45 protein-coding genes and 3 pseudogenes are annotated in these 51,010 nt (G+C 64.7%); 11 read left to right on the forward strand and 37 right to left on the reverse strand.

Annotation, left to right across the window (positions count from 1 at the left end):
* Window positions 1–241, reverse strand: a 241-nt coding sequence (locus IQ16_RS39875; protein WP_145832154.1) for a transposase, incomplete at its 3' end; no start/stop codon positions are given.
* A 139-nt stretch (window positions 242–380) separates the two neighbouring features.
* On the opposite strand from IQ16_RS39875, the gene IQ16_RS39880 reads away from it, so the two are divergent.
* Complete coding sequence (locus IQ16_RS39880; protein WP_145832151.1) at window positions 381–626, forward strand: hypothetical protein; 246 nt, start codon at window positions 381–383, stop codon at window positions 624–626.
* A 33-nt stretch (window positions 627–659) separates the two neighbouring features.
* Here the strand turns inward: IQ16_RS39880 and IQ16_RS39885 are convergent, their stop codons facing one another.
* The gene (locus tag IQ16_RS39885; protein ID WP_018644611.1) at window positions 660–1,922 is read right to left on the reverse strand and encodes an adenylate/guanylate cyclase domain-containing protein; all 1,263 of its coding nucleotides are present in this window, start codon (window positions 1,920–1,922) and stop codon (window positions 660–662) included.
* A gap of 163 nt (window positions 1,923–2,085) precedes the next feature.
* On the opposite strand from IQ16_RS39885, the gene IQ16_RS39890 reads away from it, so the two are divergent.
* Both IQ16_RS39890 and IQ16_RS39895 read left to right on the forward strand, forming a co-directional pair.
* On the forward strand, window positions 2,086–3,243 hold the full coding sequence (locus tag IQ16_RS39890) for an MFS transporter (protein ID WP_026312240.1): 1,158 nt from the start codon (window positions 2,086–2,088) through the stop codon (window positions 3,241–3,243).
* A gap of 31 nt (window positions 3,244–3,274) precedes the next feature.
* Window positions 3,275–3,463 (forward strand): hypothetical protein, encoded by a 189-nt coding sequence (locus IQ16_RS39895; protein WP_018644609.1) that lies wholly within the window; start codon window positions 3,275–3,277, stop codon window positions 3,461–3,463.
* Window positions 3,464–3,476: 13 nt separating this feature from the next.
* Here the strand turns inward: IQ16_RS39895 and IQ16_RS39900 are convergent, their stop codons facing one another.
* The 5 genes from IQ16_RS39900 to dmeF form a co-directional block, all read right to left on the reverse strand.
* Entirely contained in the window at window positions 3,477–5,540 is a 2,064-nt protein-coding gene (locus IQ16_RS39900) for a methyl-accepting chemotaxis protein (RefSeq protein ID WP_035666905.1), read from the reverse strand.
* Window positions 5,541–5,619: 79 nt separating this feature from the next.
* Window positions 5,620–6,270 (reverse strand): hypothetical protein, encoded by a 651-nt coding sequence (locus tag IQ16_RS39905; protein ID WP_018644607.1) that lies wholly within the window; start codon window positions 6,268–6,270, stop codon window positions 5,620–5,622.
* Window positions 6,271–6,605: 335 nt separating this feature from the next.
* Window positions 6,606–7,484, reverse strand: coding sequence for a DMT family transporter (locus IQ16_RS39910; protein WP_026312238.1), 879 nt, complete (start codon window positions 7,482–7,484; stop codon window positions 6,606–6,608).
* An 82-nt stretch (window positions 7,485–7,566) separates the two neighbouring features.
* Window positions 7,567–8,397 carry an N-acyl homoserine lactonase family protein gene (locus tag IQ16_RS39915; RefSeq protein WP_018644605.1) on the reverse strand — a complete coding sequence of 277 codons (831 nt, stop codon included), beginning with the start codon at window positions 8,395–8,397 and terminating at the stop codon, window positions 7,567–7,569.
* An 88-nt stretch (window positions 8,398–8,485) separates the two neighbouring features.
* Entirely contained in the window at window positions 8,486–9,454 is a 969-nt protein-coding gene (dmeF, locus tag IQ16_RS39920) for a CDF family Co(II)/Ni(II) efflux transporter DmeF (protein WP_018644604.1), read from the reverse strand.
* Between the two features lie 199 nt (window positions 9,455–9,653).
* Here dmeF and IQ16_RS39925 point away from each other — a divergent pair, with 199 nt between their 5' ends.
* From IQ16_RS39925 to IQ16_RS39935, 3 genes are all read left to right on the forward strand, one after another.
* Window positions 9,654–10,472: a chromate resistance protein ChrB domain-containing protein gene (locus IQ16_RS39925; protein ID WP_018644603.1), complete on the forward strand. Its 819-nt coding sequence runs from the start codon at window positions 9,654–9,656 to the stop codon at window positions 10,470–10,472.
* Window positions 10,472–11,857 (forward strand): chromate efflux transporter, encoded by a 1,386-nt coding sequence (gene chrA, locus IQ16_RS39930; protein WP_018644602.1) that lies wholly within the window; start codon window positions 10,472–10,474, stop codon window positions 11,855–11,857. The genes IQ16_RS39925 and chrA overlap by 1 nt, the downstream gene beginning before the upstream one ends.
* 188 nt (window positions 11,858–12,045) lie before the next feature.
* The gene (locus IQ16_RS39935; protein WP_018644601.1) at window positions 12,046–12,501 is read left to right on the forward strand and encodes a hypothetical protein; all 456 of its coding nucleotides are present in this window, start codon (window positions 12,046–12,048) and stop codon (window positions 12,499–12,501) included.
* Window positions 12,502–12,678: 177 nt separating this feature from the next.
* Here the strand turns inward: IQ16_RS39935 and IQ16_RS39940 are convergent, their stop codons facing one another.
* From IQ16_RS39940 to IQ16_RS39950, 3 genes are read right to left on the reverse strand one after another with little or no spacing between them, the layout of a single operon-like run.
* Window positions 12,679–13,362, reverse strand: coding sequence for an L-2-amino-thiazoline-4-carboxylic acid hydrolase (locus IQ16_RS39940; RefSeq protein WP_018644600.1), 684 nt, complete (start codon window positions 13,360–13,362; stop codon window positions 12,679–12,681).
* A gap of 27 nt (window positions 13,363–13,389) precedes the next feature.
* On the reverse strand, window positions 13,390–13,776 hold the full coding sequence (locus IQ16_RS39945) for a RidA family protein (RefSeq protein ID WP_018644599.1): 387 nt from the start codon (window positions 13,774–13,776) through the stop codon (window positions 13,390–13,392).
* Between the two features lies 1 nt (window position 13,777).
* Window positions 13,778–14,647, reverse strand: a complete 870-nt coding sequence (locus IQ16_RS39950; RefSeq protein WP_018644598.1) for a VOC family protein — start codon at window positions 14,645–14,647, stop codon at window positions 13,778–13,780.
* A gap of 127 nt (window positions 14,648–14,774) precedes the next feature.
* On the opposite strand from IQ16_RS39950, the gene IQ16_RS39955 reads away from it, so the two are divergent.
* Window positions 14,775–15,404: a LysR family transcriptional regulator gene (locus IQ16_RS39955; protein WP_018644596.1), complete on the forward strand. Its 630-nt coding sequence runs from the start codon at window positions 14,775–14,777 to the stop codon at window positions 15,402–15,404.
* Window positions 15,405–15,585: 181 nt separating this feature from the next.
* Here the strand turns inward: IQ16_RS39955 and IQ16_RS39960 are convergent, their stop codons facing one another.
* The 10 genes and pseudogenes from IQ16_RS39960 to IQ16_RS40010 all read right to left on the reverse strand — a co-directional run bounded on the left by IQ16_RS39960 (window position 15,586) and on the right by IQ16_RS40010 (window position 30,939).
* Window positions 15,586–17,130, reverse strand: coding sequence for a GMC family oxidoreductase (locus IQ16_RS39960; protein ID WP_145832152.1), 1,545 nt, complete (start codon window positions 17,128–17,130; stop codon window positions 15,586–15,588).
* 4 nt (window positions 17,131–17,134) lie between these two features.
* On the reverse strand, window positions 17,135–18,685 hold the full coding sequence (locus tag IQ16_RS39965; RefSeq protein ID WP_018644592.1) for an ABC transporter substrate-binding protein: 1,551 nt from the start codon (window positions 18,683–18,685) through the stop codon (window positions 17,135–17,137).
* Window positions 18,686–19,079: 394 nt separating this feature from the next.
* Window positions 19,080–21,338, reverse strand: a complete 2,259-nt coding sequence (gene parC, locus IQ16_RS39975; RefSeq protein WP_018644591.1) for a DNA topoisomerase IV subunit A — start codon at window positions 21,336–21,338, stop codon at window positions 19,080–19,082.
* Between the two features lie 194 nt (window positions 21,339–21,532).
* Window positions 21,533–22,479: pseudogene (locus tag IQ16_RS39980) on the reverse strand (ABC transporter substrate-binding protein).
* 56 nt (window positions 22,480–22,535) lie between these two features.
* Complete coding sequence (locus IQ16_RS39985; RefSeq protein WP_018644589.1) at window positions 22,536–24,641, reverse strand: adenylate/guanylate cyclase domain-containing protein; 2,106 nt, start codon at window positions 24,639–24,641, stop codon at window positions 22,536–22,538.
* Window positions 24,642–24,662: 21 nt separating this feature from the next.
* On the reverse strand, window positions 24,663–25,679 hold the full coding sequence (locus tag IQ16_RS39990; RefSeq protein WP_018644588.1) for a SphA family protein: 1,017 nt from the start codon (window positions 25,677–25,679) through the stop codon (window positions 24,663–24,665).
* Window positions 25,680–25,725: 46 nt separating this feature from the next.
* Window positions 25,726–27,153, reverse strand: a complete 1,428-nt coding sequence (locus IQ16_RS39995) for a DUF1254 domain-containing protein (RefSeq protein ID WP_035666917.1) — start codon at window positions 27,151–27,153, stop codon at window positions 25,726–25,728.
* A gap of 17 nt (window positions 27,154–27,170) precedes the next feature.
* A pseudogene (locus IQ16_RS40000) lies at window positions 27,171–28,194 on the reverse strand (DUF1214 domain-containing protein).
* 15 nt (window positions 28,195–28,209) lie between these two features.
* Window positions 28,210–29,916 carry an arylsulfatase gene (locus tag IQ16_RS40005; RefSeq protein WP_018644585.1) on the reverse strand — a complete coding sequence of 569 codons (1,707 nt, stop codon included), beginning with the start codon at window positions 29,914–29,916 and terminating at the stop codon, window positions 28,210–28,212.
* A 9-nt stretch (window positions 29,917–29,925) separates the two neighbouring features.
* Window positions 29,926–30,939: a formylglycine-generating enzyme family protein gene (locus IQ16_RS40010; RefSeq protein WP_018644584.1), complete on the reverse strand. Its 1,014-nt coding sequence runs from the start codon at window positions 30,937–30,939 to the stop codon at window positions 29,926–29,928.
* 509 nt (window positions 30,940–31,448) lie between these two features.
* Between IQ16_RS40010 and IQ16_RS40015 the strand changes: the two genes are divergently transcribed.
* A complete protein-coding gene (locus IQ16_RS40015) occupies window positions 31,449–32,456 on the forward strand; it encodes a helix-turn-helix domain-containing protein (protein ID WP_018644583.1) in 1,008 nt (335 codons plus the stop codon).
* A 73-nt stretch (window positions 32,457–32,529) separates the two neighbouring features.
* On the opposite strand, the gene IQ16_RS40020 is transcribed toward IQ16_RS40015, so the two are convergent.
* The 10 genes from IQ16_RS40020 to rpoZ all read right to left on the reverse strand — a co-directional run bounded on the left by IQ16_RS40020 (window position 32,530) and on the right by rpoZ (window position 41,083).
* Window positions 32,530–32,799, reverse strand: coding sequence for a hypothetical protein (locus tag IQ16_RS40020; RefSeq protein WP_018644582.1), 270 nt, complete (start codon window positions 32,797–32,799; stop codon window positions 32,530–32,532).
* 99 nt (window positions 32,800–32,898) lie between these two features.
* On the reverse strand, window positions 32,899–33,651 hold the full coding sequence (gene recO / locus IQ16_RS40025) for a DNA repair protein RecO (protein ID WP_018644581.1): 753 nt from the start codon (window positions 33,649–33,651) through the stop codon (window positions 32,899–32,901).
* 151 nt (window positions 33,652–33,802) lie between these two features.
* A complete protein-coding gene (locus tag IQ16_RS40030; protein WP_018644580.1) occupies window positions 33,803–34,183 on the reverse strand; it encodes a hypothetical protein in 381 nt (126 codons plus the stop codon).
* Between the two features lie 21 nt (window positions 34,184–34,204).
* Window positions 34,205–35,131, reverse strand: coding sequence for a GTPase Era (era, locus tag IQ16_RS40035; RefSeq protein WP_018644579.1), 927 nt, complete (start codon window positions 35,129–35,131; stop codon window positions 34,205–34,207).
* The gene (gene rnc / locus IQ16_RS40040) at window positions 35,121–35,972 is read right to left on the reverse strand and encodes a ribonuclease III (protein ID WP_018644578.1); all 852 of its coding nucleotides are present in this window, start codon (window positions 35,970–35,972) and stop codon (window positions 35,121–35,123) included. Before rnc ends, era begins: the two co-directional genes overlap by 11 nt.
* Window positions 35,969–36,733, reverse strand: coding sequence for a signal peptidase I (lepB, locus tag IQ16_RS40045; protein ID WP_018644577.1), 765 nt, complete (start codon window positions 36,731–36,733; stop codon window positions 35,969–35,971). Before lepB ends, rnc begins: the two co-directional genes overlap by 4 nt.
* Window positions 36,734–36,982: 249 nt before the next feature.
* Window positions 36,983–37,402, reverse strand: a complete 420-nt coding sequence (gene acpS, locus IQ16_RS40050; protein WP_018644576.1) for a holo-ACP synthase — start codon at window positions 37,400–37,402, stop codon at window positions 36,983–36,985.
* A complete protein-coding gene (locus tag IQ16_RS40055) occupies window positions 37,399–38,151 on the reverse strand; it encodes a pyridoxine 5'-phosphate synthase (protein WP_018644575.1) in 753 nt (250 codons plus the stop codon). The genes acpS and IQ16_RS40055 overlap by 4 nt, the downstream gene beginning before the upstream one ends.
* A 45-nt stretch (window positions 38,152–38,196) precedes the next feature.
* Window positions 38,197–40,482: a RelA/SpoT family protein gene (locus IQ16_RS40060; RefSeq protein ID WP_018644574.1), complete on the reverse strand. Its 2,286-nt coding sequence runs from the start codon at window positions 40,480–40,482 to the stop codon at window positions 38,197–38,199.
* A 208-nt stretch (window positions 40,483–40,690) separates the two neighbouring features.
* Complete coding sequence (gene rpoZ / locus IQ16_RS40065; protein ID WP_008133017.1) at window positions 40,691–41,083, reverse strand: DNA-directed RNA polymerase subunit omega; 393 nt, start codon at window positions 41,081–41,083, stop codon at window positions 40,691–40,693.
* Window positions 41,084–41,413: 330 nt separating this feature from the next.
* Between rpoZ and IQ16_RS40070 the strand changes: the two genes are divergently transcribed.
* Both IQ16_RS40070 and IQ16_RS40075 read left to right on the forward strand, forming a co-directional pair.
* Entirely contained in the window at window positions 41,414–42,061 is a 648-nt protein-coding gene (locus IQ16_RS40070) for a LabA-like NYN domain-containing protein (RefSeq protein WP_018644573.1), read from the forward strand.
* Window positions 42,042–42,716, forward strand: coding sequence for a uracil-DNA glycosylase (locus IQ16_RS40075; RefSeq protein ID WP_018644572.1), 675 nt, complete (start codon window positions 42,042–42,044; stop codon window positions 42,714–42,716). Before IQ16_RS40070 ends, IQ16_RS40075 begins: the two co-directional genes overlap by 20 nt.
* 12 nt (window positions 42,717–42,728) lie before the next feature.
* Here IQ16_RS40075 and IQ16_RS40080 read toward each other — a convergent pair whose 3' ends face one another.
* The 4 genes from IQ16_RS40080 to dapA all read right to left on the reverse strand — a co-directional run bounded on the left by IQ16_RS40080 (window position 42,729) and on the right by dapA (window position 45,219).
* Window positions 42,729–43,310: a peroxiredoxin gene (locus IQ16_RS40080; RefSeq protein WP_018644571.1), complete on the reverse strand. Its 582-nt coding sequence runs from the start codon at window positions 43,308–43,310 to the stop codon at window positions 42,729–42,731.
* 4 nt (window positions 43,311–43,314) lie between these two features.
* The gene (gene smpB / locus IQ16_RS40085) at window positions 43,315–43,788 is read right to left on the reverse strand and encodes an SsrA-binding protein SmpB (protein ID WP_018644570.1); all 474 of its coding nucleotides are present in this window, start codon (window positions 43,786–43,788) and stop codon (window positions 43,315–43,317) included.
* A 72-nt stretch (window positions 43,789–43,860) separates the two neighbouring features.
* Window positions 43,861–44,274 carry a large conductance mechanosensitive channel protein MscL gene (mscL, locus tag IQ16_RS40090; RefSeq protein WP_026312235.1) on the reverse strand — a complete coding sequence of 138 codons (414 nt, stop codon included), beginning with the start codon at window positions 44,272–44,274 and terminating at the stop codon, window positions 43,861–43,863.
* Between the two features lie 54 nt (window positions 44,275–44,328).
* Window positions 44,329–45,219: a 4-hydroxy-tetrahydrodipicolinate synthase gene (gene dapA, locus IQ16_RS40095; RefSeq protein WP_018644568.1), complete on the reverse strand. Its 891-nt coding sequence runs from the start codon at window positions 45,217–45,219 to the stop codon at window positions 44,329–44,331.
* 279 nt (window positions 45,220–45,498) lie between these two features.
* Here dapA and IQ16_RS40100 point away from each other — a divergent pair, with 279 nt between their 5' ends.
* Window positions 45,499–47,886 (forward strand): lytic transglycosylase domain-containing protein, encoded by a 2,388-nt coding sequence (locus tag IQ16_RS40100; RefSeq protein ID WP_035666901.1) that lies wholly within the window; start codon window positions 45,499–45,501, stop codon window positions 47,884–47,886.
* A 289-nt stretch (window positions 47,887–48,175) separates the two neighbouring features.
* On the opposite strand, the gene IQ16_RS40105 is transcribed toward IQ16_RS40100, so the two are convergent.
* The 3 genes and pseudogenes from IQ16_RS40105 to IQ16_RS40115 form a co-directional block, all read right to left on the reverse strand.
* A complete protein-coding gene (locus IQ16_RS40105; protein ID WP_063710356.1) occupies window positions 48,176–49,852 on the reverse strand; it encodes an arylsulfatase in 1,677 nt (558 codons plus the stop codon).
* A 29-nt stretch (window positions 49,853–49,881) separates the two neighbouring features.
* Window positions 49,882–50,307, reverse strand: a pseudogene (locus tag IQ16_RS40110) (formylglycine-generating enzyme family protein); the annotation flags it as partial.
* A gap of 439 nt (window positions 50,308–50,746) precedes the next feature.
* A partial coding sequence (locus IQ16_RS40115; protein ID WP_283812209.1) for a group II intron maturase-specific domain-containing protein occupies window positions 50,747–51,010 on the reverse strand: 264 nt, incomplete at its 5' end.

Raw genomic sequence — 51,010 nt, forward strand, 5'->3', positions numbered from 1 at the left:
CCAGCTCGCCGATCTTGGCATGCAACGCCTTCAAATCGACCGGCGTCTCGGCCGATGTCTTGTCATGCCCAAACACGCCGGCGGCGCCTTCCAGGAGCTGGTTTTTCCAGATCGTGATCTGGTTCGGATGAACATCAAACAGTTGCGCCAGCTCCGCCAGTGTCTTGTCTCCTTTGACCGCAGCCAAAGCAACCTTCGCCTTGAATGCCGGAGAATGCGTCCGGCGGCTCTTCTTCGTCATCTTCGCTCCTGATTCGCAGCAAGAATCCTCGCCGCTGTCAGGCAGAAAATCCACTCAAGCTACTGTCCGAATTTGCGGGGCCAGCTCTGGGATCATTGCGCCGTCCGATCAACAGGCCTTCGGCGAACAGCAGTTCCTTATGTCGAAAGCCATCACCGACAAGGTGATCCTGAGTTCGAAGCCGCTACAGATATCAGGGATGCCCGGTTTCGAATATCTCGCAGAGGGCAAGCAGTCGAGCGGCCGGCCGCTTCGCTACTTCGTCGTCGCCCTCTATCCGTCGGGACATCCCTTTCTGCTGATGGGCATGGCGCCGCAAGAGCGCTTTGACGAGGCCCTGCCGGAGTTCCGCTCGATGGTCGAGAGTTTCCGATCCAAACTCTAGTCAGGCAGGCGCGATAGCTGAGCGCCCCGCACCCTAATTGGCCGCCAGGTACCGCTCATAGCTCCCCGTCACCGGCTCGCTCGCGTCGACATCGGGATCGAGCGTGTAGAGGTCCTGCGCGCGGCCGATGCCGCGCAGCGCGTAGCGGCCGGTGGAGACGAGATAGCGGCGGCCGGCGGCGTCGAGACCCTTGTAGAACTCCGCCGACGCGAGCAGCTCGCGATCGACCGAGCGGCTCATCGAGGCGATGCGGCTGACCTCGTTCACGGTCGGGCCCACCACCGTGAAATCGAGCCGGTCCTCGCTGCCGATATTGCCGTAGAAGACCTCGCCGACATGCAGGCCGATATAGGCGGATGTGGTGGGACGGCCGTCGGCCGCCCGGCGCGCGTTCAGCGCCGCGACGTTCTGGCGGAACAGATGCTCGGCACGGAGCGCCGCACGCCGCGCATGCGCCATGTCCTCGCCGGTGAACATCGCCAGCACGCCGTCGCCGATCAGCTTCAGGACGTCGCCGCCGGCGTCGTGGATCGCATCGATCACGGCCTGCGCATAGTCGTTGAGGAACGGGATGATCTCGTCCGGACCGATGCTCTCGCTGATCCCGGTCGAGCCGCGCAAATCCGAATACCACAGCACGGCGTTGATGCGCTCGGTGACGCCGCGCGAGATGCGGCCGCCCAGCACCTGCTCCGAGGCGCCGCGGCCAAGATAGACGCGCCCCAAGGTGCGCGCGATGTCGACCTGCTGCGCGGACTTGATCGCAAGCCCCAGCACCGGCACGAGATCGCGCAGGGACTCCAGCTCGGCTGCGCTGAAGCCGCTGTCGCGGCGTGTGGTCCAGCAGGAATAGAGGCAGTCCATCAGGCCGAGCGCGCCGTTCTCACCGAAGCGATGCACGAAGGCGAGATAATGCTTGTGGCCCTTCTCGGCGAGTTCGCCGATCTGCGAGAAATCCAGCGACGGTGCGTCGGCCAGATCGATCACCATTTCGTCGTGGCCGTGCTCGAGCATGTGGAAGAACACCGAGCGGCGCCAGCTCTTGGCGGCGTCGCCCTCGGCGGTCGAGCCGTATTCGAACATTTCGCTCTCGTTGCTCTGCCGGTCGCTCCAGCGGAAGCCGCGCCCCTCATAGATCGGATGCAGCGTGTCGATGACGACCAGCGCGCGCGAGAGTTCCAGGCCCTCGGCGCGACAGCGCTCGCAGAAGCCGCGGAGCAGTTCATTTTCGGGCAGGCCCGTGAGCCCCTGGCCGGTCAGCCAGTTCATCAGCGCGAGGCGCGAGGTCAATTGCATACGCCATTATGGCGTGCATTCGTGACGAGCGGAAGGCCGCGCGAACGTGGCGCGCCAAGGCACCCGCCCGCAGCAGGTCGAATATGCCGCAGGTGCTGTTGACGCGCTGTCATGGCCGGCTGCAAATGGAACCAATGACACCGCCGACCAGAAATACAGGAATATGAGCCAGCGCCAGCTTCCGATCATCCTGGCGCTCGGCACCACGCAGACACTGGCCTGGGCGTCCAGCTATTATCTGCCGGCGTTGCTCGCCGATCCCATGGCGCACGACCTCGGCATCTCCTCCAACTGGATTTTTGGCGCGTTCTCGGCCTCGCTGGTGATCTCGGCGATGCTCGGCCCGCGCATCGGGCGGCAGATCGATCTCGTCGGCGGACGGCAGGTGCTGTCGATTTCCAACCTGACGATTGCCGCCGGCCTCGTACTCCTTGGGTTGTCGCAATCCGTCCTGGTGATGGCGATCGCCTGGCTCGTGCTCGGCATCGGCATGGCGATGGGCCTCTATGATGCCGCCTTCGCTGCTCTGGGGCGCATCTACGGCACCGAGGCGCGCCGGCCCATCACCGGCATCACGCTGATGGCGGGCTTTGCCTCCACGGTCGGCTGGCCGCTCACCGCCTGGGGCCTCGCCCATATCGGCTGGCGCGAGACCTGCTTTGCCTGGGCCGCCGCCAACATCCTGATCGGCCTGCCCCTCAATTTCTTCATGCTGCCCACGATCAAAGGCGCGAGGCAGGCGGCGGCGACGGCCGAGAAGCCGCATGTGCCGCTCGACCGCACCATGCTCCTGCTCGCCTTCGTCTTCGCCGCGGTCTGGACCGTTACTGGGGCGATGGCGGTGCATTTTCCGCGCATCGTCGAGGCAACGGGCGCGAGCCATGTCGAGGCGATCGCGGCCGGCGCGCTGATCGGCCCGGCGCAGGTGGTGGCGCGCATCCTCGAAGCGAGCGTCCTGAGCCGCTTTCATCCGCTGTGGTCGACGCGGCTCGCCTGCCTCACCCATCCGATCGGCGCTGCGGTCATAGCCATCTTTGGCGGTGCCGCCGCGAGCGCCTTTGCCCTGTTCCACGGCTCCGGCAACGGCATCCTGACGATCGCCCGCGGCACGCTGCCACTTTCGATCTTCGGCCCCAAGGATTTCGGCTACCGCCTCGGCATCATCGGCGCGCCGGCGCGGATGGCGCAGGCGGTGGCGCCGCTGGTGTTCGGCCTGCTCATCGACGTCATGGGCGCCAAGGTGCTGATCGTCTCCTCCGCGCTCAGCCTCTCGGCGCTGGCGGCGCTGTTCCTGATCCGCGCCGAGCGGCGGCCGGATTGACCACACCGCCGCTTTCGCGCACAAGCGGGCCATGACCGACGACAACAATCCGCCGCGCACATTCAAGGGCCTTTTGCGCTGGGCGACCACGCCGCCGCAGGCCTGGGGCGTCTATCTCCTCGCCCTCCTGCTGGTGTGGCTGGTCTCGTTCTATGCCGGCTCGCTGAAGCCGAAGAAGACGCCGGAGGCGAGCCCGCCTCCGGTGACGGCGCCGCGCTAAAGCACATCGCGCTTTAGGCGGCCCGGACGTCCTCGACAAAGCTGCCCACTTCGCTCGTCAGCTGCTCGGCCTGTCGCGACAGGCCGTCCGCCGCGCTCAGCACCTCGCTTGCCGCGACACCCGTTTCCGTGGCCGCCTTGCTTACGCCGCTGATATTCGCCGTCACGTCCTTCACCGATTGCGACGTCTGTTGAACGTTGCGGGCAATTTCCGCCGTTGCCACGCCTTGCGCCTGGACTGCCGTCGCGATCACGCTCGAGATCGAGCTGACCTCTTCGATCGTCCCGCTGATGCCGCGGATCGCGTCGACAGCCTCCTTGGTGGCCGCCTGGATTTGCGCGATCTGGGCGCCGATCTCCGCTGTTGCCGATGCCGTCTGGTTCGCCAGCATCTTCACCTCTGAGGCGACCACGGCAAAGCCTCTCCCGGCCTCCCCCGCCCGCGCCGCCTCGATCGTCGCGTTCAAGGCCAACAGGTTGGTTTGAGCGGCGATGGCCTGGATCAGGGTCACGACCTCGCCGATCTTCTCGGCGCCCTCGGCCAATGTCTGCACGATCTTGTCGGTGCGCTGCGCGTCGGCCACCGCGCGCCCGGTGATGGTCGAGGATTGCGCGACCTGGCGGCTGATCTCACCGATCGAGGCCGTCAGCTCCTCGGCCGCAGAGGCAACCGTGCTCGCGCCCACGCTCGCTTCCTCGGCTGCGGCAGCGACGGTCGTCGCCTGCCCCTTGGTCTGCGTCGCGGTCGAGGACATCGAACGCGCGGTCGTCTCGAGCTCGGTTGCCCCCGACGCCAGCAGTGCCACCATGGCCCCCGCCTTTGCCTCGAAATCGCTGACCAGGCCTTCGAGACGCGCCGCACGCTTCTCCTTGACGATCCGCTCGGCCGCCTGCTCGCCAGCCAGTCGATTGGTGGTGATCATGGCCTCCTTGAAGACCTGCACCGCGAGCGCCATGCCGCCGATCTCGTCCTTGCGGGCAGCGAAGGGCACCTCGGCTTCCTCGTTGCGGGCGAGCCGGGTCATCACCTCCGACAGTCTGGAGATTGGCGTGAGCAGGTGACGCACGAGCAGGACGGACGCAGCCGCCGACAATCCCAGGACGACCAGAATGGCCGCGCCGGCGAACAGGATGCCGCCAAGCCCGTCGGCTTCGTCCCGTTCGGCCACGGCCTGCGCATCGCGCAGCGCGGCATCGCGGATTCCCAGCAGCGAGGCGTTCGCGCCCGTCGCCGACTTGCGCCATTCATCCACCGACACCGCGAAAGGCGTGCCGTCGAACGCGGCTTTCATCAGCGCCTCGCGGAGCGGCTTGTCCGAACCGAAGTAGCGATCCCTGGCCGCACCGACGCTGGCCCGCGTGTTCTTGGGGGCTTGAACGTCGTCGCCGCGGTCGAGAATTTCAGCCCAAAGGCGCGTCATCTGGCCGATCGCGGCGTTGAGTTCGTCCCGTTCCGCCAATGTGGCCGGACGGCCCGCTGTCACCAGCCCCGAAATCAACAGCGAGACCTGGCCGGCAGTCTGGCGGATCACCCACCCCTTCTGTGCGACGTCGAGCAGGTTTCCCGCCGTGGTGCTGAGGCGCATTGTGGCCTTGATGCCGGACTCCAGCAGCTCGTTCAGGCTCGCCATCGCATCGGCATAGTCGCGCATGGCCTTGGCGGCGGCGCCGCCGGGACGCTCCGTCAGCGGCTTCTGCCAGTGCGATGCGGCTTCCGCGCGCGCGGCGGCGATCTTCGCCGCGGCGGCCTTGACCCGCTGCGTCAGGTCGGCATCGCCGCGGGCCAGCGTTTCCAGTTTCACCAAGGCCTCGTCGCTGGCGCGGCGATTGTCGGCGAACTCCTTGAGCACCGCATCGTCCGCCGCGGATTTGCCGAGCAGCGCCCGATTGACGGGGCCGCGCTCGATGGTGAGGCTGCCGACTGCGTCGAAGCCGGCAGCCAGACGAGTCTCCAGAGCGTGCGCCGCGATGGCGTTCTGGTAGGCGCTCCAGCGCTCGCTCAGTTGAAGGCCCGAGGTCAGAACGACGACGCCCGACATCAGCGCTGCAATGGCAATTCCCGACCGCTTGATAGACACGCCCCGCTCCTCATTCCCATTAAAGCCCCGGACGTAAAAGGCCGGCCCCCGCCAGCCTTCACGCCCCCACCCGCGTCCCCTACTTCAGTTCGAATTCGACGAGCTCGACGGTCGAAGTCCCTGCGTTTCGCATCGTCCGGACCGGGCCCGCATTCTGCCACGCGAAGTCGCCGTATTTCAGGTTGAGCTTGTGCTCCGGCTTGCCCTGCACACCCTCGACCAGCATGCCACCCTGCACCACGATGCGCACGCCGGGCGCGGCCTGCTGCATCGCCGGCGCAACCTCGCCCGGCTTCAGGATCAACCGCCAGGCCTGGACGCGGTGGTTGTCCATCACCGAAACGTAGGGCTCGGGGCGAGGCAGCGGCGAGAAGCGGCCCGGCTGAGAGTCGAGCAGCTCAAACCCCATGATCCGGAAATCGCTGGTGCCGACATTGGCAACCTGATGCACCACCGGCTGCTTGGTGTAGTTGGTGAACAGCACTTCGCCGACCTTGCGCGGCGTGATGGCGGGCTTGCCGCCGAGCGGCGTCCCTTCCGCGTCCGAGACCGCCATGTAGACTTGCGCAAAGTCCCTGGTGTGCCGGTGATAGGCGGCGATCTGTCCGGGCGGGATCGTGACATTCATGAACTGCAGATACTCGTTGCTGAACGTCTGATCGTGAAAGCTCGCAAACTCGATCGGAACGATCTCGGGATCGCCTGCGGCTTTCGCTGGTCGCGGCAGCACCGCAGCTCCAAGCACCGCGCAACAACCGCACAAGAACTGACGTCGTCCGATCGCATTACGCATAGTCTTGCCGTCCTGTTGAATTATGCACGCTGGCATGCATATCGGCCGACTCTTTAAGGTCCGCTTAAGTGCGCGCGTGTCGGAAAAAGCATGATCGTCTTTCCAAACGGTATGCCTGCTCGGTGTTCGATGACGCCTTGCCGAAACTATAGGCACGGCAATGATCGCGCTCTGCATCTGCCTGCATTCGCCGGCACAACGAACGCGGTGTTTGAAGCGAACCGTTCGTGACGCTCCTGCGACATTCAAACCTTCGCACAGCGCGGAGCCGATCAGCTTGTCTTCGCCTCGCCGGTTGCGATCCAGATGCCGGCGAAGACGGCGACCAACCCAATCAGAAGATTTGCCGTGATCGGCTCGCCGATCAGCAGCGCGGCCAGCAAGGTGGCGGCGATCGGATTGACCGTCATCGTGTTGGCGACGCGGGTCGGCGTCGCCCGCGCCAGCGCCATGACCCAGAGGATGAAGGCGAGCGCGCCGCCACCGGCGCCGAGATAGACGCCGGCGATCCATTGCGCCGTGGTGAAATGATCGAGCGCCGCGAAGCTTCCCTTCACAAAGCCAGCGATCACCAGCACCACGGCGCCCGCGCCCATGCCGACCGTGAGAAAGCCGAGCGCGCTCGAGCGCTGCATCAGCGGCCGCGACAGCACGTTGTAGAACGCCATGCAGAACACGGCTGCGGTCATGATCAACTCACCCCGCCACGCGCCGGCCGGACTTTGCGCCAGGCCCGCCGCGAGCGCTGCCGTCACACCGAGCACGGCAATGCCGACGCCGGTGATCTTGCGCGCGGTCAGCCGCTCCACGCCGAGGATCGCGCCGACCACCATGGTGTGGAGCGGCAGCGTCGCCAGCGCGAGGCTGGCGCGCGCCGCGGTCGTGTAGGACACCGCGATGTTGTAGAGGATGAAGAACAGGCCGAAGAAGCAGATGCCGAGCAGCGCCACCGCCGGCCAGTCGGAGCGCTGCGGCCAGCGCACCCGAAGCAGCAGCGCGCATGGCAGCAGACAGAGAAAACCGATCCCCCAGCGCAGGATCGCGAGCAGGATAGGATCGGCGCCGCCGACGAGATAGCGGGTGATCGCCGCCGCCGTGCCCCCTAAGCTGCTCGAGACAAGCGCGATCGCAACGCCAAGCCACTCCGCCACGACCATCTCCTGTCCCGGAGCTTTTGGGTGCGGCTAACACAGCCCTGCTGCCACCGGTGTGGCAACAGGGGCTTAACGGGAGCTAATCATAAAACTCCGGCGCCATCTTCTGGCCGTCGCGCTGGGCCTTGTCGTGGTTGATCCAGAGCTGCGCCTTCTCCTTGGCGAGGGTGTCGGCGATCTTCTGCATCGAGGCCGCGCTCTGGTCCTTGTTGACGTTCATGCTGGGCACGCGACGGTTGTCCCAATTGTCTTTGAAATGCACGGCATCGCCCGACAGCACCACCGCGCCGGTCTTCGGCAATTTCACCAGCAGCGACTGATGTCCCGGCGTGTGGCCGGGTGTCGACAGGATGGTCACGCTGCCGTCGCCGAACACATCCTTGTCGCCCGCGAGCAGTTCGACCGGATGCGAAGGCTTGAAGCGCGGCTCGTTGTTGGCGCCGGGCCAGTCATATTCGACCTTCTGCACGTAGAGCATAGCCTGCGGGAACAGCTCCACATTGCCGGTGTGGTCCGGATGGGTGTGCGAAACCGCCATCGCCTTGACGTCATCGGGCTTGAGGCCGAGCTGCTCGAGCTGGGCGGCCAGCGTCTTCGGCCGGCGCCAGGTCACGGCCTTGGGGTCGGCCGGTGCCAGGCCGTTGGGCATGGCCGCGACGGCATCGGCGATGCCGGTGTCCCACAGGAACCAGCCCTTGGCGTGCTTGATGAGGTAGCAGCTGTCGACGAAGTCCATCGTCTTGCCCTCGTTGATGCCGGGCGTCCAGCGCGAGATGTCGCCGGCGGTACCCTCGCCGCAATTGAGGACGTAGAGCCTTTCGACGCCGGTCTTCTCCGACTGCGCCATCGCTGCATGACTGAACAAGGTGAGAGCAGCGGCGGCAAAAGCAAGCTTGATCCCGGACGTCATCCTTGGTCCCTCCTTGGCAAGCGTTTGGGGAGCTGCGACCGAGGATCAACCCCGGCCGCGCCGCAGAATTCCGCCTCCGCAGATCACGTCAATGCGGGCAGGTCTCGACCTCGACCGTGATGTGGCTGAGGCCCTTCAGCCCGGCGAGCCGCTTCTTGTAGACGGCCGGCTGCTTCGGCTTGTCCGAGACCACCGAGACGAGCACGGCGCAATGGCCGGGGCCGACCTGCCAGAGATGCAGATCGGTGACGCGGTCCTCGCCGACCTCCATGCGCGCCCGGATCACCCGCTCCAGCTTCTCGTCGGCGCGCACGTCGAGCAGCACCGCGCCTGACGACTTGATCAGGCCGAACGCCCAGCTCGCGATCACGACGCTGCCGATCAGGCCCACGGCCGGGTCAGCCCAGACCCAGCCCGAATACATCGCGACCACGAGGGCGCCGATCGCCAGCACCGAGGTCGCTGCGTCCGCCATGACGTGGACGTAGGCCGCACGGAGATTGTTGTCGTGATGATGGTGGTGGTGATCGTGCTCATCGTGATCATGATGCGCATGGCTGTGGCCATGATCATGACCGTGATGGTGATGGTGATGGTCGTGGCTGTCGCGCAAGAGCCACGCGCTGGCGAGGTTGACGCACAGCCCCAGCGCGGCCACCGCGATCGCCTCGCCATAGACGATCGGCACCGGCGTGATCAGCCGCAGCACGCTCTCGTAGGCGATCTCGACCGCGATCAGTCCGAGGATGATCGCGCTGGAGAAGGCGGCGAGATCGCCGAACTTGCCGGTGCCGAAGGTGAAATGCGCATTCCCGAGGTGCCGGCGCGCGAAGCGGTAGGCGAAGGCAGCGATGCCGAGCGCGGCCGCATGCGTGCCCATGTGCCAGCCGTCGGCCAGAAGCGCCATCGAGCCGAACAGCGAGCCGGCGACGATCTCGCCGACCATCATGACCAGCGTCAGCACGACCACGAGCCAGGTGCGCCGCTCGTTCTCGTCATGCTTCTCGCCCAGGAAGGCGTGGTCATGCGTCCACTGTTCAATGGAGTGGGAATGCATCGAATTCTCCAGAGGATTCAGGTCTATTGGCGCGCATTATAGACCGGTGAAGCCCAATTTTCTAAGGCCCAATCGTCCTGCCGATTGACAGTTCCGCTTAGTTTAGCTGTAATCACCCCATGGGGATTTGAGCGATCTCCCCACGAGGCGACATGCCCAAGTATCGCGTCCCGTTCAGTTTTTGCGAGGACGCATCAACATGTCTACTTTCACGACCATATCATCCGATAAATTGGCGCGCCTGATCGGCACGGCCAATGCCCCTGTCCTGATCGACGTCCGCACGGAGGAGGATTTTGCCGCCGACCGGCGGCTGATCCCAGGCTCCATCAGACGCAGCCACGAGACCGTTGCGGAATGGGGCGGCGAATTTGCCGGCCGCCGGGCCGTCGTCTCGTGCTTCCGCGGCGAGAAGCTCGCGCAGGGCACAGCGGCCTGGCTTCGCCAGCTTGGCGCGGAGGCCGAGACGCTGGAGGGTGGCTTCGAGGGCTGGAAGGCAGCGAAACTGCCGCTGCTCGATACCCGCAAGCTGCCGCCGCGCGACGCCAAGGGACGCACCGTCTGGGTGACCCGGGCGCGGCCGAAGGTCGACCGCATCGCCTGCCCATGGCTGATCCGCCGCTTCGTCGATCCCGATGCGGTGTTCCTCTACGTCGCACCGTCCGAGGTGGTCGCGGTCGGCGAGCGCTTTGGCGCGGCCCCCTTCGACATCGAGAACGTGTTCTGGAGCCACCGCGGCGAGCTCTGCACCTTCGACGTCATGATCGAGGAGTTCGGCATCGCGACGCCGGCCCTGCTCCACCTCGCGACGCTGGTGCGCGGCGCCGATACCGCGCGGCCAGACCTCGCGCCGGAGGCGCCCGGCCTGCTCGCCGCCTCGCTCGGGCTGTCGCGGATGTACGATGACGATCTCGAGCAGCTCGAGGCCGGCATGACGCTCTACGACGCGTTCTACCGCTGGTGCCGCGACGCGACGGCCGAGACCCACAACTGGCCGACCAACAAGGTGAAGGCGTAATGGATACCCGCAGCCTTCAAACGGGAGCTGATGCCGGTCACGGCATCAGCTTCAACGAGGCTTTCCGTGTCTGGCTGCGCGTCGCCTGCCTGAGTTTTGGCGGGCCCGCGGGCCAGATCGCGGTGATGCATCGCATCCTCGTCGAGGAGAAGAAGTGGATCTCCGAAGGCCGTTTCCTGCATGCGCTGAACTATTGCATGCTGCTGCCGGGACCGGAGGCGCAGCAGCTTGCGACCTATGTCGGCTGGCTGATGCATCGGACCGCCGGCGGGCTGATGGCGGGCGGGCTGTTCATCCTGCCCGGCATCATCGCCATCATGGCCTTGAGCTACATCTACGCGGCTTTCGGCAATGTCAGCTTCGTCGAGGCGCTGTTCTTCGGCCTGAAGGCCGCCGTGCTCGCCATCGTCGTCGAGGCCGTGGTGCGTGTCGGCAAGCGCGCGCTGAAGAACCGGATCATGATCGCGCTCGCCGCAATCGCCTTCGTCGCGATCTTCTTCTTCGCCGTCCCCTTCCCGATCATCATCATCGCCGCCGGCGTGATCGGCTATGTCGGCGCGCGGCATGGTCGTCCGGAATTTGCCCCGGCCGCTCACGGCCATGGTGACAGCAGCGCCGTGATCGACAGCATGCTCGGCGATGCCGTGCCCGATCACATCAAACCCGACACCGGGCGCGCGATCCGCGTCGGCGCGTTGTGGCTGGCGCTCTGGCTGGTGCCGGTGATCGCCCTGCTCGCCGCGTTCGGTGAGGCCAACGTCTTCAGCCAGATCGCGCTGTTCTTCTCGAAGATGGCGCTCGTCACCTTCGGCGGCGCCTACGCGGTGCTGGCCTATGTGGCCCAGCAGGCGGTCGAGCATTATCACTGGCTGAAGCCGCACGAGATGCTCGACGGCCTCGGCATGGCCGAGACCACGCCGGGCCCGCTGATCATGGTGCTGCAGTTCGTGGGCTTCATGGCGGCCTATCGCGACCCGAGCGGCCTGTCGCCGATGGTCGCCGCCACGTTCGGCGGCCTGCTCGCAACCTGGGTCACCTTCACGCCCTGCTTCCTCTGGATCTTCGTCGGCGCGCCCTATATCGAGCGCCTGCGCGGCAACACCGGCCTTGCCGGCGCGCTCAGCGCGATCACCGCCGCCGTCGTCGGCGTGATCCTCAACCTCTCGATCTGGTTCGCCCTGCACACGCTGTTCCGCGAAACCGCGCCGGTGCACGCCTTCCCCTTCGCCTTCGACCGGCCGGTCTTGACCAGCGTCGACATCCCCGCGCTCGTGCTGGCGATCGCGGCCGCGACCGCGATCTTCCGCTTCAAGCTGGGAATGCTCACGGTGCTGGCCGGCAGCTGCGCGGCGGGCGTGGTGTTGCGGGTGGCTGGGGTCATTTAGAGCGTATCGTCGCCTCCATTTTCGCCGCCGGAAGGACGTGAGCGGCAGCATTCTCGGCATGTGTGAGGGAGCATCACCGACGTTAACCCTGTCGGTAAATGATCCGTCGTGGGTCGGCGGCTCGCCGACAAGTTGCCTTATTGGAGCGGAGAATTTTCAGCAGCGCTAACGTAGGTTAGAGGCGCATTATGCTGAGAATGGCGTTGTTGGGCCTCCTGATCCTGCTGAGCGTAGGAATGCTGTCGGCCATGGAGCTGAGGGCTCCACCGCGTCGCGCAGCCGCGATCGCCGGCCAAAATACAGACATTTCCGCTTCACATGGCGCGCTGGCGAAGGCTGATCGCCTTGAAATTGTTGCTGTGAGCAGCGAGATGCCGACACCGGCTGCTGTGGTTGAAGACCGTGTTGCTCCCCCGGAAAACATCCATATTGGTTCGTCTGAGCCGAAGCCGGTCGCCCGTCATCGGCACAATTCGAAGAAGATCGCGACCGCTGAACGTCCCAAGCCGAAGCCAAGAGCAATCCTTGTCAAGCAAACCGCCAATTTCCAGCGTCCAAAGGCCGCCAGCAATACCGAGCCCTGTCGGCTCAAGGCGTTTGGTGGTTTGCTCAAGGCGCTGAATCTGACCGGTTGCGAAATCTGAGGATCCTTCTGGGGCGTGGCCCCCGTCGACCGTTCGAGGGGCCGCGGCGTACTGGATGCCCCGGTCCCGCCTCCGCCAAGGCCACAAGGGTGCTCGGCCCGCCGGAGCTTTAGCGAAGGCGGCAAGCCGGGGTATGACAACGATGTTGGACCGGCAGACTGCCCAACTCTGTTCCGCCTAGCGCAGCCGCGAGAAGCGGAAATTGCAGTGGCTCGCGCCGCCGGCAAGCGTTTGTGTCCGCTCCAGACGGATGCCCCGCGTTGCATAGGCGTCGAAATCAAGCCCGCAAATGTTCGGCAGAATGTCCTTGTCGCCATGGCGCGCCGCGAATTTGCAGAAGCCGCAGGCCTTGTAGTCGATACCGAATTCGAAATTGTCACCTGGGCCAGGCTCGACGAAATCGTAGACGAAGTCTTCCGGAAAGGCGTCCTGATGGCTGCTCGCCGCGCTCAGTGCAGCCTGCTCGCGTAGCAGGGCCTGGTTCTCAGGCGACATGAACTGCCGTCCCGCGGCGAGACGTTCCGCTTCCGGGACGGTGAGCAACTGCGCCTTGTAGGTTTCCCGCTCGATCTCGCCGATCACTGGCAGCGGCACGCCGCGCCGCCGGAGCACCCGGCTGATCGCCATGAAGCCGATCAGACGCATGAAGAAATCGCTCATGCGACTGGCCGCGCCCCCGACATAGGGCATCTGGGTGAGCACGATCTCGAATTCGTCCATCACCTCCTGCCTGATCCCGTCGATATCGGACAGATGCGCGCGTTCCCGCAGCATCGCCTCGGCAAGATCGAGGCGATGGCGCATGGCGGCCTCCATGGCACCGCGATGCGCCTCGTAGAATGGATGGATGCTCTCAACCATTAGACACCTGACTGGATTGGCTTGGGTTCATTCCGCGGCGATTGCCTCGATCTCCAGCAGCCATTTACTGTCCACGGTCTCGACGATCACGACCGTCAGCGCGGGCCGGTGCTCGCCGAGCACCGTGCGGCGAATGATGCGGTTGGGCACGACCTGGGTCCGGTCCGTCAGGAACGTCGTGACCTTGACCAGATGCTCGACGCCGAGGCCAGCGGCGGCGAGCACCGCGATGACGTTGCGCCAGGCCTGCTCGCATTGCGCCTCAAATCCCTCTGGCACCGCGCCGTCGGATTCCTCGGGCACCTGGCCGCTGACGAACAGCAGGCGGCGATGCTGACTGAGCTCAACGCCCATGCTGTAGCCGCCGGCGGGGGGATGGACCGCTGCGGGATTGTGGTTGAGGATGTGCGCCATGTCAGCCTGCCTCCTGCTCGACGAATTCCAGCGCCAGACCATGCGTGGCGACGGGCGGGATCAGCAGCACGCCGCCAGTCATCGCGAAGCCGACGCCGTTGCTCTCCAATGCCCGCCGCGTCGCATCGAGATCGGCGACCGCGAGGCGCGCAGCGCAGAAGCGCGGCGACGAGCTGCTTGCGAGGCCCGGCAACCGGCGCTTCAGCTCGGACGGGCCAAGCAGCGTGACCCGGTTATCGCTCTCGCCGATCGTCAGGCCGCCAGGCGCAAGCTCGGCGGGACCTTCCATGAGGCGCTCGAAAAACTCGCGATGCGCCGCCGGCTCCTCGGCCGACATCACGACCTCGATCACGCGCGCGGCGCCGTTGGCGTGCCGCTGATACTCCGGCTTCCAAAATAGTTCCGGCGGGTGACGCTGCTGGCAGGTGAAGAACGCTACTCCGGGCATGGCGGGATCGGTGGCGAAGGCCAGGGAAAACGCGACGCGTGCCGTGCCTCCATCAGGCAGCACCGCATCGCGGCCAAAGTCGAACGGCGCGTAGGCGCCGATGCCGTCGGCCTTGAAGCGGGCCGCATCGGCATGGGCGTCGGTGCTGTGCAAGACCAGCATCGACATGCCTTCGGCCTGCATCAGAAAATCCCGGTTGTGGGCCGCGAAGCTGAAATGGCCGGGTGCGCTTGCTGGCACCAACGCATCGTCGGTGACGGCCAGCAGCTCCACAAAATTGTCGGCGAACTGCGCGAGGCGGTTGCTGGTTCCAAACGGGTGCACACCGGTCGGCGTGAGCTTGAAGCCCAGCGCCTGCCAATCAAGGGCAGCCTGTTCGAGATCGCGGACGCAAATGACGAGATGATCCAGTCGGCGGGGCATGGGGTTCTCCGGATTGCAGACTGACCGTATCCGGCAACATCGCCGCGGCGCAAAGCATCATTCCTGCGGTTCAGCGCAAGAAAATCTATTGCAAGGCCGCAAGCGATCAGTGTCAAACTGAGGTGCGATGACATACGCCCTTCCACCACTCAACGCGCTCCGCGCCTTCGAAGCCGCCGCGCGGCATCTCAGCTTCAAGCTCGCCGCGCACGAGCTGCACGTGACGCCTGCCGCCGTCGGGCAGCAGGTGAAGGCGCTGGAGGCGCGCCTCGGCGTGCAGCTGTTCGAGCGGCTGCATAAGCAGCTGATCCTGACCGCGGCCGGTCAGGCCTATCTGCCCGGAATCTCCGAAGGCTTTCGCCACATTGCGGAGGCGACCGCGCAATTGAAGCCGGCGGGAGCGCTGCTGCTGCAGTTGGGCGTCCACGGCACCTTCGACTTGCGCCGGCTCGCTTTGGCGGAATTTCGCAACGCGCATGCGGACGTCGGTTTGAGGGTGCTGCAGCCGGCCGGCCTGCACGAGCTCGTCGAAGGCAAGGTCGATCTGCTGATCGCTCGCGGGCTTGGTCACCATCCCGGCTATCGCTGTGACCGGGTCAACCAAGGATCGGGCCTGGGCGATTGGCTGATCGCGCCCGAAGGCGCCGCCGATTGCCCTGAGATCGTCAGCTTCCGCGAATGGCTGCGCGCCCTGTCGGCCGAGACCTCGCGCGCAAGCCGCAGCCGCCCTCGCCTGGTCGGCACCGTCGGAAGTTGAGAGCAATCGCCTCGCCGCTTGCTCCGTCATTGCGAGCGGAGCGAAGCAATCCAGGCTGTCTCCGCGGAAAGATTCTGGATTGCTTCGCTCCGCTCGCAATGACGATGGAGAAACAGCGAGCGCACTCCACACCGTGCCCCCCGCGCTATGGCGTAGCCATTGCGCGGGGATGACGGGATAACTACCGCATCATCATCCGCGCAATGGCTTCCCCGATCACCACCGTGGTGAAATGGGTGTTGGCGCGGCAGTCGGACGGCATGATCGAGGCGTCGGCGACGCGCAGGCCGCTGATCCCTTTCACGGTACCATCGAGATTGACCACACCATCGGCGTCGCCAGCGCCGCTCATGCGGCAGCTGCCGGCGGCGTGCTGGATGTCGCCGGTCTCCCGCCGCAGCAGCGCATCGAGCTCGTGATCGGGCAGCGCTGCTGCCTGCGGCAGCGTCAAGTCGGTGTCGGTCAGCCTGATCCAGTCGGCGATGCCTGATAGCGCCGGCTGCGAGGTGATCACGGCAAGGCGCTTCACCGCATCCATCATGCGCAGCATGTCGCGGGGATCGGCCAGCATGTTCTCCTCGACGACCGGATCGATCGCTGGGTCGGTCGAGGCCAGCTTGAGCGTGCCACGCGAATAGGCGTTGAACAGTCCGGCGCCGATCGCACCCGGCATGCCGATGCCGCGATGGTTGAACGCGATCAGGATCATGTCGCGCTTGCCGCCATTGGCGAGGCTGGAAGAATAGGTCACGCAACAATTGGTATGGCGGGTGTCCGGATCGGTCGGACGCAGGTCTTCGCGGAGCTGGATCGTGGCGCGAAACAGCGGATGGTCGAAGAAGTGACGGCCGACCGGCAGGTCGCGCTCGACCGCGATCCCCATCGCCTTCAGCTCCTCGGCAGGTCCAATGCCCGAGCGCAGCAGGATCGCCGGACTGTGGATGGCGCCGGCACAGAGCACGATCTGGCGCGCGCTGATCTCGTGGGTGCCCTGCCCCTCGAAATGGACGCGGAGGCCGGTCGCCCGTCCGTCGCTGATCAGCACACGATCGACCAGCGCGTGGCCGCGGATCTCCAGATTGGCCCGGCCGCGCGCGGGCTCCAGGTAGCCCTCGTTGGTGGTGATACGGCGCAAGTTGCGGCTGTTGATGGGATAGCAGGCAACGCCCTCACCATCAGGGCCGTTGAGATCGGCGCACCAGGGGTAGCCGCTGGCCAGCGCAGCATCGCGCAAGCCGCGATCGATCGGGCCCCACTCTTCGGGCGGCGCACGGTAGACCGGGAGCGGTCCGCCGCGGCCGTGACCTGCGGTGTCGCCGAACTCCAGATCGTCCTCGATCACGGAGAATAGCGGCATCACCTCTTTCGCCGACCAGCCGGTGCAGCCATTGGCCGCCCATTCGTCGAACGCATCAGCAACGCCGCGGATCGCGATCTGGCCATTCATCATCGATGAGCCGCCAAGCCCCTTGCCGCGCCAGTAGAAGCGCGGCTCCTGCTCCGCCACGCGGCGCGTCAGCAGATCGGGCCACTGCCATTTCTCCTGATACTCGCGCCTATGGATGATCGGAATCGGATTGGGCGTCCTCACTTCCCACGGCGCTTCATCAGCGCGCCAGTCGAGACCGGCCTCTAACAGCAGCACGCGGCGTGCGGGATCTTCGGAGAGCCTTGCGGCCACAGCGGCGCCGGCGGAACCGCCGCCGACAACAATGACATCGTACATCGCGTTACTTCTCAACGTTCCAGAACACCGGGATGGCTGACGGTATCAGACCACGCAAGGTCGCGCGATAGGCGGCCGGCTGGGCGAACTGGCCCCACGGGATCGCGGGCGCCTGATCGTACATCACGCTCTGGATCTCGCCCGCGATCTTCTTGCGGTCCTCCTCGGCCGGCGCCTTGGCGAAGGCTTCCATCAAAGGTGTGATGCGCGCATCGCATTGCCAGCCGGTGAAGTCGGCGCAGTTGAAGGCGACCATGACGTTGGTCAGCGGCGAGCCGAGATCAAAACCGCCGGCGTGAACGCCATAGACGCTCCAGCCCTCCTTCTTGGCACGGCGCGCCAGCACGCTCGCCCAGTCCATCACCTGCAGATCGACGTTGAAGCCGGCAGCCTTCAGCCGCTCGGCCAGCACCTGCGCCGAGACGCGCGGCGCTTCGAGATCGTTGGCCTCCATGACGACGACGGGCTCGCCGGCATATTTGGTCGCCTTCCGTGCAGCCTTCGCCGCCTCGATCGACGGCTTTGCCGCAGCCTCGGTGCCGGCCTTGCTCTCATAGGTGGTGCCGCAGGTGAAGTAGGTCGCGCACGGCGCGGCGTATTTGGCATCCAGGCCGAGCGCATCCAGCACCTCCCGCTGGTCGACCAGCTTCCACAGCACGCGGCGGATCTCGGGATCGTCGAACGGCTTTGACGCGGCGTTGAGACGAAAGGCGCCCGCGAACATGTTGCCGCCGGTGAAGTTGACGAGTTTGACGCGGGAGTTCTTCTCCAGCTGTGGCAGCAGATCGAACGGCGCGTATTGCATGAAGTCGACTTCGCCGGCCTGCAGCGCCGACGCGGCGGTCGCGCCATCGGGAATGACGCGGATCTCCAGCGTGTCGACGTTGACGCGCTTGCCGCCGGCGAGGAAGTCGGCGGTTTCGGGACGCGGCACATAGTCGGCGAACTTCTTCAGGATCATGCGGTCGCCGGTGCGGTGATCGGCCTTGCTGTAGACGAACGGACCGGAGCCGACGATCTCGGTGATGCGCTGGTCGCCGGGCGTTTTCGCGACCCGTTCGGGCATCATGAAGGCGACGGGGCTGACGGGATTGCCGAGCGCGTCGATGACGAGGCCCGACGGCTCCTTCAGCGTCAGCACGAAGGTCTTCGCATCGGTCGGCTCGAGCGAAGCCGTGATGGCAAAAATGCGGCGGCCGAGCGCGCTGCGCGTGCCCCAGCGGCGCAGCGATGCCACGCAATCGGCCGCCGTGACCGGCTGGCCGTCATGCCATTTCAGGCCGTCGCGCAGCGTGAACGTATAGGTCAGTCCGTCGGCCGAGACCTTCCAGTCCTGCACCATCTGCGGTTTGATGTCGCCCTTGGAGTCCTTCGCGAACAGCGTGTCGAACACCATGTAGCCGAACGTGCGCGAAATATAGGCCGTGGAGAAATGCGGATCGAGCGTGACGATTTCCGCCTCGAGCACCGCGACGACATTGCCCGCCGCATGCGCCGGCGCCGCCAGCAGCGCGAGGCCCAGCAGCGCCGGAATGAAAGCCTTCAATTTGAACATTGGGGTGTATTTGCCTTTTGACCAGCCGTTTGCAGTCGCCAGGAAAAAGCAATGTTCGTGCCCGCACGTATGCGCTCGTGGCTATCTGCCAAGCGTTTGCGGGGTACTCAATGTCAGTTGGGGAGCAGCGCTATCGCCTCTCGTCATTGCGAGCGCAGCGAAGCAATCCAGAATCTTTCCGCGGTGGCAGTCTGGATTGCTTCGCTACGCTCGCAATGACGATGGGGAAACAGGTGTGCGCGACATCCTCGTGCCCCGGACGCAGCGCAGCGCTACTTCAGCGGTGCGCTGCAGAGCCGGGGCCCATGTTTCCAAGAGTACCCGTGTGGCGTGGGTCCCGGCTCTGCGCAGCAACGCTCTCGCGTTGCGGCGCGTCCGGGACATGAGAGCCGCCCTACCCGATCACCTTGCCGAACTTGTTCGACTTCGGGAAACCCTTCGGCGGCAGGCGGCCGGCGTCGGCGCGGGTGCCCTGCCACTCCGCGAGCTCCTTCATGGTCGCGGAGAACTCGCGGCCAGCAGAGTCTTTCCAGGTCAGGCCGGCCTTGGCGTCGAACACGGCGACGTCGGAGAGGCCGCCATCCTTGTACTTCTGCAGGCGCACGCCACGGCCGCGGGCCATCTCCGGCACCTGGTCGAGCGGGAAGATCAGCATCTTGCGGTTCTCGCCGATGACCGCGACGGTGTCGCCGATCACCTCGGTGACCGTGCGCGCTTCGTTCGGCATGTCGACGTTGAGGACCTGCTTGCCCTTCTTGGTGGTGCCGACGCAATCATCCTCGTTGACGATGAAGCCCTGGCCCTCATGGCTCGCGACCAGGAACTTGCGACCGCCCTTGTTGACGAACAGCGCAACGGGAGCGGCCTCCTGCTCGAGGTCGATGAACAGGCGGATCGGCTCGCCGTGACCGCGACCGCCCGGAAGCTTCGCGACGTCGAGCGAGTAGAACTTGCCGTTGGTCGCGAACAGCAGCAGCTTCGAGGTCGTCTCCGCGAAGAAGGCGAAGCCGAGCTTGTCGTCCTGCTTGAAGGCGAGGCCCGAGAGATCCTCGACATGGCCCTTCATGGTGCGGATCCAGCCCTTGTCGGACACGACGACCGTCACCGGCTCCCGCTCGACGAGGGCTTCTTCCATCGCGGCGAGATCGTGCTCGGGCGCATCTGCAAAAGTGGTGCGGCGCTTGCCGAGCGGCGTCTTCGGTCCGAACATGTCGCGGACCTTGCCGACCTGCTCGCCGACCTTCTTCCACTGCTCGGCTTCGGAAGCGAGCACGCCTTCGATGCCCTTCAGCTCCTTGCGGAGATCCCTGTCCTCGTTGCGGATCTCCATTTCCTCAAGCCTGCGCAGATTGCGCAAACGCATATTGAGGATAGCTTCCGCCTGGATCTCGGTGAGCTTGAACGCCTTGATCAAGGCCGGCTTCGGCTCGTCCTCGGTGCGGATGATCTTGATCACCTTGTCGAGGTTCAGATAGGCGACCAGATGACCGCCGAGGACTTCCAGGCGGTGCTCGATCTGCGTCTTGCGATAGTTGCTGCGGCGGATCAGCACGTCGCGCAGATGGTCGAGCCATTCGCGCAAGCACTCCGCGAGCCCCACCACCTTGGGGATGCGGCCCTTGATCAGCACGTTGAGGTTCAACGGAATCTTGTTCTCGAGCTCGGTGAGCCGAAACAGCGATTCCATCATCAGGGCGGGATCGACGTTCTTCGACTTCGGCTCGATGACGATGCGGACGTCTTCAGCCGACTCGTCTCTGACGTCGCCGACCAGCGGCAGCTTCTTCTGGTCCTGCAGCTCGGCGATCTTCTCGATCAGGCGCGACTTCTGCACCAGGAAGGGAATCTCGGTGACGACGATGACCCAGGTGCCACGCGCGCCCTCCTCCTGCTCCCAGCGGGCGCGGACGCGGAACGAACCGCGGCCGGTCGTGTAGGCTTCAGCAATGGCCTGCTTGGAATCGACGCAGATGCCGCCGGTCGGGAAATCCGGGCCCTTGACCCACTTCATCAGCGCCTTCGACTTCGCGTCGGGCTTCTCGATCAGATGCAGCGCGGCATCGCACAGCTCGGCGGCGTTGTGCGGCGGGATCGAGGTCGCCATACCGACCGCGATGCCTTGCGCGCCGTTGGCGAGCAGGTTCGGAAAGCCGCCGGGCAGCACGACGGGCTCTTTCGACTGGCCGTCGTAATTGGCGCGGAATTCGACGCCGTCTTCGTCGATGCCCTCGAGCAGAAGCCGCGCCACGTCGGTCATGCGCGCTTCGGTGTAGCGGTAGGCGGCGGGATTATCGCCGTCGATATTGCCGAAATTGCCCTGGCCGTCGACCAGCGGATAGCGCGAGGAGAAATCCTGCGCGAGGCGGACCATGGCGTCGTAGATCGCCTGGTCGCCGTGCGGGTGGAACGAGCCCATCACGTCGCCGACGATCTTTGCGGACTTCTTGAACGCCGTGCCGGGATCGAGCCGGAGCAGGCGCATGCCATAGAGGATGCGCCGGTGCACCGGCTTCAGGCCGTCGCGCGCGTCCGGCAGCGCGCGGTGCATGATGGTCGAAAGCGCATAGGCGAGATAGCGCTCTTCCAGCGCTTCCCGCAGCGGAACCTCATGGATTTCGGCCGGCTCTTCCGGCGGAACTATTCGTTTGCCCATTAGGCCTTTACTTTCAAAGACTTCCGGCCGGGCCTCGGGCAGCTCCCCAAAAACCTGGCCAATTCTCCCCCGCTGGGGCGCGATTCGGCCGGATATATAGCAGGCTGGGCTGCGACATGCGCCCCCTGCCCTCCGTCAGGGCCACGGCGCGAGTTATCCACAGGGCGCCCGCCGCCGCTCCGGGCGGTATGGGGTTACGCGACGGTCGAAAGATAGAGCTGCGTGTCAAAATAGTCCGATGCCCGGACCGGGCTCGTGACCCGAGCATCTGCCATGAAGAAGTCGCTGACCTGCTGGAGCCACTTCACGACAGTGCCGTCCGAATAGAGGCGGCGCCATTCGCGCGAGAATACAGCTTCTGCGCCTTGAAGGCCTCGGCGAGGTCGTCCCGCCCCGACTGCTGATAGTGGGACCGCTGCAAAGTCTCCGCGGCCGCCGCCGGATTACGAACCATGTGGTCGTTGGCATCCGTCCAGGCCCGGATGATCCGGCTGAGCATCTCCTTGTTCTCTGCATAGTAATCGCTCCTCGCGGCCCAACCGCCCAGCACGGCCGATTGCGGGTAGAAGGCGGACGCATCGACCAGCTTGATCGCCTCGGGCAGTGCCTGGCGCACGGCGATATTGAACGGCACCCAGAGCGCCACGGCAGGAACGTCGCCGGCGATGAACGCCTGGACTGCGGCGGGCATGCGGCGATTGACGATCTCGACCTCGGACGGATTGATGTTATTGGCGCGCAGCGCCCTGTCGAGAAAGATGTGCGCGGTCGTCTTCGTGGTCGTCGCGATCCGTCTCCCCCTGAGGTCGGCGAAGGTCTTTACGCCGAGCGTCGGCCGGACCCAAAGCTGCGCGGTCGCCACCTCGATGTCGTTGATGAGAAAGCCCCGGCCCTGGCCAAGCGCGAGATAGTTCGAGATCACGCCGCCGGCCGACACGACATCGACCCGCCCCTTCCCCATCGCCTCGAAGACCTCGGGTCCGGTGCTGAACTCGTGCAGATCGAAATCAATTCCCTCGCGGTCGAACGAGCCGCGGTCGAGGCCGGTCCAGATGTGTCCGTCCACGGCAACCACGTGGAGATAGCCGAGCCGGATTCTGCTGCGGGCCTGCGCAAGAGCCGGTGCGCCCAGCGCCGACATGGCGGCCAGGGCCGCACCACGATGCAGCAACCGTCGGCGGCTGATGGCGCCGGCGCTCACGCCGCCTCCCCCGGGTTCTGGGCCGCCGCGCGGAGCCGCCGGGCGTGAAACTGCGCGATGCCGTCCGCGGGATAATCGACCAGGAAGCCGGCGAGCCGAACCCGAGTCGTCTCGCCCGCACCGTCCTTGGCAATCAGCACGAAAACCTCGTCCCAGCGTCGGCACATCGTGATCTCGGCCTCGCTCGCCTGCGCGCGTTCGCCACGCAGCTCGCTGACCTCGATCGCCTCGGCAAATCCCTTCGGCCTGATGCTGTCGACGCTCCGGAACAGGTACGCCTGCTCCGCACGGGCACGAACGGCCGCGCTGGCCAGCACGCGCGTGCCGTAGTTCTTGTTCAGCCCTTCCAGCCGCGAGGCCAGATTGATGGTGGCACCGAGCGCGGTGTAGTTCATCCGGTCGCTCGAGCCGATATTGCCGACCACGGCATCGCCGACGTGGAGGCCGAAGCGCGTGTCGTAGGGTGGCCAGCCCTCGCGCCGAAAGTCCCTGTTGAGCGCTTCATTGGCCACGACGCACGCCAGGACGGCGCGGCAGGCATTGACGGTGTGATCCGGGTCATCGGCGGGCGCATTCCAGAACGCCATCACGGCATCGCCGATATATTTGTCGATCGTGCCCTGGTGCCGCATGATCTCGTCCGACATCACGGCGAAGTAGCGCGAGGTGTGGATCATCACCTGCGACGGGTCGGCCCGTTCCGTCTTGGCGGTGAAATCGGCGACGTCGGTGAACAATACCGTCACCTCGCGCCTGGCGCCGCCGAGCCTGAGCGAGGAGCCGGTCTCGATCAGCTGCCGCACGATCTGGCGCGGGATGAAGCTGGCAAAACTGCGGACCACGCTGCGCATGGTGAACACCGAGCGACCGAGCTCCTCGATCTCGGTAATGACGGAATGAACACGCGGCCGCTCCGCGATCTCAAAGCGCTGGATCTCGTCGGTCTGCTGGACGATGTTGCGCAGCGGCCGGGCCATCAGCGATCCCAGCCAGAACGCGAACGGTAGCGTGGCGCCGACGAAGGCGAGCGCAAGCATGAACAGCGTGCGTCGCTCGCGGATGATCTGCGCGTAGAATTCGTCGAGCGGAGCGATCATCGCGAGGCGAACATTGGCGGAGCCCGTCGTTTCAAGCTTGTGGACCGCGGCGACATAGGTGCGCCCCGACGCGCCGGTGAAGAATTGCTGCGCCGGCCCGCCCTCGCGCCAGGAGCGGATGACCGGCACGAGGCCCGGCAGCTTGAGCGCGCCGACCTCCGGCAAGTCGTCCTTCCGCTCCGGAATCTCGGCCATCAGGCGGTTCATCTCGGGATGGCCAACGATCCGCTCGCTGCCGTCGAGCAGGAAGGCCTGTCCCGACTGCCCGAGCTTCTGCTCCGCCAACATGTCTTCGAATCGGTTGAGGAGCACGTCGCCGGCGACGACGCCGCGCCGTCCCTCCTTCAACGGCGTCCGCAGCGTGTAGCCGGGTTCGCCCGTGGCGTAGAAGACGTAAGGACCGGTGAGCAGCGTCTTGTCGTTCCTGAATGCCTCGACATACCAGGGCCGCTGACGCGGGTCGTAATCCCTGGGTCCGGCGACCTCGGCCACTTGGATGAGGTTCTCGGACAGATACTGAGTCACCGGTGCGGCTCCCGCCGTGCGCGAGATCACTACAAGGCGGAAGGCCGCATCCTGATCCACATTCAGGCTTGTCCTGAAAGCGGGCCTGGCGCGGTCGATCACGTCCATCTCGATGAATGAACCATCCTCATAGCCCACATAGAGATTGAAGAGCTGCGGATCGTTGCGCAGCATCGCCGCCATCAGGCTGTAGAGCCGCGAGTTATCGGCGATGTCAGCCTCCCGGATCGACGGCAGGCCGGACAGGATATCGAGACTGTCGCGAACATTCTTGAACTGCTCGTCGACGTGGTCCGCGCCCAGTTGAGCCACCTTCTCGATGAAGCTGCTGGCTGCCTTCTGCGTGATCACCGTCACGCGTTCGAAGCTGAGATAGACCAGTGTCAAGCCCACGATCAGCACGACGGAAACGAACACCGTGATGATCGATGTCTGGAAGCCGATGCTGAATGCGCGCTTTGTGGTTTGATCTCCCGCCATCGAGCGACGCCGGTGCCTCCCTCAGTACTTTCGAACGATGGGCTTCGTCGCCGCCGGCGCAGGCGCGGCCGGCGAGACCGAGAAGGTGACCCAGGTCGACCAGCTCTTCGGCCGGTTCTCGACCTCCAGGTCCTTGTAGCCACGGACATTGAGATAGCCCTGGTAGCCGTCGGACATCGGGATCATGAAACCGATCTGCGGCCCGATGCCGACAGCCCGCCCCCTGAAGCCGCCGAGCCTGGCACCGGGACCGCTGTCGTCGGTGAGCTGCTGGAAGAAATAGCCGGCGACGCCGATATGGACATTCTTGCTGACGAACTGGGACGCCGCCCAATCGACATGGAAGTCGATGCCGTTCTGGTACTGCAGGAACGGGTTCATGAAATTGTAGGTGAGCCCGCCGACGATCGAGAATTCATGCCCGGTCTTGAGGTCGAGATAGGTGTAGCCGGCTCCCGCATCGATCGCGGGGAAGCCGAAACTCAGGTTCGCGAGCCGGCTGGAATCGTAGGTGCCGCTCGGGATGTTGCCGGTGATGTAGACCATCTCGTTGTGCACGCCCTGGTTCCATTTCAGCGTGCCCTGGTAGAAGACGTCGGCCAGCGTCGTGCGGTTGTCGGTCGCGCTGCCCGAGATGGTGTTGCCTCGCGGACCTGTCAGCGTCGCGTCGATGCCGACGCCGATGTTTCCCGGTACGGTCAGCAGGGTGAAGCCAGCCTGGCCGCCGAGCACCGGCATCGGCGAGGTGTAGGTAATGCCCATGACGAGCGCGTCGGCATGGGCATTGAGGCCGGCGGTCACCGAGCCGGGGACGCCACCGCTGGTGACGAAGTTCTGCCCTCCTCCGGCCTTTTCCTGAAGGTGGATGTAGATGGTCGAATAGGCCCATCCCGGCGTCACGGGAACGGCGGCAAGGCTGCCGAAGATGCCCGGCAGCCAGAAGCTCACGCCGCCGGCGTCGGCCAGCGCAGGCTGGGCCGTGAAGGCCGCCAGCGCGAAAGCGGTTGCAAGCCCGGTCTTTCGAATGTGTCCCGACATTGTCGTGTCCCCTCGATCGCGTCATCCACCGGTCGCGCCTGGTTCTCTATTTCGTGGCCCCTCCAATCGTCGTGGCGATGCGCTCCACATCGGGCAGCTTCCAGCTATGGTCGAACAGCGGCTGCTCCGGACCGTAGAGACGGAACAGCAGCTCGAATTTTCGCACGGGATCGGTAGGCACCCAATTGGCTTCCTTGCCGGCCGGCGCCTTGGGGCCGAAATAGACGTCGACCGAACCGTCGGCGTTCTTCTCGATGCCCGGGCTGATCGAGGCGCGGCTGGCGCCCGGCATATTCCGCACCAGCGCGTGCGTCTCGCGGTCGTAGACCGTTGCCGACCAGTATTGCCTGACCGGCGCATTTGCCGGCACGGTCAGGCGATAGGTTGCGCTGCCCTTGAGGGGTTGGCCGTCCTTGTCCTTCGCCACCATCAGGTAGAACTGCGCGGTGCCGAGCCGCTTCACGCCGGTAAAGCCGAGCGTGTATGTCACCGCGCGCGCGTCGATCGGATAGGCATTCGGATCGGCGTACCCGCCGCTTGCCGCCTTCACCATCTCCGCCACAGCGGCCGGGAACCAGCGAATGCCCGGATTGATCACGGGAAATCCCGCGTCGTAGCGCTGCTCCAGCACTGCATGCGCCTCGCGCGCGGCCTGATCGAGCAGCGCAAGCGTCTTCTGGTCGGGATTGTACGGCTTGCCCTTCTCGATGCCGATGGTCGCGAGTTGGTCGATCATCGCGCGATCGCGATCGAGCCATGGCTCGTTCTGCACCACGCGGTCGAGGCTACGATAGAAACTCGCATCATAGGGAATCGTGGAGTCGAACAGGATGTCGTAGGCATCCGTGAAATTGGTCGGCGGCGGGCTCCTCGCCTGCGCGAGCGGATAGACCTTGATCTGCTTGCCGTAGGCGACCGACTTTGCGACGTCAGCATCGCCGTGACTTGCGAGATTGGAGCGCAGCAGCGCAAAGCCGCTGAAGGTGTCCGATTGAAGTGCAATGTGTCCGGCCGGCACCTCGCCCTTATAGCCGGGCGGCAGGATCAGGTATTTGCCGCCCTGCCCCTTGTCGGCGCCCTCGGGACCGGCGTCCTCCAGCGGCATCTGCCAGGCCGTGACGATATTGCCGGCGATCGAGCCGCCCTGCGCCGGCGGGATTTCGATCACGACCGGGCCGTCCTTCACGTTCCAGAACGACATCAGGTAGATCGCGTCCGGATTGGGCGTCAGCGTCTGGTTCTTCCAGTTCACTGGCCTCGACCAGTAGACGATCTCATTGACCTTCGCGCTGGTGGTCCTCAGCATGGCCTGAAGCATGAGCTCGGCATTGACGGCGGGCATGCCCCAGATCATTGCCTCGACGGCGCGGCGCTGGATGTTGCGTGCGGCAATGTCATCCGCCGACGGGCTCTGCGCCAGCACGCTCGCGGTCGCCAGCATCATCGCAACCAATCCGCCGACTGCCTGTCTCATGACGGCCTCCATGTTCGCTACGCTCCGCTTGCTGGCTTCGGCTCCGGGAATTTCCACTTGCCGTTCAGGATTTCGGGGCGCGGCCGGTAGAGCCGCACGGTGTAGTTCCATCCTTTCATGATCGGCAGGCAGTTCGGGATCTTGCCGTCGCAGCCGCCGAACTGGATCGCCGTCGAGCCGTCGGCCGATTTCGCCGCGGTCAGATTGTTGAGGGAGTAGGCGTTGTACGGGTTCTTCTCGAAATAGCCCTCGGCATTGTAGAGGCTGATCGACCAGAAGCCGTCGACAGGCACATTGCCGGGAACGACCAGCTTGTAGACCGTACTGCCGTCGTTCTTCTCGGGATTGAAGCTGAGATAGGTGGCTTCCTTGTCGGGATTGCCGCCCCACCCCGCGGCGGTTCCGATCAGATGTTTGATCGGATCGACCTGCTCCCTGGGGCCGAACGCATTCTTGAATCCGCCCGTCGTTGAGGCCAGCACGAGCAGGGCATCGCGCACCTTCTTCTGACTTGCGGCATCCCAGTTCGGAATCTCATTTGCCGGGGGATTTCTGGCTGATCCGGGTCGCATCCTGCAGGGCATGGACCTTCTCGATATCTCGGGGATCGCCGGGATCGACCAGCGTCCGCAGCGCGATCATCACATAGCGCGTGCCGACCTTGTTCTTGTCGACCGTGTAGCTGCCGGCACCGTATTCGACCTTGCCGACGACATAGTGATCCTCGTTGATCAGCTGCATTGACCGGAATCGCTTGCCTCCGTCCGGTAAATTGATCGTCGCGGGACCGGCATCGAGGTCGAGGATGACGGTCGAGTACAACGTGTCGCGGTTCGACCGGATCACCATCTGCTTGTCGATCTGGATCGGCTCGCGATGATGAAACAGCTTGCCGATACCGCCGGCATCCTTGACGCCGTTGCCGAGATAGAGGTCGGACTCCGCGCGGGCAAAATTATCGACCGTGACCGGAACGGGCGACTGCGCATATGCGGCCGCCGTGAGAACAAGCATCGAAGCCGCCAGCAACGCTCTCTTCATGTGTCCCCTCGCCCACTATTGCGTGACCTCGAAACTCCTCTGCATCTTCTCGACGATCTGATCGATGCTGAAGCTGGAGGGGCGCTGGCTCGGTGGGTAATCCTTGAAGCTGGCAAGGAACTGCGCGACGATCGGCTGCGAGGCGATGAAGATGCCCGCGCCGTCGGAAGCCAGCCAGTCCCAGTACGTGTTCGACGTGATGTCGGCTCGCTCATAGGGATCGGCACGAAGGTTGAAGAGCTTCGGCAGCCGCAGCTTGGTGAACGGCTCGGCCCAGATCTGCATCGTGCCTTTCTCTCGTTGCTCCTCGAACACGACCTTCCAGTTCTCGTAACGCGTGGCGACGAGATCACCGTCGTCGTTGAAATAGATGTATTCCTTGCGAGCGCTGCTCGGCTGCTGGCCGGTCAGAAAGGGCAGCTGGTTGTAGCCATCGAGGTGGACCTTGAAGGTCTTGCCGGCAGCCTGGTGGCCGGTGAGCAGCTTCTGCTTGATGTCGGGATCGCCCGCAGCCGCCAGCAGCGTCGGACACCAGTCCAGGCCGCTGACGATATCGTTGGAGACCGCGCCGGCCTGGATGCGGCCGGGCCAGCGGATCAGACACGGGACGCGAAATGCGCCTTCCCAGTTGGTGTTCTTCTCGCTCCGGAAAGGGGTCGTCCCGGCATCCGGCCACGTATTCTGATGCGGACCGTTGTCGGTGGTGTAGAGCACGATGGTGTCGTTGGCGATGCCGAGGTCATCCAGCGCTTTCAGGATCGTCCCGACGGTCGCGTCGTGCTCGATCATGCCGTCCGCATATTCCGTTCTCGAATTGAGGCCAGGCTTGTCTCTGTGTTCGGCCCTCACATGGGTGCGCAGATGCATGCGCGTCGAGTTGTACCAGCAGAAGAAGGGCTTGCCGGCCTGGACCTGCCGCTTGATGAAGTCGATGGCAGCGGCCGACGTCTCGTCGTCGATGGTTTCCATGCGCTTCTTGGTCAGCGCGCCCGTATCCTCGATGGTCTGCTTGCCGACCCTGCCCCAGCGCGGCTGCTCAGCAGAATCGTCGCGATCGCTGGCCTTGCAGCGAAGCACGCCGCGCGGGCCGAACTTCTCCCGGAAGGCGGGGTCCTGCGGATAGAACCGGTTCTCCGGATCTTCCTCGGCATTGAGATGATAGAGGTTGCCGAAGAATTCGTCGAAGCCATGCACGGTTGGCAGATATTCGTTGCGGTCACCGAGATGGTTCTTGCCGAACTGCCCGGTCGCATAGCCGAGCGGCTTCAGCAGTTCGGCGATGGTGACATCGCGTGCCTGCAATCCGACGGCAGCTCCGGGAATGCCGACCTTCGACAGTCCCGTCCGCAACGTGCACTGGCCGGTGATGAAGGACGAACGGCCCGCCGTGCAGCTCTGCTCGGCGTAATAGTCGGTGAACATCATCCCTTCCCGGGCGATACGATCGATGTTCGGTGTGCGATAGCCCATGACGCCGAAGGAATAGGCGGAGATGTTGGTTTGGCCGATGTCGTCGCCGAAGATCACGAGGATGTTCGGCTTGCGGCCGGGCGCCGCCGGTGCCGGTGATGTGGCAGGAGCGGCCTGCTGGGCCTGCGCCATTGCCTCGGATGTCAGTGCCGCGGCGGCGACGATCGAGGACGTTCCAAGCAGCAGACGTCTGCGATTGAGCGGTTGGTCAGCCCGAGACTGGTTGTTGTTGTTCTCCAATTCGGTACTCATCCGACACTCCTATGCTGCGGCTGTTCCTTCTTGCTCGTGGTGAACCCCAAGCGGTGACCGCACCACGCAGCGGAAGCCGACATGGCTGGTCGAGGTATCGACCGGCTCGGCATGCCGCGCGGCCGGGCGGTAGCGGCGACAGTAATTTGGCGCGCAGAGGTGGGAGCCACCCTTCAAGACTTTGCGCGGGATGCGGACGTCGGGTTGACATGGATCAAAGCTCGCGTCCTCCCGGCCGCCACGCGGATTCCTGGGAATGCAGCAGGGCTTCGCCGCTTCGGCCTGATGCCGCGACGACCACCAGTCCGAGGTCCACTCCCAGACATTGCCGATCATGTCATAGAGGCCGTAACCGTTCGGCGGGAAGGCCATGACCGGCGAGGTACGCTTGAACCCATCCTCGCCGAGGTTCTGGACAGGGAAGTTTCCCTGCCAGATGTTGGCCATGTGCCTGCCGCCCGGCATCAGCGCATCACCCCAGGCAAACTCCTCGCCGTCGAGGCCGCCGCGTGCAGCGAACTCCCACTCCGCTTCCGTCGGCAGGTCCTTGCCCGCCCAGCGCGCATAGGCGGTCGCGTCATTGTAGGAGACGTGGACGACCGGGTGGTCGTCGAGCCCTTTGATATTGCTGCCGGGGCCGTAGGGATGGCGCCAATTCGCGCCGCGCATGAAGGACCACCACTGGCTCCAGTCGGCAAGATCCGTGATGCGCGGCAGCGGCGAGAACACCAGCGAGCCGGCGTAGAGCATTTCCCTGAGCGCGCCGGGATAGTCCTTGGGATCGGGGACGACCTGCGCCTCCGTCACATGGCCGGTGGCGTTGACGAACTCCTTGAACTGCCGGTTGGTCACCGGCGTGCGGTCGATCCAGAAACCGTCGACGCAGACACGATGGCTCGGCGCTTCCTCGGGATAGTGGTGATCGGATCCCATACGGAAGGTGCCGCCGGGAATGAAGACCATCTCGCCGGTCTTCATGTCATCCGGCAACCACTCGCAGCGATCGAGATCGGCCCGCAGCATGATGGAAACTCCGATACGCGCAGTCCACCGGTGCTATGATACGGACTTCGGCAGGCGCCGATGACGGCAGATTGCCCGGCGCATTGGACGCATTGTCTGATCCCCCTCTTCCTGGCGCTGAGGGCGGGAGATGCAGATCGCGAGTTGCGTCAACATCTCTCCCGTTCTTGCGCACACGCGTTCCGAGCATGCGGCAGCACGCTGCCCCTTCCGCGCCGCGATCCGCAGCGCGCTTTCGATTCATATCGTTTAGGTTGCAAATGGTATCTGAATATCCGACGACTGTGATGTGCAGATTGTGCCAGCACATCGCAGTGATGGCCGGGATCGAGCGACACCGCGTCGCAGATCCGCTTAATTGACAGCACCATTGCCCGATTCATCGCGTCGAATTCGACGATCATTCGCCTCAAAACGCGAACTCAATTCACAGCACCTCTTCGCGTTGTGGTGGTATTTCGCTTGTCGTCTGCCGCACAAATGTCGCGCTTCAAGACAAGTGTACGACCATGGTGGGGTCTCTTCTGGTTGATTCGCGAAAGCTCGACGGTTTCGAGGGTCTACACCAGGCCGTGCACGGCTCTCACGTCGACGTCATGCAGCTCGGACGCGGGCGGCTACGCGGGACATTGTCCCATGTCGGCATCGGCGATTTCTCGCTCAGCATCGGCGCCTTCAACATCGGAATGCGCACGCAGCGCATTTCCAGCGACGACAAGCTCATCATCGGGATGCTGCTGGCGGCCGAGCGGCGCGTTGCCCATTGGTCCTTCGACATGCAGCTCAACGACGTGCTGGTGATTCCGCCGCTGCTCGAGCATGACGGCGTCTTTCACGGCGCATCCGCCTACGCAGCCATGCGCTTCGACCTCGATGAGGTGGCGTCGCTGTTCGGCGGAGAGGCGCGTCTGAGCGATCCCGACACATGGCGCAAGCGCGGTCACTTCCGGGCGGATCTCGCAACCGGCGCATTGGCCTCGCGTCGCCTGATCCGGATCATGTCCCATCTGGCCTCGCACAAGGACGGCCTGACGCCGTCGACAGCCGATTTCTGGAAACGATCGATCGTCGAATGCATGGCTGCCAACGTGATGTCGTCGCTGCCGCCCGACGACTCCGGCAGACTTCCGTCAGCGAGGCGGCTGATCCGCAAAGTCGAGGAGTATCTCGACCAGGCCGGCACGCGCCCGGTGCATGTTTCGGAAATATGCGCCGCGTTCATGGTGTCACGACGTACTCTGCATCGCGCGTTTCAAGAGGTGTTCGGGCTCGGCCCGGTCACCTTCCTGCGCCATAAGCGCCTGTGCACCATTCACTCCATCTTGCGGGAAAGCAGGCCGGGTACGACCACCGTGGCGGCGGTCGCGATGCAGCAGGGCTTTTACGAGCTCGGGCGCTTCTCGCAATATTACTCGATGATGTTCGGGGAGCGTCCCTCGCAAACCCTGGGAGTCACATCATTCCCTCTCTCGGACGACGAGCACGCCCAAGCAGGCTCCATCCTCTCGGAGGGATGAAACGACGAGCGGATCTCGCGCGGCGTTGTCCCGTGCAGCCCGGTTCAGGATCAAACGGTTCCTAGCGGGCGGGCTACTGCCCGGCCCAGCCGGCGGTCACAGTCTGGGTCTTTGCCTGTGCCGGGGTGTTGGTCAGGCAGCGGCGGGCCGTCTCGATCTCGGCCTCCGTCGCGCCATGGGCGCGCGCCCATGTCTCTGCGGCCGCCGCGGAATATTTCGCCACATAGTACCGCACGACCGTGCAGGAGGCGCGGCGAAACAGACCGGGTTGCGGTTCGCCAGCCATCGCGTCCGGCGCAAAGGCAAACAGCGCCGCCGACAGCGCAAATCCTCTGATCAACATTTAGGCTGTCCCCGTTGTGGAACCCAGGCGCCAACGCGATCACGCCGATTTCGTTCCCGGGAACTCCATGCGCTCAGGCAGGGCAGAGCCGCGGTTCCCTCATGGCCCTGAAATCACCGCCCTCGCCTGCTGCCGCATCAGCGCGTTGATGAAGCCGGCCCGCGCATCGGAATGGCCCTGCCCGCGCGGCTCCAGCACGTGGCGCAGCAGGAACAGGCCGGTCAGCCGGAAGCCATCCTGGAGATCCTGCTCGGTGAGTTCGCTCGCGGTTTCGCCGTGCCGCAGGAACGGCGGCAGCCGCAGCAGCCGGTCGCGCCACGGCTCGCCCGCGCCGCGCGACACCGCCCCGCCTGATTTGGGCGAGACGTAGATCAGGTCCGTGGTCTCGCCGGTCACCGCACAATTTTCCAGCGCGAGCCCGAAGCCGAGCTCGGCGAGCATCGCCAGCTCGAAGTGGATGAGATGCACCGCCGCGCTGCCGATGTCGTCGAAATCATCGAGCGAATGCTCGAGCAGCGCAAAGATCTCCTCGTGCGGATCGCGCTCCGGCAGGAGCCGCGCGATCGAGGCGAGATGGGTGACGCCGTAGACCCCATGGGACGATCCCAGCAGCGTGGCCGCGCGCAGCTTCAGCCCCTCGATGGCGTAGGTGCCGAGATGCTCGTCGAGCCGAGCCCGCCACACCGCGCTGACGCTGTTGCCAGGCTGCAGCAGCGGCCGCAGTCGCGAGCTGGCGCCACCGCGTACGAGGCCGAGATGCCGGCCATGCGCGCGCGTCAACAGCTCGACGATGGCGCTGCTCTCGCCATGCCGCCGCACGCCCAGCACGATGCCTTCGTCGGTCCATTCCATGGGAGGAAGTCTAGCGGATTCCAGTCAGGAGCGCAGCGTTCCATCCACTGTCATTCCGGGGCGATGCGACGCATCGAACCCGGAATCTCGAGATTCTCAGGTGCGCAATTGCGCACCCTAGTTCGCCTCTCCGAGGCGCCCCGGAATGACGCTAGGCATTGAACCAGCCCTGCGCGTCGCCGGTGAAGGAGAAATACAGACCCATCGTCGTCAGCACGCAGGAGACGATCTCGATGGCACTGTCGAGCTCCATGCCCTTCTCGCCGATGATCTGGCCGAGCGAGATCACCGACAGCACGAGCGCTGCCGCCAGCACCCAGCGCGGCCAATTCTTGCGCCAACGCGCAGCCAGCCAGACGAAATAGACGAGGAGCAGGATCATGCCGCCGGCGAGCAGGGTCGCCGTCATGATCATCTGCCCGGTCATCTCGGCATTCGGCGTGCGGTCCTGCACGGCAACCGAGACGGCATCCAGCATCAACGATGCATAGAGCAGCGCTTCGAAGCGCTGGACGTTGGCAGGTACGCTCATCGGATGCCGATCTATTCTTGGTTATTCTTTGGGGAAGTCGAGGCCCATCTCGCGGTAGCGGTCGGGATCGTCACCCCAGTTCTCGCGCACCTTGACGAACAGGAACAGATGCACCGGCACATCCAGGATCTGCATCAGCTCCTTGCGCGAGTCCGCGCCGATCGACTTGATGGTGGCGCCGCCCTTGCCGAGCACGATCTTGCGCTGGCTTTCGCGCTCGACGAAGATCGTCTGCTCGATCCGCACCGAATGATCCTTGCGCTCCTCCCATTTGTCGGTCTCGACCGTGGACTGGTAGGGCAATTCCTGGTGCAGCTTCTGATAGATCTTCTCGCGGGTGATCTCGGCCGCCAGCTGCCGCATCGGCGCGTCCGACATCTGGTCCTCGGGATAGAGGAACGGGCCCGGCGGCACCATCTCGGCGAGCGTCGTGCGGATGTCGTCGACGCCGTCGCCCGAGATGGCCGCGATCATGAAGGTCTTGGCGAACTTCATGCGCTCGTTGGCGGCCTGCGCCAGCGCCAGCAGCTTCTCGCGCTGGACCAGGTCGACCTTGTTGATGACGAGGATCTTCTCGTGGTTGACGCTGGCCGCCTTGGCGAGGATCGCCTCGGCCTCCTCGTCGATCCCGGTCTTGGCATCGAGCAGCACGCAGACGAGGTCGGCGTCGTGCGCCCCGCTCCAGGCGGTCGAGACCATGGCGCGGTCGAGCCGGCGCTTGGGCAGGAAGATGCCGGGCGTGTCGACCAGGATGATCTGCGCGTTGTTCTCGATCACGATGCCGCGGATCAGCGCGCGCGTGGTCTGCACCTTGCGCGAGACGATCGTGACCTTGGCCCCGACCAGCGCGTTGACCAGCGTGGACTTGCCGACATTGGGCGCGCCGATCAGCGCGACGAAGCCGCAGCGCGTCGCGGCAGGCGCCTCGCCGCTTGCTTCAGCCGTCATTGCCGCCGCCAACGCCTTCACGTTCGATCATCACTGAAGCTGCCACCTTCTCTGCCGCGCGCTTGCTGCCGCCGATGCCTTCGGCCGGCGCGAGGCCCGGCAGGTCGACGGCGACGCGGAATTGCGGATCGTGATGCGGGCCGGTGCGCTCGACCTCGCGGTAAACCGGCGTCGGCAGGCCCTTGCCCTGCGCCCATTCCTGCAGCACGGTCTTGGGATCGCGCAACGGACGCCGCGGCTTGTGCATGCGCTCGGTCCAGTTGCGCCTGACGAACTCGGCCGCTGCCGCATGACCGCCGTCCAGGAAGATGGCGCCGATCACGGCCTCGCAGATGTCGCCGAGGATGGATTTGCGTAAGCGCGCATCGGCGCTGGAGCCGACCGAACCGAGCTTGATGTCGTCGAGCAGGCCGAGCGACTTGGCAACGTCCGCGCAGCTCTCCTTGCGCACGAGCTCGGCGAGGCGCTTGGACAGCTCGCCCTCATCGGCGTTCGGGAAGGCATGATAGAGCATGTCGGACACGACCAGACCGAGGACGTGGTCGCCGAGGAATTCGAGCCGCTGATAGCTGTCGCCGCGCTTGCGCCCGGACTTCAGCGCCGAGACATGCGTGATCGCTTGCATGAGGAGATTCGGGTCAGTGAAGCCGTGGCCGATGCGCGCCTCGAGCGCGGCATTTGCGTCCGCCGCCTTGGCCTTGCTGCTCCGCGCCCGCTTCTTCTTTGCAGGCGTCTTTGTGTCAGGAGTCTTGGTCGCAAGCGTCTTGGCGGCAGCTTCGCCGTCAGGGACGGCTTGCGCGTCGATCGGTTGGGTCGCGATGTCCTTGGCTTCGTCTTTCATCGGACGATTTTGAAGAAGCGATTCCAGCGCACCGCCCACGGCCAGCGCCAGAACATCCAGGCATGTTCGCCTTCGGCGATCGAGAAGAAGATCATCTGGGCGCGACCGATCAAATTCTCCTGCGGTACGTAGCCGACCTGGCCGAGGAAGCGGCTGTCGGTCGAGTTGTCGCGGTTGTCGCCCATCATGAAGAAATGGCCGGCCGGCACGGTGTAGACGTTGGTGTTGTCCATGTAGCCGTTGTCGGCGCAATCGAGCGTCTCGTAGGACACGCCGTTCGGCAGCGTCTCCTTCCAGCGCTTCACCCGGGAGATGCCCCCGCCCTCGGAGCCGCACGGATCCTCGCCGACATATTCGCTCATCCGCTGCCGCTCGACCGGGGTGTCGTTGATGTAGAGCAGCCCGTCCCGCATCTGGACGCGGTCGCCGGGAAGGCCGATCACACGCTTGATGTAATCGGTCGAGTCGTCCTTGGGCAGGCGGAACACGACGATGTCGCCGCGGTTCGGGTCCGAGCCCCAGATCCGTCCCGAGAACAGCGGCGGCGAGAACGGGATCGAATAGTGGCTATAGCCGTAGGAATATTTCGAGACGAAGAGATAGTCGCCGACCAGCAGCGTCGCCTTCATCGAGCCCGAGGGAATGTTGAACGGCTGGAACAGGAAGGTGCGGATCACGAGCGCGATCAGGAGAGCATGGATCACGACACGGATCGTTTCGCCGACGCCGCTCTCAGTTTTCGTTCCCGAAGTCACGCTCATTGCTCTCTCAATTCCAGCCGGCGATCACAGAGCGCCCTCCTCCCGCGAACGGCCCATCGCTTCGCGGCGCAAGGAGATTGTCCTGATTCTGATAATGAGGGCCAATTCCGGCGTAAAGCCGAATTCGCCCAGCCTGATTTGCGTCGGCGGACTTTTAGACGGTTGTCGGGAGCCACGCAATCAAGGATCGCATCGAAACTGCATAAGATATTGATTTTTAATGGGAATTATAAAATGACCGCTCAACTTTCAGGGCTTGGCCAGCGGAACGGCGGAAATGATGACGAAGGCCTGGGCGAGCGGCCAATCGTCGGTGATCGACACATCGATCCGTGCCTCGAATCCCTCTGGGGTCAGGGCCTGGAGCCGGGTCAGGGCCCCGCCCGTGAGCTCCATGGTCGGCCGCCCCCCCGGCAGGTTGACCACCCCCATGTCGCGCCACCAGACGCCGCGCCTGATGCCGGTGCCGAGCGCCTTGGAGCAGGCCTCCTTGGCGGCGAAGCGCTTGGCATAGGTCGCCACCACCATCTTCTCGTTTTTGGCCCGCCGCTCCGCCTTGGCCCGCTCGGCCGCGGTGAAGATACGGTCCAGAAAACGCTCGCCATGGCGCTCGATCACCTTGGCGACGCGGGTGATGTCGATCAGGTCGGAGCCGATGCCGATGATCATGCCCGGCTCCGGCCGCGGTCCATCGCCGCCCGCATGCTGCGCACCGTCTCGGCAAGGCCCACGAACAGCGCTTCGCCGATCATGTAGTAGCCGATGTTCAGTTCCATGATCTCCGGCAGCGCTGCGATCGTCTCCGCCGTCGCGTAGTCGAGCCCGTGGCCGGCATGAACCTCCAGCCCCGCGGCCTTCGCCAGCTTCGCCCCCGCCACGATCCGTTGCCATTCGGCCGCGGCCTTGTCGGCGTGGCCGTCGACGACGGCATCGCACCAGGCGCCGGTATGGATCTCGATCACGGGCGCGCGCAGCCGCGCCGCCATCTCGATCTGCGCGGGGTCGGCGGCGATGAACAGCGAGACGCGGATGCCGGCATCGCTCAGCCGCGCGATATAGGGTGCGAGCGCATTGTGCTGCCCGACGACATCCAACCCGCCTTCGGTCGTCACCTCCTGGCGCCGCTCCGGCACCAGGCACACCGCGTGCGGCTTGGTGGCCAGCGAGATCCGCATCATGTCGTCGGTCGCCGCCATCTCGAAATTCAGCGGCTTGGAGATTTCCGCCTTCAGCCGCGCCATGTCCTCGTCGCGGATGTGCCGGCGATCCTCGCGCAAGTGAGCCGTGATGCCGTCGGCGCCGGCCTCGATGGCCAGCAGCGCAGCGCGCACCGGATCGGGATGGCGGCCGCCGCGCGCGTTACGCACGGTTGCGACGTGATCGATATTGACGCCGAGGCGGAGCGGAGTTGCGGGCATTTCAGGACTCACGAAATCAGAGAGACGGACGCATGCGAGATGCGTCTATCCATTAACACGTTCGACGCGGGCGACGACCGCCTTGGCGCGCAACTGGGCGAGGATGGCGCTCAGGTGCTTGAGATCGTAGACTTCGAGGTCGATCGTCGTCTCGGTGAAATCGGGCGAACGGCGCTGCATGCTGATGTTGTCGATGTTGCCGTCGTGCTCGGCGATCACGGTCGCGATCTGCGCCAGCGCGCCGGGCTCGTTGACGTTCTCGACCCTGATGCGGGCCGGGAAGCGCTGCGGCGCGGTGTCCTCGATGTCCCAGCGCACGTCCAGCCAGCGCTCCGGCTCCTCTTCGAAATCCTTCAGGGCCGGCGCCTGGATCGGATAGATCGTGATGCCCTCGCCCGGGGTGACGATGCCGACGATGCGGTCGCCGGGCACCGCGCCGCCATTCGGCGCGAACTTCACCGGCAGGTCGGAATTGATGCCGCGGATCGGGATCGCGACCGGGCTGCGCGGCGGCTCGGCCGACTTCTCCTTGAGCTTGGCGGCCAGGCCCTTCTTGATGCCGTAGCGGGCGACGCGTTCCTCCTTGTAGTCGGGATACATCGCGCGCGCGACGTGGGACGCCTTGATCTCGCCGCGGCCCACGGCCGCCATGACGTCCTCGATCGAGGTGCGCGCAAGCCGCGGCAGCGCGCCCTTGAGCTTGTCGTCGGCGTATTCGATCTTGGCACGCTCGAACAGGCGCTCGACGATGCGCCGGCCGAGGCCGACATATTGGTCGCGCACCGCGGTGCGCGTGGCGCGGCGGATCGCGGCGCGCGCCTTGCCGGTGACCGCGAGCGTCTCCCAGGCGGATGGCGGCGCGGACTGCGCCTCGGAGGTCAGCACCTCGACCTCGTCGCCGTTCTGCAGCTCCGAGGACAGCGGCGAGAACTTGCCGTTGATCTTGCAGCCGACCGCGCTGTTGCCGACGTCGGTATGTACGGCATAGGCGAAGTCGATCACGTTGGCATGGCGCGGCAGCGCGATCAGCTTGCCCTTTGGGGTGAAGCAGAACACCTGGTCGTGGAACAGCTCGAGCTTGGTGTGCTCGAGGAATTCCTCGGGATTGGCGCTCTCCGACAGGATGCCGACGGTGTGGCGCAGCCAGGCAAACGCGTTGGATTCACGCTTGAGGAATTCGGTCGGCGAGCCCGTGCCTTCCTTGTAGAACACGTGCGCGGCGATGCCGCGCTCGGCGATCTGATCCATCTCCTCGGTGCGGATCTGGAGCTCGGCGCGCTGGTTGCCCGGACCGATCACGGTGGTGTGGATCGAGCGGTAGTCGTTCTGCTTCGGCGTCGAGATGTAGTCCTTGAAGCGGCCCGGCACGACCGGCCAGGTGGTGTGAACGATGCCGAGCGCGCGATAGCAAGCCTCGACGTCGTTCACGACGACGCGAAAGCCGAAGATATCCGACAATTGCTCGAAGCCGACCGACTTGCGCTCCATCTTGGTCCAGATCGAGAATGGCTTCTTGCGGCGGCCGTAGACCCGCGCGCCCAGGCCCCGGTGGCGCAGATTGTTGGAGAGCTGGTCCTCGATCTCGCCGATCAGGTTGCGGTTGCGCTCGGCGAGCGCATCGAGCCGCTGCATCACCACCGAATAAGCCTCGGGGTCGAGGGTGCGGAAAGACAGATCCTCCAGCTCCTCGCGCATTTCCTGCATACCCATGCGGCCCGCGAGCGGCGCATAGATGTCGAGCGTCTCCTCCGCGATGCGCCGGCGCGATTCCGTCGGCACGAATTCCAGCGTGCGCATGTTGTGCAGACGGTCGGCAAGCTTGACCAGCAGCACGCGGACATCGTCGGCAATCGCCAGCAACAATTTGCGCAGGTTCTCGGCCTGCTTGGCCTCGCGCGAGACCAGCTCCAGCCGCTTCAGCTTGGTCAGCCCCTCGACCAGCGCGCCGATCTCGGGCCCGAAGATCTGGTCGATCTCGGCCCGCGTCGCTTCGGTGTCCTCGATCGTGTCGTGCAGCAGCGCAGCCACGATGGTGGCGTCATCGAGCTTCAGGTCGGTGAGAATCGCCGCCACTTCGAGCGGGTGCGAAAAATACGGATCGCCCGAGGCCCGCGTCTGCGAGCCGTGCGCCTTCATGGCGTAGACATAGGCGCGGTTCAGCAGATCTTCGTTGGTGTTGGGATTGTAGGACCTGACGCGCTCGACGAGGTCATATTGACGCATCATGCGCGCGCGCGGCTTTGCCGGGCGCACCACCGGCGCAGTCGGGGCCATGGCAACCGATTCGGTTGCGGCCTGCATCTGCGTTAATCTCCGGCGCCGATATACCATGCCGTCCTGCCTTTAAACGGGCCGTGAGGCTGCCCGTTGTATACATCTTAGCTCCGTCCGCGCGCGCGTCAGTTCAATTCGATGACAGGTTCGCAGCGCCAACCGACAACACTATGGTAACCACGAAAACGCCAACAAAAGCAAAGGCCCGAACAACGGTTCGGGCCTTTGATATGATCACAAGAAGTCGACGATTGCGACGGGACGATTACTCGTCCTCCTCGGGCTGCTCTTCCGGCGGCGCGAGCCCTTCGAGGCCCTTCAGGAGCTCCTCTTCGGTCATGCGCTCAACGGCAACTTCGGTATCGTCCGCATCGACGCTGGCGCCGGCGGAACCGATCAGCGGCACCGTATCCGGCTCGGGCTCGTCGACCTCGACGAACTTCTGGAGCGAGTGCACCAGCTCCTCTCGGAGGTCCTCCGGCGAGATGGTCGTGTCGGCAATTTCACGCAAAGACACAACAGGGTTCTTGTCGTTATCGCGGTCAACCGTTAGTTGTGAACCTGACGAAATCATGCGGGCGCGGTGGGCGGCCAGCAGGACCAGGTCAAACCGGTTGTCGACCTTGTCGATACAATCTTCTACGGTGACGCGAGCCATGGACTGTCGCTCCGTTGTGGGTGGGACGAAATATGTGGATGATTGGGGCTAGTTATAGGGGCCAAGGCGATTTCGCAAGGCCAATTTGTGATTTGGCCTCGCCAAATGGCTCTGGTACCCCCACATTAGGGCTGGGATGGGTGATTTCCCGGGCTGCCAGCAAGGGCGGCGCCGGGCATATGAGAGTCCGCCATAACTATACCTTGATTGCCCCGACTTCTCCGGATTTGCGGATTCGACGGGATTAGGCGCCACCTTGGGACTGCGCGACCGGCTGCCCCCGCGCCAACAATAAACGATCAATCACGACACACTACGCGAGCAAACTGAATGTCACCTTCTCCTACCAACAAGATCGCGCTCTTCATCGACGGGGCCAATCTCTACGCGACGGCGAAAACCCTGGGCTTCGACATCGACTACAAGCGCCTGCTGAAGGAGTTTCAGAGCCGCGGGACGCTGCTCCGGGCGTTCTACTACACCGCCATCATCGAGGATCAGGAATACTCCTCCATCCGCCCACTGATCGACTGGCTGGACTACAACGGCTACACCGTCGTCACCAAGGCGACCAAGGAGTTCATCGACGCTTCCGGCCGCCGCAAGGTCAAGGGCAATATGGACATCGAGCTGGCCGTCGACGCCATGGAGCTCGCCGAGCACATCGACCAGATGGTGCTGTTCTCCGGTGACGGCGACTTCCGCTCCCTGGTCGAGGCCGTCCAGCGCCGCGGCGTACGGGTCACCGTGGTCTCCACCATCGCCAGCCAGCCGCCGATGATCGCCGACGAGCTGCGCCGCCAGGCCGACGTCTTCACCGACCTCGTCGAGCTGCAATCCAAGCTCGGCCGCGACCCGTCCGAACGCCCCGCCCCGCGCGACCGCGGCGAGCGTGGTGAGGGACGCCACCACGCCCCGCAGTTCCTCCAGCGCGCGACCACCATGGCGCCGAGGGGCGATGACGACTTCGAGGAGTGAGGCGGCACGGTCAAGCCGCCAGCCCCCCACCCTCGTCCCCGACCGTGACTGTCCGCTCTGCCCGCGCCTGGTCGCCTTTCGCCAGGCGAACCGCGCGCGCGAGCCGTTGTGGCACAACGCCCCGGTCCCACCCTTCGGCGACATCACGGCGCGCCTCCTGATCGTTGGCCTCGCGCCGGGCATGCAGGGCGCCAACCGCACCGGCCGCCCGTTCACCGGCGACTATGCCGGCGACCTGCTCTATGCCACGCTGCTCGAATACGGCTTTGCCAAGGGGACCTATCAGGCGCGGCCCGACGACGGCTTGAGGCTGGTCGACTGCCGCATCGCCAATGCGGTGCATTGCGTGCCGCCGCAGAACAAGCCGCTGCCGGCCGAGATCAACACCTGCCGCCAGTTCCTCGTCGCCAATCTCGAGACGATGCCGAAGCTGCGCGCCATCGTCGCGCTCGGGCGGATTGCGCACGACAGCGTGCTCAAGCCGCTGAAGCTGAAGGCCTCGCAGGCCCCCTTCGGCCATGGCGCGGTGCATCAGGCCGGCCCGTTCAAGCTGTACGACAGCTATCATTGCTCGCGTTACAACACGAACACCGGCGTGCTGACCGCCGACATGTTCCGGTCGGTGTTCGCGAGGATCAAGGCCGACCTCGCCTAGGTCTTGCCCTGGTCAGCCCTTGGCCGGATTGGCCTTCAGCCAGTCCAGGACGTCGCCGGCATTCCGGTCGGGCGGAAACACCGGATAGAACACATGCGTGATCCTGGCATCGTCGATGATCAGCGCAAGGCGTTTGATCAGCGTCAGGCCCGCGACCTCCATGGTCGGCAAGTTCAGCGCGCGCGTGAGCACCAGCTTCTCGTCCGACAGCACGGGGAACGGCAGATGCAGCCGCGAGGCCATCTCGGTCTGGTATTCGTTGCTCTGGGTCGAGAGGCCGAACACGTGGGCGGCGCCGGCGGCCTTCAGCTCGGCAAACAGATCGCGGAACGCGCAAGTCTGCGGCGTGCAGCCGCGCGCACCCGGGATCATGTCCCAATCGTCCACCAGCGCGATCTTGCCCGGCTCGCCGGTCCGCGGATAGGCGAACACCACGGTCCGGCCATTGAGCGCCGACAGCGTCACCGACCTGTCGTCGGTCGCGACCAGCCTGACCGGAGGCAGCGTCAAGCCTTTGAGATGCGCTGCACCGCCATCGTCGGTGGGCGCGGGAATCTGACTCCAATCGACCTCGAGCAGGTTCCGCTGGTTCATCGCACTATCCCCTCGCCCGCAGCAGCCGGCCCTTCTCACGGCTCCAGTCGCGCTTCTTCTCGCTCTCGCGCTTGTCGTGCAGCTTCTTGCCCTTGGCGACCGCGAGCTGCAATTTGGCGCGACCCCGCTCGTTGAAGTAAAGCTTGAGCGGGATCAGCGTCATGCCCTCGCGATCGACCGCGCCCATCAGCTTGTTGATCTGCCGGCGATGCAGCAGCAGCTTGCGCGGCCGCTTCGGCTCGTGATTGAAGCGGTTGCCCTGGAGATATTCGGGGATCGTGGCGTTGATCAGCCAGATCTCGCCGTCCTTGGAGTCGGCGTAGGATTCGGCGATCGTGCTCTTGCCGTTGCGGATCGACTTGACCTCGGTGCCGGTGAGCGCAATGCCCGCCTCGATCGTATCCTCGATCGCATAGTTGAAGCGGGCCTTGCGATTCTCCGCCATGACCTTGATTGGACGTTCGTTCTTGTCGGCCATGACCTACAAAACCTGGCAAAAAACCTGATCGAGATACGCAGCGATGCTAACAGTTTGGACGAAGCGCGCGCGTCACTTCTTGAGGAGATCGCGGATCTCGGTGAGCAGCACGACCTCTGCCGACGGCTTCGCCGGCTCGGCGGGCGCCGCCTCCTCCTTCCGCTTCAGCGTGTTCATGGCGCGGATCACCAGGAACAGCACGAAGGCGATGATGACGAAGTTGATCGTCAGCGTCAGGAAGCTACCGTAAGCAAGCACTGCGCCTTGCTTTTTCGCATCCGCCAAGTTGGTGGCGGTAACCGCCTTCGACAAGGGGATGAAGTAGTTCGAGAAGTCGAGCCCGCCGGTCGCGGCGCCGATGATCGGCATGATGACGTCACCGACCAGCGAGGTGACGATGGCGCCGAAGGCCGCACCGATGATGACGCCGACCGCGAGGTCGACGACATTGCCCTTCATGGCGAACTCGCGGAACTCCTTGAGCATCCGCATGCCCTTTTCATCGACCCCCATGAAAGCTCCCCGGGTTTGGTTAGCGCCTCAGTTGATCAGTCCGGCGTGCACCATCGCGCTGCGCACCGCAACGCGCGTCGGCTCGGAGACCGGCACCATCGGCAGCCGCAGCGTCTCGTCGAGCTTGCCGAGCAGCGACATCGCATACTTGATCGGCGCCGGATTGCTCTCGATGAAGAGGTTGTTGTGCAGCGGCATCAGCTTGTCGTGGAGCTTCAACGCGGTGGCATGATCGCCCTTCTGCCAGGCGGAGTGGAACTCCGAGCACAGGCGCGGCGCGACGTTCGAGGTCACCGAGATGCAGCCATGGCCGCCATGGGCCATGTAGCCGATGATGGTGGCGTCCTCGCCGGAGAGCTGGTTGAAGTCCTCGCCCAGCGCTGCGCGCTGCTGCGACACGCGCACCATGCTGGCGGTGGCGTCCTTGACGCCGGCGATGTTCTTCAGCTCCCAGAGCCGCTTCATGGTATCGACCGACATGTCGATCACCGAGCGCGGCGGGATGTTGTAGATGATGATCGGAATCCCGATCGCATCGTTGATCGCCTTGAAGTGCTGATACATCCCTTCCTGGGTCGGCTTGTTGTAATAGGGCGTCACGATCAGCACGGCGTCCGCGCCCGCCTTCTCGGCGTGCTGGGAGAGCTCGATCGCCTCCTTGGTCGAATTGGAGCCGGCGCCCGCGATGACCGGGACGCGGCCCTTGGCTTCAGCGATGCACCATTCGACCACCTTCTTGTGCTCGTCATGGCTCAGCGTCGGGCTCTCGCCGGTGGTGCCGACCGGGACGAGGCCATTGGTGCCCTCCGAGATCTGCCAGTTCACCAGGGAGCGGAAGGCCGCCTCGTCCAGCGAGCCGTTCTTGAACGGCGTGACCAAGGCGGTGAACGACCCCCGGAATTTCGTCTTGGCTGCCATGGACTTCCTCCGTACGCGGCAATCTTGAGAGCAAGCCCATACATATCGGGTCTATCCCGCCGGTAAAAGGGCCGCTGCCGCGGGACGCACCGTTTAGGCCGCGATTTTGCCGCGGTGGTGGTGCAAACCCGCCGGAAGTAAGCGGCTGTTGGTATTTTGTCCGCATATTCAATCAGATTCAGCTAGATCTTGAGCCACTTCACTGATTCGGGGCGACAAAACGCCGTGACCTCCTTTCCTCGTGCCGCCTGGCGATCCCTAGGTCTGGCCGTGAGCCTGATGGCAGGGCTGTCGGTCGGCTGCGTCGCCCTCGCCAAGTCCAATGAGACGCCCGCGGAGGGGACCAAGGAACCCGCGAAGCAGGCTGCCAAGGATCCCGCGAAAGGATCAGCCAAGGACGCATCCAAGGGAACCGGCAAGGACGCAACGAAGGGCGCGAGCAAGGGGGCAGCCGGCGCGCCGGCCAAGGACGCAGCGAAGAAGCCGGCCAAGGATGCAGGTAAGGATGCCGGCAAGAACGCAGCCAAGGACTCCGGGAAAGACAAGCCGAAGCCAGCGGCCGCAGCCCCCGCGCCGAAATCACAGCCGACCGCCAACAGCTCGCCGCCCAAAACCGCACCCGCCCCGGCCGTGACGGCCACCGTCAGGCCAACCGCCCCGGCCCCCGCAAAGCCCATCGCAGCTCCCGTGCTGGCGCCGGCAACCCGCCAGCACGCCGCGCCGCGCAAGCCGGTGACGCCGGCCGCGGTCGCGGCGACCTCGTCGACGTCGCAAGCCGACAAGGACACGCTGGAGAACGTCATCGAGCTCGTGCGCAAGCGCAAGCCGGGCGATGCCAGCAATTACGCCGCCTCCATCTCCGATCCTGTCGCGCGAAAACTTGCGGAATGGATCATCCTGCGCAGCGAGGACAATGGCGCAACCGTCGAGCGCTACCGCGCCTTCCTCTCCGCAAATCCGAGCTGGCCGTCGCAGACCTTCCTGCGCCGCCGCCTCGAGGCTGCGATGTGGGACGACAGGCGCGACGAGTCCGTCGCGTGGTCCTGGTTCGAGAACGAATCCCCGGTGTCCGCCAAGGGCCGCTTCACGCTCGCCAGGGCGATGCTGGCACGCGGCGACCGCGCCAATGCCGAACGGCTGGTGCGCGAGGCCTGGCGCAGCGATCCGATGTCGGAGGAGACCGAGAACAACGCGCTCGACCAGTTCGGTGCGCTGCTGACGCCGGGCGACCAGAAGGCGCGGATGGACACCCTGCTCTACGGCAGCGAGAACGAGGCCGCGTTGCGCGCCGCAAAACGCCTCGGCGCCGGCTATGTCGCGCTGGCCAAGGCTCGCATCGCCTCCGTCAAGAAGGCGCCGAACGCGCGCGCATTGCTCGATGCGGTGCCGCGCGAGCTGCACAACGATCCCGGCTTCCTCTTCAGCAAGATCCAGCTGCTGCGACGGGAAGAGAAGTTCAGTGAGGCCGCCCAGCTGATGCTGTCGGCCCCGAAGGATCCGAACCGGCTCTACAATCTCGACGAATGGTGGATCGAGCGGCGCCTTTTGGCGCGCAAGATGATCGACACCGAGGAATTCCGCAGCGCCTATCTGATCGCGCGCGATGCCGCCCTGCCCTCACGCGACATCTACAAGACCGAGCAGGAATTCACCGCGGGCTGGATCGCGCTGCGCTTCCTCAACGACCCCACGACCGCCGCCCAGCACTTCGCCCGCATCGGCGTCGGCAGCGTCAACCCGACCACGCTGGCGCGCGCCGGCTATTGGCAGGGCCGCGCCGCGGAAGCCTCGGGCCGCCAGCAGGAGGCGCGCAACGCCTACGCGCGGGCAGCAGAGCAATCGACGAGCTATTACGGCCAGCTCGCGCGCGCAAAACTCGGCCTGCCGCAGATCGAGCTGAACAGCCAGCCGCGCGGGCGCGGCGCCGAACGGCTGGAGATCGTGCGTGCGGCGCAACTGCTCTACGAGCTCGACGAACGCGAAATGGCAATACCGATGCTCGCCGACATGGGCGAGAACGGCGATCCCGAAGCGCTGGCGGGCCTCGGCGAGCTCACCCAGCGCAACAGCGATGCGCGCGGCATGCTGCTGCTCGGCAAGGCCGCGCTCAACCGCGGCCTGCCGTTCGACTTCTACGCCTACCCCGTCAGCGGCATCCCGCAATTCACCCCGATCGGCCCCGAGGTCGAGCGCAGCATCGTCTACGCCATCGCGCGGCAGGAGAGCGCGTTCAATCCGTCGGTGGTCTCGCCGGCCCAGGCCTACGGGCTGATGCAGGTGACGCCGGATGCGGCGCGCTATGTCTGCAAGCGGCACGGCGCAACCTACGATCTTGGGCGGCTCAAGAACGATTCGGTCTACAACGCCACGCTCGGCTCGGCCGAGCTCGGCGGGCTGCTGGAGGATTATCGCGGCTCCTACATCATGACCTTTGCCGCCTACAATGCCGGCCGCGGCAGCGTCAAGAAGTGGATCGACCGCTACGGCGACCCGCGCGACCCCAAGGTCGACGCGGTCGACTGGGTCGAGCTGATCCCCTTCTCCGAGACACGCAATTACGTGCAGCGGATCATGGAGAACCTTCAGGTCTACCGTGCCCGGTTCGGGGGCGGCACGCGGCTGCAGATCGAAGCCGACCTGCGCCGCGGCGCCGGCAGCGTGGAATAGAGACGGCCCTACTCTGATTCGCTTCCGGGAGCATCGGTGGCGAGCGCCGGACATGCGCCCGTCCGGCTTGAGCCTTCGAGGAATATCTCTCGGCCGAACCTGGTCGTGAGGCGAGCCGTCCCAGAGCGCGCAGCTTGAGAGCTGCCGACGTAGCTGGTCAGAACGTCCGCTACGGCGCCGATAGCGAACCAAATTCCGCACCGCAGCGAAACGACGCAAAGTCCCAACAACGGGTAAGAGGAGCGGGCGACCCATAAAAGGCCACCCGCAAGTGATCAGAACTGTACGCTTATTTCGTCATCGCCGCCCGCGCCGCTTCGATCTTGGCCTTCACCGCGTCTAGATTGAAGCTTGCGCCCCTCTGCATCGGCGGAAACTCTATCGCCGTCATCGCCAGCTTTTCCACCTGCTGCTGCACAAACACGAAGCGCCAGAATTCGTATTTGAACCAGTCAAAGTATTGTTGCGCTCCAAATTTGGTCCCGCTATCGGGCCAGCCCGTGCGCTCGAAAGGATCGAGGCGAAGGTTGGTCAAATAGGGCACATCAACCTTGCTTTTTTCACCCAGCCAGCCTCCAGGCTGATCGATGAAACGATACTTGTAATCGTCGATGCGCACGGCCCCCAGCTCGCTTTCGCCGAAATAAAAGATCTCGTGCCGATTTGACGGCCCCTTGCCAGTGATCATGTCCAGCTGGTTGTAACCGTCCAGATGGCACTTGTAGGTGCGGTCACCGATGTGCTTACCCTTTTTGAGCTCGTCGACGATGTTGGGGTTGCCAGCCGCGGCCAGGAAGGTCGGGAACCAGTCCAGCCCGGACATGATGCCGTTCTCGACCTTGCCGGCCGGCACCTTGCCCGGCCAGCGGATCATCGCCGGTGCGCGGAAGCCGCCCTCCATCACGGTGCCTTTGCTCTGCGCAAATGGCGTCTGTCCCCCATCGGGCCAGGTGAAGACCTCGGTGCCATTGTCGGTCGTGAAGACCACGATGGTGTTGTCATCGACGCCCATGTCCTTCAGCTTCTGCATCACGATGCCAACGTCGTCGTCGAGCTGCGCCATGCCGGCTTCATGGATGGACCAACCGTTCTTGGAGTTGCGCATCGCCTGGTACTTCGGCGACAGGTGCGTAACGATGTGCATGCGGGTCGGATTGAGCCACAGGAAGAATGGTTTGTTGTCGGCCTTAGCTCTGTCGATGAAATTCAGCGCAAAGTCGCGGATTTCATCGTCCACGGTTTCCATCCGCTTGGGATAGAGCGTTCCGGCGTCTTCGATCCTCTGCTTGCCGACTTTGCCCCAGCGCGGATCCACGGTGGCATCGTCCACGTTAGTCGCCCACGAGTGGACCATGTTGCGCGGACCGACTGTGTTCAACAGTTCCTGCGGGTAAGCGGGGTGGGCCGGATCTTCCATCGCGTCGAGGTGATACAGGTAGCCGAAGAACTCATCGAAGCCATGCACCGTTGGCAGAAACTCATTTTTGTCGCCAAGGTGGTTCTTGCCGAACTGGCCGGTGGCGTAGCCCATTCCTTTCAGCGCCGTGGCAATGGTCACGGCCTCCGCCGGCAGGCCGGTGGGAGCGCCTGCCTGGCCGACTGTGGTCATGCCGGTCCGGATCGGCAGCTCGCCAGTGATGAAGTTGGCGCGACCCGCCGTGCAACTCGCCTCGGCGTAGTAATCGGTGAACAGCATGCCTTCGGCGGCGATCTTGTCGAGGTTTGGCGTCCGCCCGGCCATCATCCCGCGGTGGTAGGCGCCGATATTCCAGATGCCGATGTCGTCACCCATGATGAAGACGATGTTTGGCCGCTGGCCGGCCGCTGCCGGCGCTGGTGCCGGTTGCTGCGCTTGTGCCGGGCTCGTCAATCCGACGGCCGAGAGCGCCGAAGCGGCGACGAGAGAACTACCACTCAACAAGAGATCGCGGCGTTTCAATCCTCCGCCGATTGGTCCCGTGCTCATCTCAGGCTTTTCCGGAATCCTATCTGTACTCATGATGTGATCCTCTTCCTGGTGATGCACCTGAAGCCGAGATGGCTTGCTGAGGTGTCGATCGGCTCGGCATGACGCGCGGCCGGACGATAGCGGCGGCAGTAGTTGGGAGCGCAAAGATGCGAGCCGCCTTTGAGCACCTTGCGTGGAATCCTGAGGTTTGGCTGACAAGAATCGTAGCTCGCGCCCTCGGGCCCACCGCGAGGATTTTGCGGGATGCAGCAGGCTTTCGGGGCGTCGGCTTCGTGCTTCTGCGAAGACCAATCGGCCGTCCATTCCCAGACATTGCCGATCATGTCGTGCAGGCCGTAACCGTTGGCCGGGAACGCGGTGACGGGCGAAGTGCGTTCGAAGCCGTCAGCCGCAAGATTCTGATGCGGGAAATTGCCCTGCCGATCCGAGCCCATGCGAAACGTGCCGCCCGGCACGTAAAGCATCCCCTCACCTGCTGGATCTTCGAACGATTGTCCGGAGCCAGACAACGAATTCGTATCAGCCAGATTCATGATGCCCCCCCCCGCCCGTACATCAGCGGCCTGCGTTGCTTCACACCGCGCGACGAGTTGCTTCGCTTGATATGCGCTTTTCGATAGTGGGGTCTTTGACCGATGGTGAGACGTACAGAAACGAAGCGACACTCCTCCGGGTTGATCCAGATCAACGGTCCATTTCGGGCTGAGCAGACAGCGTGGAGAGGCCGCGACCTGAGCCGGAGCGAGCGACCGGTCACGGAAGCGGGGCGCCGGCTGGGCTGACATTGCCGGGTCGCAGGCCGGTTCGCCAAATCGGGATAGGGGGAAGCCTCGCGGCTCCGCCCCTCCCACACCACCGGACATACGGGTCCGTATCCGGCGGTTCAGCGGATTATGCGGGTCGCCGTGCCGCGACGGAAGCCAAGCCGAGTGAGGCAAAGAAGCCGTTTGGCAGAGCAATGGTGAGCGCGGGGCTGTTCGCGAGCCGCCAAGGGCCACGTGGGCTGCCGGCGGTTTGCGCCGCCAGATCCCGGCCGACGCCGCGGCGTCGCAACTCGGCAAAGCGAGCGGGTCCATACTTCCATTGCTTCCAGGCAACGGCGCGCAACCGTCGCCTGATCCACTGGTCAAGCACGCGCAACACCGACGGGGTTTG

The sequence above is a fragment of the Bradyrhizobium huanghuaihaiense genome (assembly GCF_007830635.1).
Taxonomy (GTDB): Bacteria; Pseudomonadota; Alphaproteobacteria; order Rhizobiales; family Xanthobacteraceae; genus Bradyrhizobium; species Bradyrhizobium huanghuaihaiense.

Bases quoted from the DNA above. Each gene is read 5' to 3' on its own strand.
- rpoZ (WP_008133017.1), bottom strand. From the start codon at position 41,083: ATGGCTCGCGTCACCGTAGAAGATTGTATCGACAAGGTCGACAACCGG.
- IQ16_RS40100 (WP_035666901.1), top strand. From the start codon at position 45,499: ATGGCAGGGCTGTCGGTCGGCTGCGTCGCCCTCGCCAAGTCCAATGAG.
- IQ16_RS39995 (WP_035666917.1), bottom strand. From the start codon at position 27,153: ATGAGACAGGCAGTCGGCGGATTGGTTGCGATGATGCTGGCGACCGCG.
- IQ16_RS39915 (WP_018644605.1), bottom strand. From the start codon at position 8,397: ATGACGTCCGGGATCAAGCTTGCTTTTGCCGCCGCTGCTCTCACCTTG.
- IQ16_RS39885 (WP_018644611.1), bottom strand. From the start codon at position 1,922: ATGCAATTGACCTCGCGCCTCGCGCTGATGAACTGGCTGACCGGCCAG.
- IQ16_RS40005 (WP_018644585.1), bottom strand. From the start codon at position 29,916: ATGAGTACCGAATTGGAGAACAACAACAACCAGTCTCGGGCTGACCAA.
- IQ16_RS39960 (WP_145832152.1), bottom strand. From the start codon at position 17,130: ATGTACGATGTCATTGTTGTCGGCGGCGGTTCCGCCGGCGCCGCTGTG.
- IQ16_RS39880 (WP_145832151.1), top strand. From the start codon at position 381: ATGTCGAAAGCCATCACCGACAAGGTGATCCTGAGTTCGAAGCCGCTA.
- IQ16_RS39965 (WP_018644592.1), bottom strand. From the start codon at position 18,685: ATGTTCAAATTGAAGGCTTTCATTCCGGCGCTGCTGGGCCTCGCGCTG.
- dmeF (WP_018644604.1), bottom strand. From the start codon at position 9,454: ATGCATTCCCACTCCATTGAACAGTGGACGCATGACCACGCCTTCCTG.
- IQ16_RS39940 (WP_018644600.1), bottom strand. From the start codon at position 13,362: ATGGTTGAGAGCATCCATCCATTCTACGAGGCGCATCGCGGTGCCATG.
- IQ16_RS39895 (WP_018644609.1), top strand. From the start codon at position 3,275: ATGACCGACGACAACAATCCGCCGCGCACATTCAAGGGCCTTTTGCGC.
- acpS (WP_018644576.1), bottom strand. From the start codon at position 37,402: ATGATCATCGGCATCGGCTCCGACCTGATCGACATCACCCGCGTCGCC.
- chrA (WP_018644602.1), top strand. From the start codon at position 10,472: ATGGATACCCGCAGCCTTCAAACGGGAGCTGATGCCGGTCACGGCATC.
- smpB (WP_018644570.1), bottom strand. From the start codon at position 43,788: ATGGCCGACAAGAACGAACGTCCAATCAAGGTCATGGCGGAGAATCGC.
- parC (WP_018644591.1), bottom strand. From the start codon at position 21,338: ATGGGCAAACGAATAGTTCCGCCGGAAGAGCCGGCCGAAATCCATGAG.
- IQ16_RS40070 (WP_018644573.1), top strand. From the start codon at position 41,414: ATGTCACCTTCTCCTACCAACAAGATCGCGCTCTTCATCGACGGGGCC.
- IQ16_RS40020 (WP_018644582.1), bottom strand. From the start codon at position 32,799: ATGTTGATCAGAGGATTTGCGCTGTCGGCGGCGCTGTTTGCCTTTGCG.
- rnc (WP_018644578.1), bottom strand. From the start codon at position 35,972: ATGAAAGACGAAGCCAAGGACATCGCGACCCAACCGATCGACGCGCAA.
- mscL (WP_026312235.1), bottom strand. From the start codon at position 44,274: ATGCTCAAGGAGTTCCGCGAGTTCGCCATGAAGGGCAATGTCGTCGAC.
- IQ16_RS39890 (WP_026312240.1), top strand. From the start codon at position 2,086: ATGAGCCAGCGCCAGCTTCCGATCATCCTGGCGCTCGGCACCACGCAG.
- IQ16_RS40055 (WP_018644575.1), bottom strand. From the start codon at position 38,151: ATGCCCGCAACTCCGCTCCGCCTCGGCGTCAATATCGATCACGTCGCA.
- IQ16_RS39945 (WP_018644599.1), bottom strand. From the start codon at position 13,776: ATGGCGCACATCCTCAACCACAATCCCGCAGCGGTCCATCCCCCCGCC.
- IQ16_RS39990 (WP_018644588.1), bottom strand. From the start codon at position 25,679: ATGTCGGGACACATTCGAAAGACCGGGCTTGCAACCGCTTTCGCGCTG.
- IQ16_RS39950 (WP_018644598.1), bottom strand. From the start codon at position 14,647: ATGCCCCGCCGACTGGATCATCTCGTCATTTGCGTCCGCGATCTCGAA.
- IQ16_RS39985 (WP_018644589.1), bottom strand. From the start codon at position 24,641: ATGGCGGGAGATCAAACCACAAAGCGCGCATTCAGCATCGGCTTCCAG.
- IQ16_RS40080 (WP_018644571.1), bottom strand. From the start codon at position 43,310: ATGAACCAGCGGAACCTGCTCGAGGTCGATTGGAGTCAGATTCCCGCG.
- IQ16_RS40075 (WP_018644572.1), top strand. From the start codon at position 42,042: ATGACGACTTCGAGGAGTGAGGCGGCACGGTCAAGCCGCCAGCCCCCC.
- IQ16_RS40030 (WP_018644580.1), bottom strand. From the start codon at position 34,183: ATGAGCGTACCTGCCAACGTCCAGCGCTTCGAAGCGCTGCTCTATGCA.
- IQ16_RS39955 (WP_018644596.1), top strand. From the start codon at position 14,775: ATGACATACGCCCTTCCACCACTCAACGCGCTCCGCGCCTTCGAAGCC.
- IQ16_RS40060 (WP_018644574.1), bottom strand. From the start codon at position 40,482: ATGGTATATCGGCGCCGGAGATTAACGCAGATGCAGGCCGCAACCGAA.
- IQ16_RS39935 (WP_018644601.1), top strand. From the start codon at position 12,046: ATGCTGAGAATGGCGTTGTTGGGCCTCCTGATCCTGCTGAGCGTAGGA.
- dapA (WP_018644568.1), bottom strand. From the start codon at position 45,219: ATGGCAGCCAAGACGAAATTCCGGGGGTCGTTCACCGCCTTGGTCACG.
- IQ16_RS40015 (WP_018644583.1), top strand. From the start codon at position 31,449: ATGGTGGGGTCTCTTCTGGTTGATTCGCGAAAGCTCGACGGTTTCGAG.
- IQ16_RS40105 (WP_063710356.1), bottom strand. From the start codon at position 49,852: ATGAGCACGGGACCAATCGGCGGAGGATTGAAACGCCGCGATCTCTTG.
- IQ16_RS39925 (WP_018644603.1), top strand. From the start codon at position 9,654: ATGTCTACTTTCACGACCATATCATCCGATAAATTGGCGCGCCTGATC.
- era (WP_018644579.1), bottom strand. From the start codon at position 35,131: ATGACGGCTGAAGCAAGCGGCGAGGCGCCTGCCGCGACGCGCTGCGGC.
- IQ16_RS40010 (WP_018644584.1), bottom strand. From the start codon at position 30,939: ATGCTGCGGGCCGATCTCGATCGCTGCGAGTGGTTGCCGGATGACATG.
- recO (WP_018644581.1), bottom strand. From the start codon at position 33,651: ATGGAATGGACCGACGAAGGCATCGTGCTGGGCGTGCGGCGGCATGGC.
- lepB (WP_018644577.1), bottom strand. From the start codon at position 36,733: ATGAGCGTGACTTCGGGAACGAAAACTGAGAGCGGCGTCGGCGAAACG.